Below are 57671 nucleotides of genomic sequence, written 5' to 3' on the forward strand. Positions count from 1 at the left end.
GGCGTTGCAAGGGCAGATGGCGTACTGGCAAGGGCAACTTGAAGGGGCTCGCCATGACTTGCCCTGCGACCGGCCCGAGGGCGAATTGCGCCGCAGCCACGGCGTGCAGGTGCAGACGCGCCTGGACCAGACCCAGACCCGTCGGCTCCTGCAACACGCGCCAGCGGCCTATCGCACCCAGGTCAACGACTTGCTGCTGACGGCACTGGCCCGGGTCATCGGCCGGTGGACCGGGGACGCCTCGACGTTGATCCAGTTGGAGGGCCATGGCCGCGAAGCCCTGTTCGATGACATCGACCTGAGCCGTAGCGTCGGCTGGTTCACCAGTCTGTTCCCGGTGCGGTTGACGCCCGCCGCCGAGCCTGGGGATTCGATCAAGGCCATCAAGGAGCAGTTGCGGGCGATACCCGACAAAGGCCTCGGGTTCGGCGTGTTGCGCTACCTCGGCGATGAGCCGACGCGGCGCTCCCTCGCGGAGCTGCCCGCGCCACGGATCACCTTCAACTACCTGGGACAGTTCGACAGCGGCTTTGCCGATGACGTTGACGGCCTGTTCGTTCCGGCCAGCGAATCGGCGGGCGCGGCGCAAAGCCCCCTGGCGCCGCTGGACAACTGGTTGACCCTCAATGGCATCGTCTATGGGGGGGAGTTGAGTGTCGACTGGACGTTCAGCGCGCAGATGTTCGACGAGTCGACGATCCAGGCGCTGGCCACGGAATACGGTGAAGCGTTGCAGGCCTTGATCGAGCATTGCTGCCAGGCGCAGCACCAGGGCTTCACACCGTCGGACTTCCCCCTGGCCGGGCTGACCCAGGCTCAACTGGACGCCTTGCCGCTGGCGCCGCGACAGGTCGAGGACATCTACCCGTTGTCGCCGATGCAGCAGGGCATGCTGTTCCACACGCTGTATGAGCAGCAGGCCGGCAACTACATCAATCAGTTGCGGGTGGACGTCGAAGGGCTGGACGTCGAGCGCTTCCGCGAGGCTTGGCAAGCAGCCATGGACGCCCATGACGTGTTGCGCAGCAGTTTCGTCTGGGAGGGTGACTTCAAGCGCGCCTTGCAAGTGGTGCACAAGCATTTGGACGTTGTGTTTGTATCCCATGACTGGCGCGCCAGGCCGCAGATGAACGAAGACCTCGAAGCCCTTGCCTTGGCGCAGCGGCAACAGGGTTTTGCACTGGATGCTGCGCCGCTGCTGCGACTGGTGGTGGTGCGCGTGGCAGCGGACCGTTATCACTTGATCTACACCAGCCATCACATCCTGATGGATGGCTGGAGCAACTCTCAATTGCTCGGCGAAGTGCTGCAACGCTACAGCGGCCAGACCCTGGCACGCCGCTGCGGGCGCTATCGGGACTACATCGACTGGCTGTCGCGCCAGGCACCCGGGGCCAGCGAGCCATTCTGGACGGCGCAACTGGCCGAACTGGACGAGCCGACGCTGCTGGCAGGTGCGTTTTCCCGGGGAAACCGCACCGATGCCAGCCATGGCCACGGCGAACACGAGCAACTGCTCGATGCCCAAGCCACGGCGCGGCTGCAGCGCTTTGCCCGTGAGCAGAAAGTCACGATCAACACGCTGGTGCAAGCGGCCTGGCAATTGTTGCTGCAACGCTGCACCGGGCAATCCACCGTTGCCTTCGGCGCCACGGTGGCCGGACGCCCTGCGCACATCGCGGGCGTGGAGCAGCAGATCGGCCTGTTCATCAATACCTTGCCGGTCATCGGCCGCCCACAGGCAGAGCAGCCCGTCGGCCAGTGGCTGCAAGAGGTGCAGGGCCGCAACCTGAGCCTGCGCGAACACGAGCACACGCCGCTGTTCGATATTCAGCGCTGGGCCGGGCAGGGCGGAGCGGCGCTGTTCGACACGCTGCTTGTGTTCGAGAACTACCCGGTTTCACAGGCATTGCAACAAGGTGCGCCAGCCACGTTGCGCTTCGGCGAGGTGGTCAATCACGAGCAAACCAATTATCCGCTGACCTTGGCGGTGAACCTGGGGGAAACCCTGTCGCTGCTCTTGAGTTACAGCCATGACAGCTTCACCTCGGCCGATGTGATCCGTATCGGCGGGCACCTGCGTCATCTGCTGGAGCAACTGACCCTGGGGGGCGAGCGCTTGGTCGGGCAATTGTCACTGCTCGATGCTGAGCAGCAGCAGGTCCAGCAGGGTTGGAACGCCACGACAATCGACTACCCGCTCGATTGCGCTGTGCATCGACTGATTGAAGCCCAGGTGGGTAAAACCCCTGAGGCCTGTGCGCTGGTTTTTGGGAGCCAACGGTTGAGCTACGCCGACCTCAATGCCGAGGCCAACCGGCTCGCCGACGTGCTGATCGAACACGGCGTCGGGCCCGATGTGCTGGTGGGCATCGCCGTGGAGCGCTCGGTGGAAATGGTCGTCGGCCTGTTGGCAATTCTCAAGGCCGGTGGCGCCTACGTGCCGCTGGACCCGGACTATCCACAGGATCGCCTGGCCTACATGTTCGACGACAGCGGCATCGCCTTGCTGCTGACCCAGCGTCATTTGCTGGAGCAATTGCCGGTGCCGACGGGCGTGCGCAGCCTGGTATTGGATCAGCCAGGCGACTGGCTGGCCGGGCGCCGCGATGCCAATCCGGTGGTTGCAGTCGATGGCGAGAACCTCGCCTACGTGATTTACACCTCGGGCTCTACCGGCAAACCCAAAGGCGCGGGCAACCGCCATTCGGCGCTGGTCAATCGGCTGTCCTGGATGCAGGACGCCTATGGGTTGGAGGCGAGCGACAGGGTGTTGCAAAAGACGCCGTTCAGTTTCGACGTGTCGGTCTGGGAGTTCTTCTGGCCATTGCTGACCGGTTCGACCCTGGTCATGGCGCCGCCCGGTGCCCACCGCGACCCAACGCAGTTGATCGAGCTGATTACCGCGCAACAGATCAGCACCTTGCACTTCGTCCCCTCGATGCTGCAGGTATTCATGCAGGAGCCTACGGTCGGTCGTTGCCAGGGCCTGAAGCGGATCATCTGCAGTGGCGAAGCCCTGCCGGTGGATGCCCAGTTGCAGGTGTTCGCCAAACTGCCCGCCGCCGGCTTGTATAACTTGTACGGCCCCACCGAAGCGGCCATCGACGTGACACATTGGACCTGTGTCGACGAAGGCCGGGACGCGGTGCCGATTGGCCAGCCGATTGCCAACCTGAGCACGTTTATCCTCGACCAGAATCTGTCGCCGCTGCCGGTGGGAGTGACTGGCGAGCTGTACCTGGGCGGTGAAGGCTTGGCGCGGGGTTATCACCGTCGTCCAGCGTTGACCGCTGAGCGCTTCGTCACCAGCCCGTTCGGTGATGGCGCGCGCCTGTACCGCACCGGCGACCTGGCGCGCTACCGGGCCGATGGCGTGATCGAGTACGCCGGGCGCATGGACCATCAGGTGAAAATCCGCGGCCTGCGCATCGAGCTGGGCGAGATCGAAGCGCGCCTGGCCGAACATGCCGAGGTCCGCGAAGCCGTTGTGATCGCCCAGGACGGTAGCGTGCTGGTGGGGTATGTGGTGCCGGAATCCGCGGCGCTGTTGAACGCCGGTGCCAGCGTCGGTCATGCCTTCGAGCAGACGTTGAAGAGCCACGTGAGCCAGCATCTGCCGGACTACATGGTGCCGCAGCACTGGGTGCTGCTCGAGCGCATGCCGGTGAGCCCGAACGGCAAGCTCGAACGCAAGGCGCTGCCGCGTTTCGACGCGGACCAGTCCCACGGTTTCGTGATGCCCGAGGGCGAGCTGGAACAGCAGATCGCGTCCATCTGGCAGGAAGTACTGGAGCTCGAAAAGGTCGGTCGCAACGATCATTTCTTCGAGCGCGGCGGTCATTCATTGCTGGCGACCCAAGCCGTTTCGCGCTTGCGCGGGCTGACGAGTTATCCCCTGAGCCTGCGGGATCTGTTCAATCATCCACAGCTCAAGGCGCTGGCCAACCTGATGGGCGGGACCGCGGATGGGCCGGTGCGGGCGAGCGATTCCCGCAGGGTCCGGCTCAAGGCCCATGAGCCACAGCGCTCGGCACCGTTGTCGTTGGTGCAGCGGCGCTTGTGGATTGCCGAACAGTTGTCAGGTGGCACGTCGGCCTATGGCATGCCCCTGGCGCTGCGCTTGTCTGGCGCGTTGTCGGTGGAGCATCTGCTGAGCAGTTTCGCCGACGTGGTGCGCCGCCATGACGTGCTACGCACCGCGTATGTCCAGGATGACGAAGGCGATCCGGTGGCGCTGATTGCCGATGAGATCGAACAGGATTTCCCGCTGATCGATTTGTCGGGCCTCTCGCCCAGTGCCCAGCAGGAGGCGGTGGCCCGGGCGACGCTGGAAAACGCGCGCACGCCGATTGACCTGCAACAGGCTCCGCTGTGGCGCGGGCGAATTCTGCACCTGGGGCCGACCGAACATGTGTTGCTGTACGCGATGCACCACATCATCTCCGATGGCTGGTCGATGGGGTTGTTGATCAACGAACTGGTGCAGGTCTATGAAGCGTCCCTCGCGGGCAAGCCGATGCCGCTGCCACCGCTCCAGGTTCAGTACCAGGACTTCGCCTGGTGGCAACAGGCGCTGGAGGACCAGGGGGTGCTGGCGCGTCAGGCCGACTATTGGAAGCACCGGCTCGACGGGTACGACGGCCGCCTGAACCTGCCGCTGACCAGCCCTCGCGGGCAGACGGTGTCCTATGACGGTGATGCGCTGCGATTCCAGCTGTCCAGCGGGCTGACCGAGGCGTTGCGCCGCTTATCCAGCGAGGCCGGTGTCACGCTGTACAGCACGTTGCTGGCGTCCTTCCAGGTGCTGTTGCATCGAGTCTGCAACGCGGCGGACCTGGTCATTGGCGCCGACGTGGCCGGACGTGAACAGGCTGAACTCGAACGCCTGATCGGCTTCTTCGTCAACGTGCTGCCATTGCGTTCGCGCTTTGATGCCGACGCTGCGTTCTCGGATTTCCTGGCGCAAACCCAGGACAACCTGCTTGGCGCGCTGGAGCACCAGGACCTGCCGTTCGACCAGATTGTCGAGGTGTCGGGCGTGCCGCGGCACAAGGGCATGAACCCGTTGCTCCAAGTGTTGTTCGTGATGAACAACGTGCCGGTGCGCACCCGATCCATGGCGGGCTTGAGCGTGGAATCGCTACCGGCCCTGGAGACCCATTCTAAATTCGACATGGCACTGTTCGTTGACGAAGAAGAAGGGCAATTGCGCGGTAACTGGCAATTCGCCTCGACCTTGTTCGGACACGAGCGCATCCAGCAGCTGATCCAGGCCTGGACAGCCCTGTTGGAACAGATCGTCGTTGATCAGGACATTCAATTAGGAGCTATCTGCATGCCAGTCGAAAACCGGGCGGCAGCCGTCACGCCTGCCACCGTCCCCGGGCCCAAGGCCGACAAACTGGGCAAGTTCCTCAAGCGCGCCGCGACACCGGCCGCCGGGCCTCGTCCAGCGCGGGTGCGCGAATCGCTGGTGGCCGCGCCGCAACGCTTTCCGTTGATGCTGGAACCGGGCGAGCCGCACCTGGACGTCATCGAGTGGATCCAGCAGAACCGTGGGTTCATTGAGCAAAAGCTCGCCGAACACGCGGGCATCCTGTTTCGCGGTTTCGAGCTGGACGGTATCCAGGGTTTTGAAGCCTTCGCCGAAGCGATACAGCCCGGGCTTTATGGTCAGTACGGCGACCTGCCGAAGAAGGAAGGGGGCAAGAATACCTACCGCTCCACGCCGTACCCGGAGCGCAAGATGATCCTGTTCCACAACGAGAGCTCCCACCAGGACCGTTGGCCGCGCAAGCAGATGTTCTATTGCGAGCAAGCCGCGCCCGTGGGCGGCGCGACTCCGGTGGTGGATTGCCGCTTGATGTACGAGAAACTGCCGGCGGACCTTCGCGAGAAGTTCGAGGACAAAGGCCTGCTCTACGTGCGCACCTTCACCGCCAAGCTCGACGTGTCGTGGCAGCACTTCTTCAAGACTGAAGATCGCCGCGAAGTGGAGGCGCGTTGCCGGGCGGGTGGCATCCAGTGGCGTTGGCTCGATAACGACGAGCTGCAAACCCGTACGCCGGGGCCCGCGATCATCACGCACCCGATCACTGGCGAAAAATCATTCTTCAACCAGGTGCAACTGCACCACATCCATTGGCTGGAGCCGGATGTGCGCGAGGACCTGTTGTCGATGTTCGGCCTGGAGCGGATGCCCCGCCATGTCTATTACGGCGACGGTACCCCGATTGAAGACGAGGTCATGGAGCGCATCGGCCAGTTGTACGAAGCCTGCGCGGTGCGTTTCGACTGGCACAAGGGCGACGTGATCCTGCTGGACAACATGCTGGTGGCCCACGCCCGTGACCCGTTCGAGGGGCCCCGCAAGATCGTGGTCGCCATGGGCGATATGTACGACCACAGCAGCCTTGAACGCGTGCCTGCCGCCCGGCACACCGCCCAAGATGCACCCACTACCGAGGAAGCCGGAGCATGAACGAGGTCACCATGGACGCGAACGATCCGGGCTTCGCCCTGACACCCGAGCAACAAACAGCGCTTGAGCAACTGTCGAACACGGCGACGTGTGGCGAGGCATTGCGCTGGTTGCATGTGGTCATCGACGGCGACCTCGACCCGCAGCGTTTGCAGGTGGCGTTCGATACGCTACTGGCGCAGCAGCCGATGCTGCTGGCGCGGTTGGGCAAGGTTGCCGGTTTCCACGGGTTGCGCCAGGCCGCCGCCGGCTTCGGGCACTTTCCGCTGACGGTCCAGGCGCAGGCGCAACGGGCCGAGGAAATCCAGGCGCAGGTCGAGGAACTGACGGACCGCGCTTTTGTGCTCGGCGAATCGGCAAGCGTCCAGGCCGTGCTTTATCGACTGGGGCCAAGGCAATGGCAGTTGGTGCTGGGCATCGCCCGCTTCAGCGTCGATGGGCAATCGCTGAATGTATTGCTCGAACAGCTCCAGCAAGCCTATGCCGGGGCACAGGCGTCGGAGGACGAAGTGCCAGGGGAGTTTGCCCAGTACCTGGAATGGCGCAGTGAAGTGGTGCTGGATGAAGACGCCGGCACCGCGCAGACCTATTGGCGGGAGCACTTGCAGAATGTGCAGGCGGACATCGCCACGCCGTGGTTGGCCGCGCGCAGTGCTGGCCATGAGGCAACGGTCGCCGACTCGTGCGTATCGCTGGCGCTGGAACCGGCGCAGCGCGACGCGTTGCAACGCCTGGCCGAGCAGCTCGGCCAGCCCCTTGCCACGTTGCTGCAAGGCGCCTGGTGGGTGTTGCTGGGACGCTTGAGCGGGGGTGAACAGGCGCTGGTCGGCGTGCGCCATGACAGTCGCGGCGACTACGACTATTTCGCCAATGCCGTGGGGGTGTTCGAAAAAAACCTGCCGCTGTGCGTTGCCTTGCCCGCCGTTGCATCCTTCAGCGAATGGCTGGGCACCCTGGCGGCTCGCCTCGATGATCACCGCACCTGGCAGGAATACTGGACGCCGGAATTGAGCCCTGACGCGGCGCGTCCGGCCTATGGCTTTACGATGGCCGAGGCGAGCCATACCCAGGCCAGTGGCGGTCTGAACTGGGCCGCGTCGGCGCCTGTTCAGGTCGATGGGTTCGAGTGCTTGTTGCAGGTCCAATTGGACGGTGTCCAGCAGCCTGCTGCGTTCAATGTGCATTACGCCAGTTCGCGTTATTCGCGAGCGTCCATCAACGCCGTGCTGGAGCAATACGGCGTGCTGTTGGCGTCGATCCTTGCGGCACCGCATGCTCAACTGGCACAGCTCAACCTGCTGGGCAGCGCCGAGAAACAGCGCTCGCTGGCGATCAACCCGCCGGTGCAGGCGCTGGCGGACAGTCGTTATTTGCCGCAACGCATCGCCGACTGGGCGATCCATACGCCGGACGCCATTGCCCTGACTGACGCCGACCAGCAGTTGAGCTATGGCCAGTTGCAAGCGCGGGTCGACAGCGTGGCCCAGGGCCTCCAGGACCAAGGGCTGGGCGCCGGGTCGATTGTCGCGCTGGCGTTGCCGCGTTCGGCGGAACTGGTGATTGCCATGTTGGCGAGCTGGCGCATCGGGGCGGCGTATCTGCCCCTCGATGTGCAGTGGCCCCAGGCGCGTCAGGCGTTGATGCTGGAGCAGGCCGGCGCCGCTGTGTTGCTGACTGATGCGGCGCAGCTGCCGGCCTGGCACGATCAGCCATACAAGGTATTGACTGTTGCAGGGCTCAGTCAGTCGGCTGCGTCGTTGCCGCCTCTTGTCACTCAGGGCAACGACATTGCCTATGTGTTGTTTACCTCCGGCTCCACCGGTGTGCCCAAGGGCGTGGTGATCGAGCATCGGCAGTTGCTCAACTACACCGCCCAGGTCAGCCAGGCGCTGGGGCTTGAGTGGTGCAAACACGTCGGTTTTACCTCTACCGTGGCGGCGGACTTGGGCAACACCACCTTGTTTGGCGGGTTGTTCAATGGCGTGACCTTGCACGTGGCCAGCGATGAACAGATGCAGGACGGCGCGTTGTTTGCCGACTACCTGCACCAGCACCAGATCGACTGCCTGAAGATCGTGCCGTCGCACCTCGCGGCGCTGCTGGACAGTGAGCGGGCGACCCTGCCGCGTACGCTGGTGCTGGGTGGCGAGCCAATCGCCGGGCCGTTGATCGAACGCATCGCCCGGCTGCGCAGCGATTGCCAGGTGTTCAACCACTACGGGCCGACCGAAGCCACGGTCGGGGTGATGATCCATCCCTTGGCACTGGACGGTACTGCCGACGATTGTTCGGCGCTGACCCAGGTGCTGGGCAACAACCAGGTCTACGTGCTTGACGCCGATCTGCGTTTGGCACCGGTGGGCATGCTGGGTGAGGTGTACCTGGGCGGTGCCCAGGTATGCCGGGGCTATGTGAATGTCGACACCGAGGGGCAAGCGTTCATCCGGAGTCCGTTTGATCCGGCCCAACGTCTCTATCGCAGCGGCGACCTGGCGCGCTATCGCCCGGACGGAGCGATCCAGCTGCACGGCCGGCGCGATCAGCAGGTGAAGGTGCGCGGGTTCCGGATCGAATTGGCGGAGATCGAGGCCGAGCTCCTGCGCGTGCCACAGGTTGCCGAAGCGCTGGTGCTGCCGGCTGCGGCGGCCGAGCAGGGGTTGTTGGCGTTTATCGTGGCGCAGCAAGGCACGTCGGCGGGCTTGCTTGACGCCGCGCGAGCCGAGCTGAGCGCCCGCTTGCCCAGTGTGATGCTGCCGCAGCACCTGCAACTTATCGAACAGTTCCCGCGGCTGGCCAACGGCAAGATCGATCGCAAGGCGCTGCAGCTGTTGGCGAGTGCGACGGCAGACGATGAAGACACCGCACCGCGCGATGCGCTGGAACAATTGCTCGCCGCGCGCATGGCACAGTTGCTGGGGCAAGACCGACTGGGCATTGACCGCGACTTCTTCGCCGCCGGTGGGCATTCGTTGTTGGTGATCAAGTTGGTGGCCGGTATTCGCAAGTTGTTGCAGTGCGACATTCATCCGGGACTGGTTTTTGATCATCCGACCGTGGCCTCGCTGGCCCAGGCCTTGCGAGCGGTGGAGAGCAGCCCGGGGCAACTGGAAAAAATCGCCCAGGTGCGCTTGCGCATGGAAGCGATGAGCCCAGAGGAAAAAGCCCTGCTGGCCGAACAGGCTCGGCAGTTGCAAGCCGCCAGGGCGGCGCCGCTGGGCTGATTCAGAGGCGGGTCAAATCTTAAAAACCAAGCAGAACCCTGTGGCGAGGGAGCTTGCTCCCGCTGGGCTGCGCAGCAGTCCTGAAACCGGCTGCCGCTATTTGTCTGGCTCACCGCGTGAGGGCTTTTGGGGCTGCTGCGCAGCCCAGCGGGAGCAAGCTCCCTCGCCACACGAGTGTTCACAGCTTTGGTATTGGCGGTGTTCATTAAAAAAGCCGGCGCCCATCAGCGCCGGCCTTTTTTAACTTTTTACGCGAATGATAAATAAACTCATTCCGGTTTCATACCGGTGCTGCGTCTTACAAAGGTATGTGGGCAAATCGGGTCGGGCAGGGCTGCCCAGGCGCCGGATGCGTCCAGCAAAAACTTTGTCGTCGTCCAGCCGGATGACCGTGCCCGGGGAGGGGCCGGTCGGCCATGCACTGGCGCATTGCCGTGAGGCAATCGACAGCGCGGGTTCACTTGTGCGGGCGAGCGGCGGGCCATTTGGCCCCATGGACTTTCACTTCTACCAATAATAGAGAGCACGATGTCGGCAATTCATGAGTTGAAACCGCTGTTCAAGGCACTCGTCATGTCCCGCGGCCTGCGTTCGCGTCGGGTGTTGACCGGTTTGGGGTTGGTCTGCGTAATGCCACTCAGCGCCCAGGTGATGGCTGAAGATGTCAGCATCGACATTCCTGCGCAATCGCTACCGCAGGCATTGCAAGCGTTCGGCCAGCAGACCAACCAGCAAGTGATCTACAACGCCGCCGATATGGCCGGACTGAAAAGCACCCGCGTCAGCGGCAAGATGAGCCCGCAGGCGGCCATCGCCGAATTGCTCAAGGGCACCGGCGTGCGCTACAGCCTCGAAGGCAGCACTATCATGCTGGTGCGGGGCTCCGCCACCACCGGCATGGAGTTGGGCGCGACCACCATCAACGCACAGCAATTGGACGCGACGACCGAAGGCAGCCACTCATACACCAGTAACGCCGTGACCATCGGCAAGGGCACCCACACCCTCAAGGAAATTCCCCAGTCGATCACCGTGATGACGCGCAAGCAGATGGACGATCAGAACCTGGTCAGCCTCAAGGACGCGGTCAACCAGACCACCGGCATCGTCGGCCTGCAGGGCGTCGGCCAGGGCATGATCCTGTCTTCCCGCGGTTTCCAGATCGATGACTGGCAATACGACGGTGTGCCGATCCCGCGCAATACCTATTCGCTGGGCAACTGGGCGACCCAGGACCTGATTTTCTTCGACCGCCTGGAAGTCATGCGCGGCGCCTCCGGCCTGCTGCAAGGCACGGGCAGCCCTGGTGGCGCCGTCAACCTGGTGCGCAAGCGTGGCCAGAGCGCACCGACCGTGACCCTGACCGGCAAGGCTGGCTCGTGGGATCACTACGGCCTGCAATTGGACGCTGGCGGCCCGCTGAACGACGCCGGCAACATTCGCGGTCGTGTCGTCCTCGACGAAGACCAGAGCAATTCCTTCGTTGACCATACGTGGAACAAAACCCACTCGATGTACGGCGCGCTGGACGTCGACCTGAGCGAAGACACCACTCTGGGCTTCGCCGTCAGCCAGTCCAACGGCGAGTCGCGCGGCAACATCCGCGGCCTGCCACGCTACGCCGACGGCTCGATGCCGGACGTGTCGCGTTCGACCTACACCGGCGCGCGCTGGAACCGTTCCGATATCGACGTCACCACCCTTTATGCCGATCTGGAGCATCGCTTCAACGAGGATTGGGCCTTCAAGGTTGGCGCTGTGCATATGTCCGAAGACAACCAGGCGAAAAACCAGCGAACGCAAAATGGCAGCGTGGGCCTCAACCCGAATGGCACGGGTGTGCAATACGCCGACTTCGTGACCGATTTCCAATCCACCAAGGTTGGCCTGGACATGAACCTGTCCGGCAAATTCGAAGCCTTGTCGATGCAACAGGAAGTCATGCTGGGCAGCAACTTCTCCCAACTGGAGACGGACGATAAATATGCCCGCACGTTCAACAACAGCAGCGACTCGATCTTCGACCTGAATAATAATCGGCCGGAGGTCAGCTACGACAGCTTGGTCAACGCCTCGAACGGGCGGGGCACCCTCAGTAAATACGACATTCGCCAGAAAGGCGTGTACGGCACCTGGCGCGTCAAACCGGTCGACGACCTGACGCTGGTGCTGGGTTCGCGCGTCAGCTGGTACGACTTCAGCTACAAATCGAAAACCCAGACGGCGAGCGGTATCACCGGCAATGCACCGAGCACCGCCACCGAGACCGGCGTGGTTACGCCCTACGGCGGTATCATTTATGACCTGAGCCGTGAATGGGCGGTGTATGCCAGCTACACCGACGTATTCCAGCCGCAAACCAACCTCGATACCAGCGGTTCGGTGCTCAAGCCAATCGTCGGCACCAACTACGAAGTCGGCCTCAAGGGCGAGCTGATGGACGGTCGGGTCAATACCTCCATGGCTGTCTTCCGTTACGACCAGGAGAACCGTGCCATCCCCGTCGCCAGCTGCACGGGCGTGAACTGCTCCGCTGCTTCGGGCAAAGTGCGTAGTCAGGGGATCGAGGCCGAAATCAGTGGTGAAGTGATAGATAACCTGCAGCTGTTCGCGGGCTATACCTACAACACCACCAAGTACCTGAAAGATCCGAGCAATGAAGGCAGTGTCTTCAGCACCTGGACGCCGAAACACATGCTGCGGGTGTGGGGCAACTACCAGTTCACCGGCGACTGGAACCGTGTCAGCACCGGCCTGGGCTTCACCACCCAAAGCCACACGATGGTCTACGACTATGATCGCGAGGTTCCGGGTTACACCGTTTGGAACGCTCGTGTCGGCTATCGGATGACGTCGGAGATCGATCTGGCGGTCAACCTGAATAACCTGTTCGATAAGACCTACATTGCCCCGGGTTACAACCAGCTCAATGGCAACAACAACTTTGGTGATCCGCGTAATGTGATGTTCAGCGTGAAGTACACCCCGCAGTTCTGATTCACGTACGCACAAAAAAACCGACCCGCCTTGTGCGGGTCGGTTTTTTTATGGGATTTGCCAGGCCTTCCAGCCAGCTCCTGAGGAAACGCGAAACCTGTGGCGAGGGAGCTTGCTCCCGCTTGAGTGCGAAGCGCTCACAAAAAAGGGCTGCTGCGCAGCCCAGCGGGAGCAAGCTCCCTCGCCACAATGACCGTGCCTGACGCTACTTACAGCCCAGAAAGACCTCGACCAGCGAATCAAGCAATCCATCGTCGAAGATCATGCTGCGATGACGCAACGGCGAATACACCGAGCATTGCAGCTCCCCCGTCAAACTGTGTTCTTTAATCAACCCTTCGCAAAAAGCCAACTCCTCCGGGGTCTTTTCCGCCTGTGTCCACCAGCAGCTCGGACGTACCCGTACCGGCTTGAAAGTGAACCCATCGAAGGCCTCCAACAACCGGTCATGCACCGAAAACGCCTGGGCATTCATGACCTCATCCTTGACGCTCTGCACGATCGACAGCAAGTCGCCTCGCCCCGGCTCGATCTGGCTGGCGGCCCATTCATGGAATGCCTGGACCGTGCTGTCGGGGTGCTGTTGCCGGTAAGCCGCCGTGCGCTCGGTGAGGGTAGGAAACAGCAGGTCGAAGTATTCGATGGCTTCGATCAGGTCCTGGGACGCCGGGTCGGCTGTTTCCAGGCTTGGCAAATGCCGATGGCGCGGCAAGGTCGCCGGGTAAAGGTGTTCCGGAATCGTGCTGTCCACCAGACCGAGGAAGCTCACGGTGTGGCCCTGGCTTTCCAGCGTGGTGGCGATATCCATGGCAATGGCGCCGCCCAAGGACCAACCCATCAGGCAATACGGGCCTTGGGGCTGGGCCTTGACGATTTCCTGGCTGTAATCGGCGATCATCTCGCCCCAGGCTTCGGGCCCTGCATGGGGTTCGCTGAAGCCGCGATGCATGACGCCAAACGTGCGCGCACGGTGTTGGAGTTTGCGTGCCAGTGGCTGGTAGCAGAACACGATGCCCCCGCTGGGGTGCAGGCAAAATAGCTGCGGTGCGGTGGCGGGGGCGTTGTTCAATTCGACCAGGCATTGAGTCTGCTCCCGGTGCTTGTGCGAAATGAACAGCGCCAGTTCGGCGATGCTCGGGTTGGCCAGCAGTTCTTGCAGCCGCACGGTGATATTCAGGCGCGCCTTGAGGTTGGCAATCAGCTCGATGGCGAGGATCGAATGGCCGCCCAATTCAAAGAAGCTGTCATCGATGCTCACGCGCTCAACCCTGAGCGAATGCTGCCAGAGCTGCGCCAGGGCTTCTTCCAACGGGGTGCGCGGCGCGACGTATTGGCCATGCCAAAGGCCGGCATCAGGTTCTGGCAAGGCCTTGCGGTCGAGCTTGCCATTGGTATTGAGCGGGAAGCGATCGATGAACAGCAGGTGACTGGGCACCATATAGTCCGGCAACTGGGCTTTGAGGGCGTTCAACACGCTTTCGCGTAACTCGGCCGTGGACGGTTGCGTCGCGATCACATAGGCGATCAGTTGCAGGCCGCCCGAGCCTTCATGGGTCAGTACCGCGCAATCCTGGACTGCCGGCAGCGTTTGCAGACGTGCCTGGATTTCCCCCAGTTCAATGCGGAAACCACGGATCTTGACCTGATGATCCAGGCGCCCGACGTATTCGATGCTGCCGTCGCTGCGGTAGCGGGCAAGGTCGCCGGTGCGATACAGGCGTCCACCCGGCAGCGGGTCGAACGGATCGGGGATGAAGCGGCTGGCGGTCAAGTCGGCGCGCTGGTGATAGCCGCGCGCCAGGCCGGCTCGACCGACATACAGCTCACCGATGCAACCCTTGGGCACCGGGTTCAGATGAGCGTCGAGCAAGTACCAGGACAGGTCGACGATAGGCTCGCCGATAGGGCTCGCCGCCTCGCGGTGCAGGTCGTTCATCGACAGCGGCCGCCAAGTGACATGCACGGTGGTTTCGGTGATGCCATACATGTTGATCAACCGTGGCGTCTGGTCCCCGAAACGTTCAAACCAGGGACGCAGGCTTTGCACGTCAATCGCCTCGCCGCCAAAAATCACCTGGCGCAGTCGGTGGACAAGCGGCTGCCCAGGCTCGCACGCGACTTGCAACAACGACTTGAAGGCCGAGGGCGTCTGGTTGAGCACCGTGACGTTTTCCTGGCAAAGCAGGGCATAAAAATCCTGCGGCGAACGGCTCACGGCGTAGGGCACGATGACCAGTCGACCGCCATGCAGCAGGGCGCCGAAAATCTCCCACACGGAAAAGTCGAAGGCATAGGAATGGAACAGGCACCACACATCCCGCTGGTTGAAACTGAACCAGTGCTTCGTGGCCTGGAACAAACGGTTGACGTTGTGGTGCGCGAGCAATGTGCCCTTGGGCTTGCCGGTCGAGCCTGAGGTATAGATCACGTACGCCAGGTTATCAGTGTCCATCGGCACATCCGGATTGTGCTCGGGACAGGTGCCATCGGCATCGACCGAATCCAGCAACAGACAATCCATGCCGGCGGGCAGCGCAAGCGACTCAAGCAGATGCGCCTGGGTCAGGACCTGCGTGACGCCACTGTCCTCAATCATGTATGCCAGGCGATCGGCCGGGTAGGCCGGGTCCAGCGGCACGTAGGCGCCGCCGGCCTTGAGAATGGCCAGCAGGCCGATGATCATCTGGGGCGTGCGCTCCACCGCGATGCCGACCAACACGTCGGGCCCAACGCCTCGCTCGATCAGCCGATGGGCCAATCGGTTGGCCTGTCGGTTGAGTTCGCCGTAGCTCAGGTGCTGCCCTTCAAACGTCAGGGCAATCGCGTCGCCCGAGGCAGCGGCATGGCTTTCGATCAAGTGGTGCAGGCAGCGCTCACGGGGCAGTTGGGTCGGCTGGCGGTTCCAGTCGCTGAGGGTTTGCTGACGCTCGGTGGCACCCAGCAATGGCAGTTCACCGAGTGCGCGCTCGGGCGTCTCGATCAGGCCTCGCAGCAGGTTTTGCCAATGCTCGGCCATGCGCTCGATGGTCGTTGCCTGGTAAAGATCGCGGCTGTACTCGAACGTTGCCACGATCTGTTGCTGTGAGTAGTCGACGTCCAGCGACAGGTCGAACTTGGCTTGGCTGTCTCCGGTATCGAGAAACTCCAGCACCCGTTGGCCTTGGGTCGGTGCTGGCGGTTTGGGCGAGCAGGTGCGCCAGTTGAACAAGACCTGGAACAGCGGATTGGAACCCTGGGCGCCAGGACGTTGCAGTTGATCGAGGATCAGCTCCAGCGGGTAGTCGGCATGTTCCAGCGCGGCGAGGGACTGCGCGCGCAAATCCCGAAGAAAATCCAGCCCGCTGCGGGTCGAGTCGATTCGCGCGCGATACACCTGACTGCTGACAAAAAAACCCACCAGGTCCTGGCTTTCAGGGCTGTTGCGGTTGGCGTTGGGGACGCCGACGGTGAAATCGCTCTGGTTGCTGTACCGGCCCAGCAACAATTGCCAGGCACCCAGCGCCACCACGAAAGGCGTCAACCCCTGGCGTTGGCAGAACGCGTCCAAGGCCTGGGACACTGCGGGGGCAAGCGACAGATGCACGCGGCCGGCCATAGGTTGATGACTCGCGGCTCGGGGAAAATCTTGTGGAAGCTCCAGCGCAGGCAGGTCATGTCCCAGGTAGCGACGCCAGTATTCGCCACTGCGCTGGCAGGCCGTGCTTTGCAAATACGCGCCGCGCTGGTGGGCCGCGTAGTCGGCGTATTGCATGGACAACGGCGGCAGCGCTGACGGATCGCCACACAAGGCCTGCCCATAGGCCTGGGTCATGTCCTGCATGAGGATCGTGTTGGACCAGGCATCGGAGACGATGTGGTGCATGTTGAGCAACAGCACATGTTCGTCATCGCCCAGCCCGAGCAGCGTTGCGCGCATCAGCGGCGCCTGGGTGAGATCGAAGGGTTGCCGGGCATGGCGCTCGATGCGCGCTGACAGCGCCACGGCCCGAGCCTGCGGATCGAGTGCACCGAGGTCCTCGCGGTGCAGAATGAGCTGGGCATTGCGCTCGACCACCTGGCTCGCGGCGCCGTCGATTTCAACGAACGCAGTGCGCAGGATGTCGTGGCGGTCGATGACGCGATTCAGTGCCTGCTCCAGAGCATCGGCATCGAGCGCGCCGGTCAGGCGCAGGGCCCGGGGCAAGTTGTAGGCCGAGCGGCTCGGATCTCTCTGTTGCTCCAGCCACAAGCGTTGCTGGGCGAAGGACAAGGGGGCGCGGTCGAGCCGGCTACGGTGGGTGCTGGCGTGCAAGTCGCCAGCAACCTCATCGAGCAGCAGCGTCAGCAGATCATCATCTAGCAATTCGTTCATGGTGTTCTCGCGGTAAACAGCATTGCATCGGGCAGGTTCAGGCAAAGGCTGCCGGGGCCTTTTCACTGACGACCCGACCTGCCTGCATCCGGACCAATTGGTCGGCGATGTCGAAGTAACGGTCGTCGTGGGAAATGACGATGATGGTTTTGCCCAGTGCTTTCAGTTCCGGCAGCAGTTCGGTATAGAAAACGCGGCGAAACACCGGATCCTGATCAGCGGCCCACTCATCGAAGACCAGCACCGGGCGTTCTTCGAGCCAGGCGTTGAGCAGCGCCAGGCGCTTGCGTTGGCCGGTGGACAGATCGGTGGTGCTGAACGCGCCGTCCCGAACGCTGACCTTATGGGCGATTTCCAAACGCTCCAGGTAGCGGTTGGCATCTGCCGGCACCTGTTGATTGCCCTGGACCAGCTCATCGAACAGGTAGTAGTCGGCAAAAATCGTGGTGAACAACTGGCGGTAATCGTCCCGTCGGGCGACCGATACCGGCTCGCCATCCAGCAGGATTTCGCCGCCCTGGGGCGCATAGAGACCCAACAGCAATTTGATCAACGTGGTCTTGCCGCCGCCGTTCTCGCCGACGATGAAGACGATGTCGCCTTGGGTGATGGACAGGTTGACCGGCCCAAGGGCGAAGGGTTGGCTGCCATCGACTGCCGGGAAGGCGTAGTGCACGTCCCGCAACTCCAACTGCTGGAGCGTCGGCTTGGCCGCACGCGTGTCGTTGAGCAGCAGGTGCGGCTCCGGTGAGGAAAACTGCTCGGCCAGCTCGGCAATGCGCTTGAAGGCGATGTTGGCCCGGCTGATCACCGGCAGGGTCATCACCAGGTATTCCAGCGGGCCCTTCACGTACAGCAGCACCAGCACGAAGCCGCTGAGCACCGCTTTATCCGTGCCCAGCCACAGCGATTGCAGGGCCAGGACCAGGCCGATGACCACGAAAAACAGCATCGAACCGAAGGTCTTGGCCACCACGAACGTATTGACCGAGCGGATATTGGTGGCGCAGATGTGGTCGGCGGTGGCTTCGATGCGCTGGCTGAACATGCGTTGGCGGCGCGGACGATGAATGCGCAGCTCCTTGGCGCCGGCGGCAATCGCGCTGTAGTGCTTTTGCAGCGCGTCCTCGGCCTCGCGAGCCGCTTCGAACCCCCGGATGCCACGGGCTCGTGCGACGTATTGCACGACGGTGCCGATGACCAGCGCCACCAGCAGCAGCAAGAACATCGGCAGGGACAGGTAGGCCAGGTATCCCAGGCAACCGAGGGTCACGGTGAAGGCGATGGCCAGCGGTGCGAAAGAAAACGCAAAGTTGCTGACGGTGTTGACGTCGTGGGTCAACACCGGGATGAGCCGATGGCTGCGATAGCGTTCGATCTGCTCGATGGGTGCCAGCAAGACTTTCTGGCCCAGGGATTTGCGCAACCCGGCAATGATGTTCTGGCCGACATGGTTGGTGCCGATGTCCGAGAGAATCGAGGTCAACAGCGCCACCGCACAGAGCCCGGCGAACGTCGCCAGCATCCGGGGCGTGGGCGTGGTGGCGGCGTTCAGGGCGTCGTTGATGGTTGCCAGCAGGGCGGTGATGCTCAGGCCGCCCAGCATGCCCAGGACGATGGAGCCCAGGACAATCAGCCGGAAGGGTTTGAGCAGGCTGAACAGTTCATTCATCGCCCCGCGTGTTGGTTGGCTCATGGAGGTTTCCCTGCTTGATGAAAAGGGCGAAGCCCCTGGCGGGTGTTCACCTGAAGGCTTGGAAGGCGCGGGCATGCCGGTTGGATCGTGCCCGTTTGTAAAACGATTGTCGGCGCAGGCGATTTAACGATTGATAGCCAGAGAAACACGTCGTGGCGAGGGAGCTTGCTCCCGCTGGGCTGCGCAGCGGCCCCAAGATTTTGCGGTCGCTGCGCAACCGAGCGGGAGCAAGCTCCCTCGCCACGGAGGCCTGTCTCAGCGGCATCAGCGGGGTCACATGTCCCGCGCCACCCGCAACCCCAGCCAATCGCCCCTGGCATCGGGGTACACCGCGTTGCGGTTGCCCGAACGGGAGAACACCGGTGCTTCGCCCCAGTCGTTGCCACGGATACGCCGCGCCTTGCAGTCGCCGCTGAGCCAGGCGCTGCCGTCGCTCGGAGCGTCGACGTAGTTTTCGTTGTAGCAATCGGCCGTCCACTCGTAGACGTTGCCATGCATGTCGTAGACGCCGAAGTCATTGGCCGCGAAGCTGCCGGCCGGTGCGGTGAAGTTGTAGCCGTCGGCCGCGCCGTAGGTGTTGGCGTGTTGGGCGATGCTGTACGGCTTGCCTTCATCGAACGGGAAGGGGAACGGGCCGGTGCTGCCGCCACGTGCTGCGTATTCGCGCAGGGATTCGCTGACCAGCCGGTACTGTTTGCCGGTTTTTTTCGACAGCCACGCGACGTAGGCGTTGGCCTCGGCGAAATCCATGCACACCGCCGGGTGTCGGTCGGTGTATTGCTTGTGTGGGTCGCTGCCCTGGTAGTCGGGGACGCCGGCCTTGCACGCGCGACCGGGGCGCTTGTCGCCGTCGGGCATCGAGTAGCCGCTGTCGCGCAGATAGGCGAACCACTCGCCTTTCAACACCTGGAAACGACTGATCGCCAGCGGCTTGGCGAAGGTCACCGGGTGCATCGGGCCTTCGTCCGGCTCGCGGCCGACCTCATCGTCGGGGGTGCCCATCTGGAACGTGCCGGTGGGCAGCACGACCATTTCCGGGCAGTCCTTGCAGTCGCGGAACACCTGGCCCGGTTGCGAGGCCTGGGCGCCTGAGGGCAGCAGGGCGGCGAGAACCAGTGCTGGAAATAGCTTCAACGAAGAACTGTTCATCCGTCTCTCTCGATAAAGGTCAGAGTGTTTTGCTTAGCAAGCCCATGAAACGGTCGATCTCGGCTTCGTTGTTGAGCAACCCCGGTGCGGTGCGGATCACCGGCCCTGCGTCGCGGTGCACAGCGTCGGCAATCACTCGGTTCTTCATCAGGTAGCCGGCGATTTCATCGCTCTCGCGACCCTTGATCCGGAAGAAGGTGAAACCGGCCGACAGCTCCGGGCTCAGGGGTGTGACCAGCTCGATTGGCGGCTTCGCCAGCAGATGTTTTTTCAGGTAAGTGTTGAGGGCATGGATGCGCGCTTGCACGTCGGCCTTGCCCAGTTGCAGGTGCAGCTTGAACGCCTCGTCCGCGGCCCAGCGATGCTCGAAGGCGTGGTAGCCGCCCGGTGTCATGGTGGTGGAAAACGCCGTGGCTTCGGAAAAGGTCGGGATGATCGGCGTGACGTACTTGACCTCTTCGCTGCGGCTACACACCAGGCCGGTGCCCCGTGGGCCGAACATCCATTTGTGGGTGCCGGCGATGAAGAAATCGCAATTCATGGCGGGGAAACCGAGGTCCTCGACGCCGAAACCGTGCACACCATCGACCACGTAAATGATGCGCTGCTCGTCGCTGCGGCCCTGGTTGTGCTTGTCCACCAGCGCGCCGATCTTGCCGATGGGCAACTTCACGCCGCTGCCCGAATGCACCCAGGTCATGCCCAATACCCGGGTTTCGGGGCGGATATTGCGGTCGATGCCCGAGAGGATTTCTTCCTCGCTGGCGTCATGGGCCTTCTCGAACAGTTTGATTTTGCGCACCCGGGTGCCGTCGCGCTGGGTGCGCAGGCTGAGAATGGTGTGGGTGGCGTAGTGTTCGTGGGCCGTGGTGAGGATTTCCTGGTCGGCGCCGACATGGACCCCGCCGTAGATCATGGCCAGGCCCTCGGTGGTGCTGCCGGTGAGGGCGATCTGTTTCGGGTTCGCTTGCAGGTAACGGCCAGCCCAGGCCCGCACGTTTTCTTCACGCTCCTCGGTGACGCCCAAGTCCCAGTCCATCAACAGCCCGGGGTTTTTATCCAGGGCGGCGCGGTGTTTTTCGATGGCCTCGCGTACCGGGCGCGGGTGGGTGGTGACCAGGAAGTTGGAGAAGTGCAGGTAGTCCGGGTCCTGGTCGAACAGCGTGCGCAATTGCGCCCATTTGTTGCGTGGCAATGGCGGCAGCGAATCGGCGACGGCTGTGGTTGGCAGGCTGGCGGCCAGCGGCAAACCGGCGGCGAGGATCCCGGCTTGCTTCAAGAACGTCCGGCGTTCATTCATGGCTGGACGGCCTTCTGGGTCGAGGCGACGGCGGGCCGGGCGGCTTTCTGGACCCGATCCCAGACCCGCAGGAAATTGGCGCCCCACAGTTTGGCGATGTCGGCTTCCGAGTAGCCACGGGTCAGCAGTTCGGCGGTGACGTTGCGGATGTCGCCGACGTTCTCCCAGCCTTTCACGCCACCGCCTTCATTGAAGTCCGAACTGATGCCGACGTGGTCGATGCCGATCTTGCGCACCGTGTAGTCGATGGCGTCCCCCAAGTCCTTGAGGCTGGCCTTGGGTTCCTCTTCGAGAATGCCGTAGAGCTGGCCAGCGTATTCGCCGAATTTCTGCTCAGGCCACGCGGCAATGATCGGGTCGCCGGGCATCAGCGCCATGGCGAGGTTGGGCAATGGCGGCAAGTCGAAGCGTTCGCGCAGGGCGTTGAGCTTGTCCTGGGTTTTTTGCGTCAGCGGGCGCAGGTACTGCGAGAAACCGACGATCTGCACCACGCCGCCACTGGCCTTGATCAACTGCATTTCCTTGTCGCTGAGGTTGCGCGGGATGTCCACCATTGCCCGTGGCGCCGAATGCGAGGCCACCAGTGGCGTGCGGCTCAGGTGTGCGACTTGCTCCAGGGCCAGGGTCGACATTTGCGACACGTCGATGATCACGCCGAGGTCGTTCAGGCGTGTGACCGCTTGCTTGCCGATATCCGACAGGCCGCCGAGGGCGTCCGGCGAGTCGTTGAAAAACGGCAGTGGGCGAGACGAATCGGCCCAATCGTTGTTGCCGATGTAGCTGAAACCGAACATGCGCATGCCCCGCGCCGTCCACAGGTCGAGCAGGTTCAGGTCGTGGCCGAGGGGGTAGGCGTTGAGCATGCTGATGAAAATCGCAAACTTGCCTTCGCCATGCAGGCGGCGAAAATCATCCGGGGTGTAGGCGATGGCGACCTGGTTGGGGAAGTCGCGGACCATGCCGCTGATGATCTTGTAGCGCACCTCCTGCTGGTTGCGCGCCTCTTCGACGAAACCGGCGGTGGGCTTGTGCGGCGCGTTGGGGCCGTTCCACAGCTCGGGCCAGCCGAAGATCGTCAGCGCGGCGCCGGACAGGTGACCGCGATTGGCTTTCACCAGGTCGAACTGGCCTTTGCCATCCTTGTCGGCCTCATTGCCGGCGGTGCCGAAATCCAGCGGCACGGTGATGTGGCTGTCGAAGGAGAGCAGGCGCTCATGCAGCTCCCGGGCTTGCTTCATCACCTTGACCGCGTAGCCGGGGTTATCCCGCCACCAGTGATCCCAAGCTGCCAGGCCGCCACCCACCACCAGCGCCAGGGCCAGGGGCACGCCAGTGAAAAGAGCCTTTTTCGAACGTGGTGTTGTCATTGCCGATCTCAGTCAGGTTCGCCGCGGGGGCCTTTGCTATCTGGGGAGAACGAGTGATCGGCGGGGAAATTTAGGTGGCTTAAAGGGCCGCTTCGCGAGCAGGCTCGCTCACACAGTGGGAATGCGGTCACCTGTGGGAGCGGGCTTGCTCGCGAAAACGGTGGGTCAGTTTGCATCGATGTTGGATGTGCCGACGCCTTCGCGAGCAAGCCCGCTCCCACACTCGCTCTGTGATGTTCATAAATTCGGTGCCCAACACAAAACCTGTGGGAGCGAGCCTGCTCGCGATGAGGCCGTCACGAACACCCTTAAATTTGTTGCTTCAGCCATCGTCCTAGCTTGGATAAAGCCCGCTCCAGGGCTGGAAACAGGTAAGGCAATGACGATTTCTCGACGATGGTTCATGGCAGGCCTGGCGCTGACCGGTGCCGCCGTGCCTGCGGTGTATTACGGGCATCGCGAACTGACCCGGCCGGACCCGACCATCACCCCCGGCGAAGCCTCGTTCGATGTGGCGGACGTCGCGGGCCAGCGCCTGGCCAATACGCTGCGGGGGATCTGGACAATCCGTTTCACCGGCCGCGACGCCGGCCTCGACGGCTTGCCCCGGGACGAACTCCAAGTGTTTCTCGACATTGGCCACAAGGGCCGTGGCCTGGTGGGATGCCTCGACACCGCCGAACGGCTGCGCGCTGGTGAAGAGCCGCGCTATCGGGTGCTCGGCGATCTGGCCGGCACCGACCCCAAGCAACTGAGTTGGCGACTGATCCGGACCGAGGCCTCGGATGGCGCGCCGGACTACGAATTCACCATGACCCTCGACGAGGTCTGGGCCGGCTTCGGCAATGCCGGCCCCGCGACCCTCAGCGGTAAGGTGTTGCGGCTGGATCGCCCGTTGGCCCTGCCTGAGCTCGACAACCAGTTCGTCGCCCGCAAACAACCGTTCCCCGAGGCCCGCGAACGTACGCCGCTGAGCCCAGCATTGCTGGCTTGGCTGGTCTCGCCCGAGCATCGGTTGTTTCACCAGCTCTGGCATGCTTCGCGGGACAAGTGGCACAGCCTGGACGAAGACAAGCGCAACGCCTTGCGCGGCATCGGCTGGCAGCCCGGGCCCAGGGATCAAGAGCGCGATGCCCGTGGGCCGCGCAAAGACCGCAATGGCTCGGGCATCGATTTCTTTTTCATGCACCGGCGCATGCTTGGCACGGCGCGTTCCTTTCAGCCGCTGCCGTCATGGTCGAGTTTCCCGTTGCCGCAACCGGAACTGGAACGCGATCGCCTTGGCTTCGCCCGCTATTTCGATAACCACGACGGCACGGCGCTGCCGCCGACCTGGCTGGCCAGGGGTGACGAGCAGTACGCGCAATGGGTGAGTGATATCAAGACCGCCGAGACCTATCACAGCAATTTCCAGGTATGGGAATCGCGCTACCGCGACCCGCGCTATCTGTCGAAACTCTCCTTGGGCCAGTTTGGCTCGGAAGTGGAACTGGGCCTGCACGATTGGTTGCACATGCGCTGGGCCTCGGTGCCGCGTGACCCGTCCAACGGCCACCCAGTGCCGTTCGCCCGCGACCCGGCGGACTTCGCCCAGCGTTGGTACGCGCCGGAAAACGACTTCCTGGGCGATCCCTTCTCGTCCCACGTCAACCCAGTGTTCTGGGCCTTCCACGGCTGGATCGACGACCGCCTGGAAGACTGGTTCCGTGCCCATGAACGTTTTCATCCAGGCGAAGTGAGCCGCTTGCAAGTCAACGGCGTGCCCTGGTTCGCCCCGGGCCGCTGGGTGGAAATCGGCGACCCCTGGCTGGGGCCGGACACCCACGGCTGCAGCACCACGCCAGGCCTGCAAGTCGGACGCTCGGTGGAGATGGACCCGGAAACCATGAAACTGGCGCTGCGCATCACCTTTGGCAGCGACGACGACAAGCTCTCGAAACTGTTCCGTCGCGTGCCGCAACGGCCGTGGTATGCGCGCAACCTCAAGAGCAAACCGGTGTAAAACCCCGCCTGACCCAAAAACTAAAGCGAACGCAGTTGTGGCGAGGGAGCTTGCTCCCGCTGGGCTGCGAAGCGGCCCCCAAACCAGCCCCCTCAAAAACATCTGACCCACCGAGGTGCCGGCCATTGGGGCTGCTGCGCAGCCCAGCGGGAGCAAGCTCCCTCGCCACGGGTGTCACTTGACTTGAGTGCGTTTAGCGCGGCGCGGCGATGTCCAATGCGCGGTTCGCCAACAGTTCACTCAGTTCGACCATCTGCTGGATCCCCAAGGCAAAATGCCGCCGCGAGCCGTCCAGTTCGAATGCCAGCTCGCTGGCCATGACATTGACCGAGGCGAGGGTTTCGCTGAGGTTGGCCAGCAGGCATTCCATGTCCGCGCCTTCTGCAACGGTGAACAACTGGCCCGGTGGCGGATTGGGTTTTTCAGGTTTGGGGTCGAGGTAAAAGGCGAGGGCGCGGTCGGCGGCTTCGTTGAGTTTTTTCGAATCGTCTTCGGGGGGATTGGGCGTGATCTTGAACATGGTGTAGCTCCTAGTATTGGTTTCAGGAGCCGACACTATCGCTACCAAACGATGGGGTGGCGGCCGTACGCGGGTTGGTAGACCGGAGCACTAGGAACCCGGCGCGCCCGAAGACGCCCTGCGCACGGCCACCATGAAACAGACACCGAGAAAGCATCTGTAGGAGGTGGCGCTTGCGCCTAGTTGACTCGCGGGCTACCAAACCCGATCGCTGACATCAGCGACCCGGAAACAATAAAAGCCGCGAGCCAGGCGCACAAGCCGGCGGATTCTGGCGCAGTTGTAGGTAACGGCGCAAGGTGATGTAGCCTGGCTCGGGAGTCCTACATGGCCGGATAAACAGAACCAAAGCCGGACAACATTTATGTGGAGAAGAATTATCCGTGGCGAGGGCGCCAGCTCGCTCCACAGGTTGCTGTGCCTGGCGCCTGTTCACGCAAGATGGCAGCGTCCTGCGCCATTGCCCACAGCTACGCCAGAATCCTCCGTCTTGTGCGTCTTGGGCTTCATCGGTAGGTTGAGTTTCGTCGCTGCGGTTCTCTGAGTTGGCCTGTATCCCCTCGGCTGATCTATACTGAGCAGGTATGAGCACGGTTTGTATTAAAAATCTATATAAAACAGTATGTTGTGTGTTGTTTGGACATAGGTGCTGTCTGAGGTGAGAAATGATTATCGAAGAGCGTGTCAGGAGATCAATCGCCTTGCGAAAGGACGACGTGTTTCTGCGCTCTGAATTTTCCAAATTCGGCAGCCCCGCACAGGTATCCCGAGCATTGCGTCATCTGGTGGCTAGCGGTGTATTGGTCAGACTTGGCGTTGGCGTCTTCGCAAAGGCTAAAACCAGTGTGCTCACCGGTAAGCCAATCCCGATACGTCCACTTGAAGTTCTGGCGCCTCTGGCTTTGCAAAAGCTTGGCGTGAAGATCACGGCGGGGCGCGCGTTGCGTGAATATAATGCCAGCGATAGTTTACAACTACCCGCCGGCGTTGTTTTTGATACAGGGTCACGCCGTATTAACCGGAAGCTCGGCTTTGGTGGGCGCTACGTAGTTTATGAAAACCATCACGCCTGATCAGGTTGAGTTAATTGATGCGGTACTGGCTGAAGTTGACGTCGGTTTTCTGACCGCTAGCATCCTGGAAAAAGACATCCATGTAACCGATGCCTTGCAGCAACTGATGGGAATACAATTCCCGGGCATTCGATTAGTGTTTTGCGGTGGGACGAGCTTGTCAAAGGCCTATCGATTGATCGAGCGTATGTCAGAAGACGTTGACTTGAAGATCGTATGGGATGAGTCGAGCATGTTCAGCGCTTCGGCTCAAAAGCGACACCTCAGCCAGTTGAAGGCTGAGGTGTCCCAAGCGCTCGCTAGGCTTGGCTTCGAAGAAACCGTGGACGCGCGTATTGCCCGGAATGAAAACCGATATTTCTCCAGTCGTTGGCAATATGCACCCCAATACCCGCACGACGTGAGTTTGCGTCCTTATCTGAGCCTCGAACTGACCGCACGAACTCCCGAGTTCGAAATGACCCTGCGACCGCTGGAACACCTGGTCGATAGACTTGCCGCAAAGCCTGGGTACATGGGAAGTATTCTTTGTGTAGCGGTTGAAGAAACGCTTTCGGAAAAAGTAATTTCATTTCTTCGGCGTTATGCCCAACACCAGGCCGGGGCTATGCTTCAGCCGTGGGACGATACGTTGGTGCGTCATATCTACGATATTTATTGCATCAGTGTTGACGATCCTGCAGTCAGCGAACGAGCCGCCAGCGGTTTCAAAAAGCTGGTTGAATTCGATGCCGCTGAGTTTGGTCGACAGTTTCCTCCGTTCGCTGCCAATCCAGGAAAGGTCATGCAGGGGGCTTTGGATCAAACAAGCTCGGACGCGGCGATTCGTGGCCAATATGACGCGAGGCTGATGCCGCTGATTTTTGGATCCGTCCGCCCAAGCTTCGATGAGGCTTTTGCTGTGTTTCGTGAGCATGCCGAGGCGTTAATTCGGACTCTTTGAATTATTGGTCAGATTAGTTGGCCCCCGCTGCGCTTGATGTCATTTGGCTTTAGCCTTACATCCCCCGCCAACCCCCACCCAACGCCTTGTACAACGCCACACCCGCCTGCACCCGCGCCAGCTTTAGTTGCACGTTCATATCCTGGGCTGCGTAAAGGGTGCGTTGGGTTTCCAGCACGGTGAGCAAATCCTCGGCGCCGGCCTGGTAGCGGCGCTGGGCGATGTCGAAGGCGGTCTGGGCCTGGTGCAGTTCTTCGGTTTGCCACTGCCGTTGCTGGTCGAGGCCGTTGATGCTGTTGAGGGCTTTTTCGACGTCGGCGAAGCCGTTGATGATGGCGGCTCGATAGAGCTCCAGCAGTTCTTCCTGGCGTGCGGTGGCTTTGTCCCGTTCGGCCCTCAAGCGGCCGTTGTTGAAGATTGGCGTGGCGAGGCCGGCGCTGAGGTTGTAGACGTTGTTGCGCAGCAACTGGTCGGCGATGTCGCCGCCGGTGGCCAGGCTCAGGCCCAGGGTCACGGACGGCAGCATGGCAGCGCGAGCTACGCTGATATCCGCCCGGGCGGCGCTGAGCCGTGCTTCGGCGGCGGCGATGTCGGGGCGTCGGCGCATCAGTTCGCTGGGTACTCCGGCGTCGATGGAAGGCCAACGCAGGCGGTCAAAAGGTTCGTCGTCGAGCCTGACCGACTGCACCGGTTGCCCCAGCAAAGTCGCCAGGGTAACCAAGGCCTCCCGTGCCTGTTGCTGCACCTGGGGCAACCGGCGTTGCTGCGCCGCCACCAGGCTTTTTTGCTGGGACAGTTCGAGGGCCGTGGCGCTGCCGGCATCGTAGCGGGTTTGCACCAGGTCGAGCACACGCTGGGCGTTGCCCAGGTTTTGCTCGGCGATGCGCTGTTGTTCGCGCAGGGACAACGCCTGGGTGTAGCTGTTGGCGACGCCGCTGAGCAGGGTCAACTCCACGGTCGCCCGGTCGAACTGGCTGGCGGATAAACTGCTCAACGCACTGTCGCGGGCCGCCCGTTTACCGCCCCAGAAATCCAGCTCATAGCTGGCACTGAGGTTGGCGTCGTAGTAGTCGATGGTGCGGTTTTCCCGATCCACGTCCAACTGGCTGTAGCCCTTGCCTCGCAGCAGTTCCTGGCGATTACCGTTGAGCCTGGCCTGGACTTCCGGTAGCAACGGCGCGCCGGCGATCACGGCACTGGCCTGGGCCTGGCGAACCCGGGCCATGGCGGCGGCCAGGTCATGGCTGTCCAGGCGCGCCTGTTCGATCAAGCGGTTCAGCTGCGGACTGCCAAACTGTGTCCACCATTGCGTGTTATCGGCGCGAGTGCTGGGCGCGTCGAGGTTCTGCCAGGCCAATGGCGGTTGGATGCCACTGTCCGGTGCCTGCGAAGGCGTGCCGCAAGCCGCCAGTAACAGGCCGGCGGCCAGGAGGGCCAGGTGCGTTTTCATAGGATGAGGTTCATTCACTGGTGAGGGCCGCGACCGGGTCGAGGCGGGCGGCCTTGCGGGCCGGCATGAAGCCGAAGACGACGCCGGTGACCAGGGCACAGCCGAAGGCGCCGAACACCGCCAGCCATTCGAACGCCACGGCGATCTTGCCCAGCACCAACGCGCCGCCCACCAGCAGGGCCAGGCCGATGCCCGCCAGCCCGCCGACCACCGAGAGCATCACCGCTTCGGTGAGAAACTGGCGCAGGATGTCGCGCTGGCGAGCGCCAGTGGCCATGCGAATGCCGATCTCCCGGGTCCGTTCGCGCACGGTCATGAGCATGATGTTCATCACGCCGATGCCACCCACCAGCAGCGAAATCGCCGCGATGGCTCCTAGCATCAGTGACAGCGTGCCCTGGGTGCGGGCCTCGGCCTGGATCATCGCGGCGTTGTTGGTCAATTCGAAATCCTGCTGGCCGTCATGCAGGCTCAACAGCGTGCGAGAGACGGCTTGCTCGGCCTCCTTGACCTTGCCCGCGTCCCTGGCGGCGATCACCACATACTCGGGGTGACGCGTGCCGAACAGCCGCACACTGGCGGCGGAGTAGGGCACGGCGATGCGGTTGTCGGCGTCGGAATCTCCGGAGCTGGCGCCTTTTTCGGCCAGTACCCCGACGACCTGGAACGGCACGTTTTCGATCAGGATGTAGCGGCCGATGGGGTCGGCGACGTCCTTGAGCAGCTTTTGCCGGACCTTGTGGCCGATCACCGCAATCGCTGCGGCGCTGCGTTCATCGGCGTCGGTAAAATAGCTGCCCTGGGCCACCGGCCAATTGAAGATGATCGGGAAATTCGTGTCGTTGCCGCCCACGTAGCTGGTGTGGTCGAGGTTGCCGAACCTCACATTGGCGTTGGCACCGTTCACCGGCATGATGCGCTGCACCTCGGGCAGGGCGGCGAGGGCGCTCAGGTCATGTTCGCTGATGATGCCCTTGGCGGCGCGCGGATTGGGCGCGCTGCCGTTGAGGTAGATGATGTTCGAGCCGAAGGCGCCCATCTGGGCCATGACCTGGCGCTTGCTGCCTTCGCCCACCGCCAGCATGACCACCACCGAGGCCACGCCGATGACGATGCCGAGCAAGGTCAGGGCGGTGCGGAAGCGGTTGATCCACATGACGCGCCACGCCGCCTGCACCGCGTCGATCAGTTCACCTTTCCAGGCGCCGTTGTGTTCGCTGCCGGCACTCAGGCGCTGGCGCAGATCCACGGCTTGCAATGCCTTGGCGTTGGCCTGCGGTGCGGCGGTGGCGCTGTCGCTGATGATCAATCCGTCGCGGATCTCGATGATGCGCTTGGCCCGGGCCGCCACTTCACGGTCGTGGGTGATCAGGATCACCACGTGGCCCTGGCTGGCCAGTTCATCGAGCAACGCCATGACTTCAATGCCGCTCTGGCTGTCGAGGGCGCCGGTGGGTTCGTCGGCGAGGATGATATGGCCGCCGTTCATCAATGCCCGGGCAATCGATACCCGTTGCTGCTGGCCGCCTGACAACTGGTGCGGACGGTTGCCGGTGCGGCTGGCCAGGCCCAGGCGTTCGAGTAGGGCGCTGGCGCGGGCGTGACGCTCCACGGCGGAGGTGCCGGCATAGATGGCCGGCATCTCGACGTTTTCCTGGGCGGTGCCGGAGGGGATCAGGTGATAGCCCTGGAACACGAACCCGAACGCTTCGCGCCGCAGCCAGGCCAATTCATCGCTATTCAGGTGGGCGACGTCTTCACCGGCAAAACGGTACTCGCCGGTTGTGGGGCGGTCGAGGCAGCCGAGGATGTTCATCAGGGTGGATTTACCGGAGCCGGACGCCCCGACAATCGCCAGGAACTCCCCGGCGTGAATGGACAGGTCGATGCCCCGCAGCACCTCCACCCGAGGGCTGTCGCCGCCACCGTAGGCCTTGCGAATGTCCCGCAATTCGATCAGGGGTGTGTTCATTCAGCCCCCGCTGCCGGTGGCTGGGCCGATCAGCACCTGCTCGCCCTCGCGCAGCCCGTCGAGCACTTGGGTGCGCAAGCGATCACTGACGCCGGTGCGCACGGCACGCGCCTGGACATCGCCATTGTCGGCCAGCACTTGCACCTGGCCAGCGTTGTCCTGCAACGCGGCGGTCGGCACGGTCAGCACGCCTCGCGCCTCGGCGGCGACGAAGAAGACTTGGGCGGTCATGTCGGTCATCAGCGTGCGGTCGGCATTGTCGACATCGAGCAGCACGGTATAGAGCACCACCCGTTCGCTGCCGCTGCGGCCACCGGTGGGGCTGCCGCCCTGGCTGGCCTCCAGCGGGCGCGGCGGCACCGGCAGGATCTGGCGCACAGTGCTGCTCCAGCGCCGGGTGCCGCCTGACAACGTGGTGAAATAAGCGGTCATGCCGGGTTTGACGTGACCGATGTCCGCTTCCGAGACTTCGGCCCATACCGTCATCGGCGTCAGGCGGGCGATGCGCAGGATCAACGGGGTTTGTTGCTGGGCGTTGAGGGTCTGGCCTTCCCGCGCGCCGACAGCGACCACGGTGCCGCTCATGGGCGCGTAGATTCGCGTGTAGCCCAACTCGGCCTCGTCACTGCGCAAACTGGCCTGGGCCTGACGGATCTGGGCCTGGAACATGTCGATGCGCGCCTGGGTCGCCCGCACCTCGGCCTGGGCGGTCTGCACGTCTTCCTCGCGAGTGGCGCCGCCGGCCTTGAGTTGCTGCTGGCGGCGAAATTTCTGCTGCGCCAGGTCGTGCTGGGCTCGTTGTTCCTGGAGTTGAGCCTTGAGGTTTTCAATCGAGAAACGTCCGGCGTCGAGCCGGGCTTTTTGCGTGGAGGGGTCGATTTCGACCAGCAACTGGCCTTCGCGCACTTCGTCGCCGGCTTCTACATGGATCTTCTGGATCTGCCCGGACGCCTGGGCGCCTACGTCCACGTAGCGCCGCGGCTGCAGGGTGCCCAGGGCGGTGACGCTGTTTTCGATATCGCCACGGCTGACGGGCGCGATGGCAAGCGGCGCACGGCTGGGCGCAACCGCTTGCCACGCGGCGAACGCCACGGCCGGAAGCAGGGCGAAGGTTAAAAGCCAGGCGCGTCGGGTAGGGCGGGGACGTTTCATACAGGGTTCCGGCCGGTGGTATCGGGCCCGTCCCAGGAAGGGCAGGGACGGGAGGCTGTTCTGGTAGACGAGCGCTTGGGGCGGGAATTTACTGGTTTGGAGCACTGGGTAGCAGGTTAACAAATCAACTGAAGCGACCCCCGATCCCCGTGGCGAGGGAGCTTGCTCCCGCTGGGGCGCGAAGCGGCCCTGAAGCCTGAGTCCCGGATCCTCCAGGTTCAAGGGGGACGTCTGTTTTGGGCCTGCTGCGCAGTCCAGCGGGAGCAAGCTCCCTCGCCACAAAAGCAATGCCTGACGCCGAATCAGATAAACCAATCAACCCCGATACAAAGCAAAGCTTTAAATCTATATGAGAATTACTATAAATTACGTCATTGAATCTGCCACCATCGTGCCACTGCCTGTTCCAGGCGTGCCGGGTGGCACAGGGATAGCTGGCGCAGCCCTTGCGCACGGGAGTCATGTTGGAAAACTACTATCGCGAGCTGGTGTGTTTCCTGAACGCCAGGCTAGGCAACCGCCAGGCGGCCGAGGATGTGGTGCATGACGCCTATGTGCGGGTGCTGGAGCGCGCCAGCGATACGCCCATCGAACAACCCCGGGCGTTTCTGTACCGCACGGCATTGAATCTGGTGATCGACGGCCATCGGCGCAATACCCTGCGCCAGGCCGAGTCGTTGGATGTGCTGGACAGCGAAGAACGTTTCTTCACGCCGTCGCCCCATGCCAGCTTCGATCATCGCCAGCGCCTGGACATGCTGCAGCGCGCCCTGGCCGAGCTGCCGCCGCTGTGCCGCGAGAGCTTCCTGTTGCGCAAGCTCGAAGGCTTGTCCCACCCACAAATCGCCGCACGCCTGGGCCTTTCCCGGGCACTGGTGGAAAAACACATCGTCAACGCCATGAAGCACTGCCGCACCCGGATGCGCCAGTGGGACGGTTGCTGACCCATCCCGTGCGCTAAATTTTTTTTCATCGTCCTCGTTCCTACTCAACAGACGACTTGTCGGCTCGCCAAGAACCGGTCCAGTCACACCAGGCTTTTCGCGCCCTGTTGAGGGCTTCTCCAGAGGACACTGGACATGACACAGGCAATTGCATCGCCCATCGTTCACGACTTGATCGGCATCGGCTTCGGCCCCTCGAACCTGGCGCTGGCCATTGCGCTGCAGGAACGGGCCCCGGTCCAGGGCGAACTGGATGTGCTGTTCCTCGACAAGCAGGCCGACTACCGCTGGCACGGCAACACCCTGGTGACCCAAAGCGAGTTGCAGATTTCCTTCCTCAAGGACCTGGTGACCCTGCGCAACCCCACCAGCCCGTATTCGTTCGTCAATTACCTCAAGCACCATGGCCGGCTGGTGGACTTCATCAACCTCGGCACCTTCTACCCGTGCCGCATGGAGTACAACGATTACCTGCGCTGGGTCGCCGCGCAGTTCGCCGAACAGAGCCGCTACGGTGAAGACGTGCTGCGCATCGAACCGCTGCTGCACAACCAGCAGGTGGAAGCCTTGCGGGTGATTTCCCGCAACCAGCAAGGCGAAGAGTTCGTGCGTACCGCCCGTTCGGTGGTGGTCAGTGCTGGCGGTACGCCGCGCATTCCCGAGGCGTTCAAGGCCTTCAAGCAGGATGGCCGGGTGTTCCACCATTCCCAGTACCTGGAGCGCATGGCGACCCAGCCGTGCGTGAGCGGCCAGCCGATGAAGATCGCGATCGTCGGTGGCGGACAGAGCGCGGCGGAAGCCTTCATCGATCTCAACGACAGCTTCCCTTCGGTGCAGGTCGACATGATCCTGCGCGGCTCGGCCCTCAAGCCGGCGGACGACAGCCCGTTCGTCAATGAAGTGTTCTCCCCGGAATTCACCGACCTGGTGTTCCAGCAACCCCACAGCGAGCGCGAGCGGCTGGTCAACGAGTACCACAACACCAATTATTCGGTGGTGGACATCGACCTGATCGAACGCATCTACGGGATTTTCTATCGCCAGAAAGTCTCGGGCGTGGCCCGTCATGCGTTTCTTACCCTGACCACGATCGAGCAAGCCACGGCCACCGATACCGGCATTGAGCTGACGGTGCGCAACAACGCCACCGGCGAGCTGACCGTGCGTTGCTACGATGCCGTGGTGCTGGCCACCGGTTATGAGCGTCAAATGCACCGCACGTTGTTGGAGCCGCTGGCGCAATACCTCGGGGACTTCGAGGTGGACCGCAACTACAAGCTGATCACTGACGAGCGCTGCAAGGCGGCGATCTACATGCAGGGCTTCTGCCAGGCGAGCCATGGCTTGAGTGACACCTTGCTGTCGATCCTGCCGGTGCGTGCCGATGAAATTGCCGGTTCGCTCTATGAGCACGGGAAAAATCGCGGTCAGGCGCGTCCGGTACGCGATCTGTTACTCGCTGCCGTGTAGGCCCTGTGGAGCGAGCCTGCTCGCGAATGCGGTGGGCCAGTCACATTGATACCGACGGTCACACTGCTTTCGCGAGCAGGCTCGCTCCCACAGGTCATAGGCCGGCCTTGGGTCACCCGCAGGCAATTCTTCAGAAACTTCCTACACTCATGTCATGCGTCTATTCGACAGGCGCATCGACGGTTCGCTGTTCCCTCGTATTGGCAGTCTGAACCCCTCAGCCGGTCACCCTGACTGAATATGAAGTCGAGGGCGTTCCGGGCCGACTACGCCAAACGATGCAACCTGATACAAATGATGCTGCTTCTACGCGCAGGCCTGGCGGCGCTGTTGCTGGGCACATTGAGTGTGGCGCCGGGGGTTGGCGCGGCACCCGAGTCGCTGCAGGTGCTCGGGCGATCCGATGTGAGCGACTATTCGGTGTCCCTGGGCGAAGCCGACAGGATCTGGCTCAAACAAAAAGGCCGGTTGTTGCTGGGCGCCTCGGCGCCGGACTACGTGCCCTTCAGCATCACCGGCAATGGCCGCGATTATGAAGGCCTGACCGCCGACTACGCGCAACTGCTGGGGCAGCTCCTTCAGATTACGGTGCAGGTCCAGCGCTATCCATCCCGTGCCGAATCGCTCCAGGCCCTGCGCAGCGGCGAAATCGACCTGCTTGGCACCGCCAACGGCTTTGAAGCCAGCGATCCGGACCTGGCGATGTCCCAAGCTTACGCGGATGACCTGCCGACCCTGGTGGCGCGCATCGACGACAGCCAGGATCTACCCCCGGACCTCGCGGGCAAGCGTGTGGCGATGCTGTATCACTACTTGCCGCCGGACACGGTCGAGGCTTTCTACCCACAGGCGTCTTTGCGGCTGTACCCCTCGACCTTGAGCGCCATCGGCGCCGTGGCGTTCGGTCAGGCCGACGTCTATCTGGGGGATTCGATCAGCGCCAACTACCTGATCAGCAAGAATTACCTGAACAATGTCCAGCTGGCGGACTTCTCGCGCATGGAAGTGCAGCCGTTTGCCTTTGCACTCGCTCGCGACAATGCGCGCTTGTTGCGCATCGTCAACGCGGCGCTGCAAGCCATTCCCGCCAGTGAGCGCATGAGCATCCTGCGCCGTTGGAGCGCCGGCGGCGCGAGCATGCCGGGCCAGCAAGCGTTGCATTTCAGTGTCAACGAGCAACGCTGGCTGGATGCCCATCCGCGAATCAAGGTGGCCATCCACGAAAGTTTCCTGCCGCTGACATTCATCGACGAACAAGGCCATTTACGCGGTATCAGCGCCGATGTGCTGGCGAGGATCAGTTTGCGCACCGGATTGAAATTCGATATCCAGCGCAGTAACTCGGTCCCCGACCTCATCGCGCAGATCAAGAGCGGCAAGGCCGACGTGCTCGCGGCCATCACTACCAGTACCGAGCTTGGGGATGACCAGGCGTTGCGCTTCACCCGGCCGTACCTGACCAACCCCTACGTGCTGGTGACATCGCTCAAGGCCAAGGCCCTGACATTGGACCAGATGGACGGCAAGCGGCTGGCACTGGTGCGGGGCAATGTCTTGCATGAATACCTGCTGGAAGCGTTTCCCCGGGTGAACCTCGTCCCCGCCGAAAACGTGCCGGACGCCATGGCTATGCTCGCCGCGGGCACGGTGGACGGCGCGATCAATTCATTGATCAGCGCCCGCTACATGATCTCCCGCCAATACCGCGACAAGCTGCAGATCACCAGCACCGTCGGTACGTTGCCTGCGCGCATTGCCCTGGCGACCAATCCGGATGCGTTGGAACTGCATTCGATCCTGGACAAGGCATTGCTGAGCATATCTCCCGAGGAAATGGACGAACTGACCAACCGCTGGCGCAGTGAAGTGGTCGTCGATGACAGCTACTGGCTGCGCAACCGCACGACCATTGTCCAAGGTTTCTCCATTGCCGCGCTGTTGTTGCTGGTGACGTTGGGATGGGTCTTTTACCTGCGCCGCCTGCTGGAGCAATTACGCCTGGCCAAGGAGAGCGCCGACGACGCCAATCGGGCCAAGACCACTTTCGTGGCAACCATGAGCCATGAAATCCGCACGCCTATGAACGCGGTAATCGGCATGCTGGAACTGGCCATGAAGAAGGCCGACCAGGGCGTGGTGGACCGCTTTGCCATCGAAGTCGCCTCGGGTGCCGCCCGGGGCATGCTGGACCTGATCGGCGACATCCTGGACATCGCCCGCATCGAGTCAGGCAAGCTGTCGCTGGCGCCGCAGCGGGCCAATCTGTACGAGCTGATCGAGTCGGTGGCGCGAATCTTCGAGGGCCTGGCCCGACAAAAACACCTGCGCCTGCAACGGGACCTGGATCCTGCGATCAACTGTGAGGTGTTGATCGATCCGTTGCGCTTCAAGCAAATCGTGTCGAACCTGCTGAGCAACGCCATCAAGTTCACCGACCAGGGCGCAGTGCGCCTGAGCGTGCGCGGCGAACCGAGCCTTGACGGTGGGCACCTGGGCATTGATGTGCGGGTCGAGGACACCGGCTGCGGTATTTCACCGGAGGACCAGCGGCGCTTGTTCAGCCCCTTTGCCCAAGTCGGCCCTAACCCCCAGTCGGCCCGCAGCGGTTCAGGGTTGGGGTTGGTCATCAGCCGCACCTTGTGCGAAATGATGGGGGGCACCCTGGTCTTGAACAGTGTGCCGGGGCAGGGCACGCAGGTCGAAATCCGCCTCAACCTGCCGCTGCTGGATGCACGGGCGCCCGCGCCTCCCGCGCAAATCGAGGCGCTGCTGCCAGGGCGGGCCCTGAGCATACTGGTGGTCGACGATTACCCGGCCAACCGTTTGTTGTTGTCCCAGCAACTGAGTTACCTGGGCCACCGCGTCCGGGAGGCGGAAAATGGTGTGCAGGGCTTGCACGCCTGGCGCAGCGAACCTTTCGATGTGGTCATCACCGACTGCAACATGCCCTTGATGAGCGGCTATGAGTTGGCCCGCGCCATTCGCGAGGAAGAGAGCGCCAGCAGCTTGCCGCCGGTGGTGATCCTGGGGTTCACGGCCAATGCCCAGCCCGAGGAAAAAGACCGTTGCGCCGAAGCCGGCATGGACGATTGCCTGTTCAAGCCCATCGGCCTGAAGGAACTCAATGAACGCCTGGCTTCGATAAAGCCTGCGTTTATCGACGACATTGATTTGACCAGCCTTGAACAACTGACCGGCGGCGACACGGCCTCTGTCAACCAACTGTTGCAGGCGCTGATCAACAGCAATGCCGACGATGCGGCCCGGCTGCTGCGTTTGTCCGGCCAGCGAGACCTGCTGGGCCTGTCCGACCTGGCGCATCGGATCAAGGGCGGGGCGCGCCTGATCAATGCCCACGCCTTGATTGCCGCATGCGAGGCGCTGGAAAGCGTTTGCCGAGGGGGCGACGGAGCATTGCTCGTCCGGGCTGTAGAGGATCTGCGCCAAGCCATGGATCAACTGGCTGAACGACTGAACACCCACCTGGTGACCGAGCCCGTTCCAGGTCCTACGTCCGGCGACCGGTCGGCATGACCATTTTCTCTTCGATTTTCGGATTAGTCCTACAGCGGCCTTCAAAAGCTTCCTCTAGCCTGACGCCCCTTATCTCCATGAAGCCGGTTCATACCTGGCGCGTTGCTACTGGAATGCCTGCCATGCCGAACAAAGCACTACGTATTCTGATTGCCGACAAGCAACACACTCATCGAATCGTGCTGGAACGCCTCTTCAATCAACAGGGCTATTTTCGGATCGTCCCGGTGAGCGACATGCAAGAGCTGTTGACACTGGTGGGGTACGACGGCGACCCGTTCGACCTGGTGGTCGTCAACGCAGGGCTGGCGAACGGGGTGCTGGATTTGCACGAGTTCATTATCGACAACCCGCAGATTCGTCACGCAATGGTCTACAACGCGCCACAAGTGGGGCGCTCGTCGGTTCCGGTTGCGCGCCGGTCCAGTCTGCATTTGAGCCATGCCCCACTGCCTGACCGCGCGTCGCTGCAGCGCCTGATGGAACGGGTCGACCGCCCGGCCAGCGAGCCCCTGCAATCATGGGATCAAGCCTTGCGCCAGGGCCGTGGCGGCTGACGCGGGCCGCCGGTCCGGACTGTCGGACCTGACAGGTGCCAAGCCCTGGCATGTGTGCAAGAGTCCGGTGCAGCCAAGGCATCGGTGCCGTTTGTTTTGAATGGGGGAACTGCCTTGAAAGACGTATTGATCGTGGATGACCACCCTGTCATACGGGGAGCATTGCGGCTCATTTGCCAGAATGAAGGCTTCACTCAGATCCGGGATGCCAGCGGGGCGGCCGATGCCCGGAGCTTCATCAAGGAAGGCGTGCCAGACCTGGTGATCCTGGACCTGGTGATGAACGGTTTCGATGGCCTGGACCTGCTGGTGTGGATCACGGGCCAGTTTCCCGACTGTGGTGTGCTGGTGTTCACGTCCCAGGATGCGCAGCATTTCTGCAACCGCTGCATCTCGGCCGGGGCCAGGGGGTTCGTCACCAAGAAAAGCGACCTGAAGGAACTGACCAAGGCCATTCATGCGTTGAAGTCCGGCTATGCGTATTTCCCACAAATGTCCGTCAGGCTGGATTTTCAACAGCGCACCGAACAGCAAGCCCTGGAAAGTCTTTCCACCCGCGAACTGTCCATCCTGCGCATGCTGGCCATGGGCATGCGCGGCAAGGACATCGCCGAGAGCCTGTTCCTGAGCCCGAAAACCGTCAGCACCTACAAGACTCGCCTGTTGGAGAAGCTTGGGTTGAAGTCATTGGTGGGCCTGTCAGAGTTCGCCAAGCGCAATCATCTATAAATGTGGGAGCGAGCTTGATCACTGTTCTTCATATAGAACGCTAAAGCCGATTTTTGCAGTCTAGTGCTTCAAAGGTGACGGTTTTATCCTGTCTCATCGAATCGCATCACCTGATTTGGAGACACGGCATGAAGAACATCATCGGCCTCTACACCAGCCCGCAGCCCCATTGGGTCGGCGACGGCTTCCCGGTTCGCACGCTGTTTTCCTACGACAACCTGGGCAAGCACATCAGCCCGTTTTTGCTGCTGGACCACGCGGCCCCCACCGAATTCGCACCCACCACCGAGCGTCGCGGTGTCGGGCAACACCCGCATCGCGGCTTCGAAACCGTGACCATCGTCTATCAGGGCGAACTGGAACACCGTGACTCCACCGGCAGCGGCGGCAAGATCGGGCCCGGCGACGTGCAGTGGATGACCGCCGCTTCCGGCATCATCCATGAAGAATTTCATTCCGAAGCCTTCGCCCGACAGGGCGGGTTCATGGAAATGGTCCAGCTGTGGGTCAACCTGCCAGCCAAGGATAAAATGGCCGCGGCCGGCTACCAGACGCTGCTCAAGGGCGACATTCCAACTATCGCCCTGAAAGACGATGCCGGCAGTCTGCGCCTGATCGCCGGGCACTTCGACGGCCAGCAAGGCCCAGCGAAAACCTTTACTCCCATCGATGTCTGGGACATCCGCTTGAATGCCGGGAAAAACCTCATCCTCGACCTGCATGAAGGCCACAGCACCGCCCTGGTGGTGCTGCGTGGTTCGGTCCTGGCCAACGACCGCGAGCGGGTCGAGGCCGGGCAACTGGCCCTGTTCGACCGGGCCGGTGACCAGTTGAGCCTGCACGCCAACAACGACGCGGTGATGCTGCTGCTCAGTGGCGAGCCCATCGACGAACCCATCGTCGGTCATGGTCCGTTCGTGATGAACAGCGAGCAGGAAATCCACCAGGCCTTCAATGACTTCCATTCCGGGCATTTTGGGCGGATGGAGGCGAAATCACAGCCACACTGAATTTCCTGTGGGAGCGGGCTTGCTCGCGAACGCGCAGTGTCAGTGAAACAAGTGCTTGTTGATACATTGCCTTCGCGAGCAAGCCCGCTCCCACACTTTGGTCGTGGTGAACACAAATCTTGCAACTACCGAAAGTCTCCTGTGTGAGCGAGCTTGCTCGCGAAGGCGGCCTGACAGTCGATGCTTCATTGACTGATACAGCGAAATCGCGAGCAAGCTCGCTCCCACAACTGATTCGTGGGGATCTCTACAGCGTCTGCAATCTGTGCCAATCTTCGCCCCAATGATCTCCCTGGAGCTGTCCCGATGCCGTCGCTGATTTCCGACCACCCGCTGCTCTGTGCCTTGGCGTTGCTTGTGCTCGACTTACTGATGTGGCGGCTGGTCAGCGCAGATCGGATCTATTGGAAAGTGGGCGGGCGATTGGTGATTTTTTCGCTGTTCAGCGTGCTGCTGTTCAACGAAGGGCTCAACCCCATGGAGCCGGCACAATGGGTCGAAGATGTGCCCCGGCACCTGGCGGCCACCGGTTTGCAGATCGCCTGGTGGTTGTTCGCCGCGCGAACCCTGACGGTGATGATTGTCGCGGCGATGATGCAGCGGGTCGGCCATACCGGGCGCTTATTGCAGGATTTGCTGGGCGCGGTGATTTTCCTGATTGCCGTCATCGCGGCGTTGGCGTATGTGCTGGACCTGCCGGTCAAGGGCGTACTGGCCACGTCCGGCGCGATGGCGATCATCGTCGGCCTGGCCTTGCAGAGCACCCTCAGCGATGTGTTTTCCGGGATCGTGCTCAACACCACCAAGCCCTACCAGCTCGACGACTGGATCTCCATCGACGGCACCGAGGGTCGGGTCACCGACATTGATTGGCGGGCCACCCGGTTGCAGACCGCCCAAGGCAGCATGGCAGTCATTCCCAATTCGCTGGCAGCCAAGGCCAAAGTGATCAACTTCAGCCGGCCCAGCGATGTCCACGGCTTATCCATCAGCGTCCAGGTCAGCCCCCACGTGCGTCCACAAACCGTAATCGACGCGTTGGAGCGAGCGATGATCGGCTGCCGTACCTTGCTCGCCAGTCCGGCACCCTGCGTCACGCTCAAAAGTAGCGGCAATGAGGGCGCGGAATACGAGATCAGCGGGTTCGTCGCCTCCCGCGCCCAGAAGCGCGAGGTGCGTAACCAGTTGTTCGACCTGGCGTTCCGGCACTTGCAAGCATCGGGCGTGAGCCTGTTGTCCGGCAGCGAAAGCGCCATGGCCAAGGACGCATCGCGGCCCCGGGCGTTGCTGGAAAGCTCGAATATTTTCTCCACGTTGCGCCAGGACGAGAAAGAGACCTTCAGCCAGAACATGAGCTTGCAGACGTTCCGTGCCGGCGACCTGATTTTGCCGGCCGGGGAAGTCAGCGATCATTTGTTCATCGTCGAGTCCGGCGTGGTCAGTGTGACGCTTGTACGCAACGGCCAGCCTTTCGAGGCCGCGCGCATGGGGCCGGGGGAGGTGATCGGCGAAGCCGGGATCGTGTCCGAGCAGGCTACCCTGGCAAGCTTCTCGGCCAAGACGTTCTGCACCCTCTATCGTATCGAGAACAGCTATCTCAAACCTTGCCTCGACGCCCGTCGCGACATCAACGATGCCATGAAAAACTTGCTGGACGTGCGCATCCACCTCGCCCAGAACCTGACCCGTGACGTGCCCAAGCCAATCGCCAAGAAGCGCTTCCTGCAATGGCTGCGCAGTCGGGCCTGAACGACCCTCGAAAGGTGCATCGTCCCCCCGTGGCGAGGGAGCTTGCTCCCGCTGGGTGGCGCAGCCGCCCCAAAATGGCCCAACACCATTTTCCAGGCAGACCGCATCGGCTGGGTTACGACTGCTTCGCAGCCGAGCGGGAGCAAGCTCCCTCGCCACAATTGCGGTCTTCAATAGCCCCGCGCCCGGCCGCGCTGATTGGCTACCCGAACTTCCCAATAATTGGCTATTTGCCCTGCGCCAGCGCAGGGCTAACGTAGCGCCACACCCAATTGTCCTGGAGTTCGCCATGCAACCGCGTATCGATTTCTACACCGCGTCCCCTGAGGCCCTCAAAGCCATGATCGCCCTGGAAACCGCCGTCTCCAAGCTCGGCCTGGAAAAGCCGCTGCTGGAACTGGTCAAGCTGCGCTCCTCGCAGATCAATGGCTGTGCCTTCTGCATCGACATGCACACCGCCGATGCCCGCAAGGACGGCGAGACCGAACGTCGCCTGTACGCCGTGACCGCCTGGCGCGAAGCACCGTTCTTCACCCCGCGTGAACGCGCCGCACTGGCCTGGACCGAAGCGCTGACCCGCTTGAGCGACACCCATGCGCCGGACGCCGACTTTGAACTGCTCAATCAGCATTTCACCGCCAAGGAAATGGTCGACCTCACCGTGGCGATCAACACCATCAACGGCTGGAACCGCCTGGCGGTGGGTTTTCGTAAGATGCCCGAGGCGTGAGCCGCTGCTCCATTCAATAGACACAACCCTGTGGGAGCGAGCTTGCTCGCGATGGCGTCGGTACCTTCGACATCACCGCAAACTGACACACCGCCTTCGTGAGCAAGCCCGCTGCCACAAAAAATCTTCGTCCACCGATCCGCCCAGGACCGGCTCGCCAGCCAGTCATCCCACGCCGGGAACTTCGCCCGTTTGATTTTCTTCTACCTACAACAGACGGCTCCAGCCGTCTTTTGTCAGAGGAGTCGATCATGCAAGTTCAAGTCAACAGCAACCATATCGAAGGCAGTGCCCGCTTGCAGGAGTGGGTCGGCAGCACGGTGGCGGACGCCCTGCACCGGTTTGAAGATCAACTGGCCCGGGTCGAGATTCATGTCAGTGATGAAAATGCGCAGAAGGGCGGTGCGGCGGACAAGCGTTGCCAGATCGAAGCACGGTTGCAGGGTGTTTCGCCGGTGTCTGTCAGTCACAAGGCTGAAAACCTGGAGCTGGCCGTGGAAGGGGCTGCGGAGAAAATGGTCCACGCGCTCGATCATCAGATCGGCAAGCTCAACCCTGCCGTGGAGTCCATGGGCCGCGTGACCGCTCCCGTGGATGAGGCGCCGCCCGAGGTGGTGGATTCGATGTTGGAGGAAGACTTCCTCGAAAACCAAGAGGCCCGGGGCAAAGAATAAGGAGACGATCATGACCGCTCATCAACCCTTCAGCCGCCAAATGCTGACCGAGCTACTGGCGTTCGACGAACAGCCGAGCCTTTCGTTGTACATGCCCACCCACCGCACGTTCCCGGAGCGCAGCCAGGACCCGATCCGCTACAAGAACCTGGTGCGCGAACTGCAGGCCCAACTGGAACAACAGCATCCGGATCTGGATAACACATCATTGCTCGAACCGTTCCTGGCGCTGGTCGATGACCAGGATTTCTGGAACTCCAATCGGGACGGCATCGCGGTATTCGGCGCACCCGACTATTTCAAGGTCATCGCAGTGAACCAGCGCTTGCCGGAATGCGCCTTCGCCAACAGCCATCCGTATCTCAAGCCATTGCTGCGACTGGCCCAGTCCACCGAGCGCTATCAGGCGCTGTGCCTGACTCGCGATGAAGTCTGGTTGTATGAAGGCAGCTCGCAGCAACTGGAGAAAGTCGAGCTGTCCGAACAAGTGCCGCGCAACCAGGTAGAAGCCCTGGGCGAGGACTTGACCTCTGGCGACCAGCAAGGTTTCCCCAACGGGTTCAGCCGCAGCAGCGAACGCGGCGATCCGATGATGCACGAGTCGGCCGGCGGCGGTAAGCAGGACGAAATCAACCTGGACCGCGAGCGGTTCTTCCGTGCCGTGGACAAAGCCATTCTTGAACACCATTCCCAGCCGTCAGGGTTGCCGATGATTCTGGTGGCGTTGCCGGAGAACCAGGCGGTGTTCCGCGCCGTCAGCCACAACTCGCACCTGCTGGGCCAGGGCATCGATGCCGACCCGTCGCGCATGAGCGTGGAAGAGTTGCGCGTGCATTGCTCGAAGCTGATGAACCACAGCCACTCGGACCGGATCGTCGACAGCCTGAACCGTTATGGCGTTGCGGTGGGGCAGGGACGGGCGCTGGACGGTCTCGCCGCCATTGCAAAGGCTGCTTGGGAAAGCCGCGTGGCGCTGCTGTTGGTGGAGGCGGAGCGCCAAGTGCCAGGCCAGCTCGATCCAGACAAGGGCAAGCTGATTATCGATGAGACCGGCGATGCACAGGCGATCGACGTGCTGGACGAGCTGATCCTGGCGGTCACCCGGCAAGGCGGCGAGGTGGTCGTGGTTCCTCCTGAGCATGTCATGCCCACCGACACGGGCGCGGCGGCCGTGTGCCGGTTCTAAGGAAATCACGCGTTTGAATGCCGAGCCTGGTGGGAGCGAGCTTGCTCGCGACAGTGGTGTGTCAGTTGGCATGCGTAGGGGCAGTCAGTCTGTCATCGCAAGCAAGCTCGCTCCCATAGGCTGGCATTGCAGCTTCGGACGACAGGCACCGTAATAGGTTTGCTTCGTATTAATAGGAAGCATTACTATTCACGCCCCGTTTCCACAGCGCGCCGCGATGACCTCCAAGCTGCCCCGCAGACCTGGCTTCCTAGAGCATTACGAAGAGTTGATCGGCACCTGGACCCGTCGCCTGCGCAATCGCCAGCAGGCCGAGGACTTGGCCCATGACACCTTCGTGCGGGTGCTTGAGTCGAATTCGGCGGAGGTCGAACAACCACGGGCCTATCTGCACCAGACCGCGCGCAACATTGCGGTGGATGGCTATCGGCGCGAAGATCGACGGGGGGCCATGGAGGAGGTGGCGGTTGACCATAGCCAGTCGCTGTCGGGCGACCCGGAGCATTTCATGCACGCGATCCAGTTGGCAGACTCCATCGAACGAGCGCTTGCCGAACTGCCGGCCAACTGCCGTACGGTGTTTGTCTGGCAGAAGATCGAAGGCTTGACCCAGGCCGAGATTGCCGAGCGCCTGGGACTGTCCAAGAACATGGTGGAAAAATATATGATCCGCACCCTGCGGCATCTGCGTGATCGCCTGGACGGGCCTGAGCAATGACCCGTCGCTATTTTCCACCTGAGCCACAGGACCTTCCGATGGACAGCCGTGAATGCCCGTGCGGGCAGGACAGGGTTCGCGACGAGGCGGCGCAGTGGTTCGTGCGCTTGCAAGCGCCGGCCATGGGTGTCGAAGAGCGCCAGCGGTTTGAAGCCTGGCTGGACGAACACGCCAATCACCGCGATGAAATTCAATTGCTCCAGGGGATCTGGAGCGCCACGGACCTGCTGCCCAAGGAACGCCTGCAAGCGTTGTGCGAGCCACCGGCCAAACGTCCTCAGCGCCGGCCATTGTTACGCTACGCGGTCGCCGCCGGGCTGCTGGCGGTGGTGGTCGGGTTGGGGTTGTTCAGCGGCTTGAGTTCCTCCACCGACTACAGCGGCGAATATGCCACCGCCTTCGGCGAGCGCCGGCACATTGCATTGCCGGACGGTTCGGTGATCGACCTCAACAGCCGCAGCCGGGTGCGCGTTCGATTCGCCCACTATCAGCGCCGGGTGGAACTGGCCGAAGGCGAGGCGTTGTTCAACGTCGAGCACGATGCCAGTCGGCCATTCACTGTCGACGCGGGCAACGGCCAGGTGACAGTGACCGGCACGCGCTTCGATGTGCGCCGTGATCCCGACAAGACCCGTATCGCGGTGGCGCAGGGCAGCGTCAAGGTCCAGGGACGCGCCGCGCGCCAGGCTCAATCGGTCAGCCTGACTGCGGGCCTCGGTACCCAGATCGATGCTCAGGGCAAAGTCGCCACACCCTATGCGGTAAACACCGAGGCGCTCACTGCCTGGCGCAACGGCAAGCTGGTGTTCAACGACGCGCCGCTGAAGGACGTGGTTGAAGAAGTTTCCCGTTATCGCGCCCAGCCCTTGCGAGTCGCCAACACGGCGGTGGGCAACTTGCGCCTGACCAGCGTGTTCCGCGCCGACGATCCCGAGGCGCTGCTCAAGGCGCTACCGAACATTTTGCCGGTGGCGGTGCGGTCCCTGGATGACGGCAGCCAGGAAATAATTGCGCGATAGATTCAGGTTTTTTTCGAGTTCTTCGTCTTCTTGTCCAACTGCAACTGGTTTGCATTAACAGACGCGTATTCTTGCGATTCGACAGGACAAGGTTCGACGTGAAAACCTCCGCCAAACACCACTACCGTTCCTCTTCGCGCTGGCTGCCGCTGGCCTTGACCCTGGCCGTCAGCGCCGCGCTGCCCCAGGCATTTGCCGATCAGGCCGCAGCCATTCACATCCAGGCGCAACCGCTGGGCCAGGCCCTGAGCCAACTCGGCCAGCAGACCTCGTTACAGGTGTTCTTCAGCCCTGAGTCGGTGGTCGGCAAGCAAGCCCCGGCGGTGGAGGGCAACCTGTCGCCGGAGGCGGCCTTGCGTCAATTGCTGCAAGGCAGCGGGCTGCGCTACCAGATCGATGAAGGGGCGGTGACGGTGGTGCCGGCGCCGTCGACATCCAGCGCCGGCCCAATGGAACTGGGGGCCACGCAAATCCAAGTGGTCGGCGACTGGCTCGGTGACGCCAACGCCGAAGTGGTGCAGAACCATCCCGGCGCGCGGACGGTGGTGCGCCGCGAGGCGATGGTGGAACAGGGCGCCATGAACGTCGGCGATGTGTTGCGGCGCATACCGGGTGTGCAGGTGCAGGACGCCAATGGCACCGGTGGCAGCGATATTTCCTTGAATGTCGGCGTGCGCGGCCTCACCTCGCGCCTTTCACCGCGCTCCACGGTACTGATTGACGGCGTGCCGGCGGCGTTCGCTCCTTACGGCCAGCCGCAACTGTCCATGGCGCCGATTTCTTCGGGCAACCTGGACAGCATCGACGTGGTGCGCGGTGCCGGCTCGGTGCGCTACGGGCCGCAGAACGTCGGCGGGGTCATCAACTTCGTGACCCGTGCGATTCCGGAAAAAGCCACCGGTGAAATCGGCAGCACGCTGGAAACGTCCCAGCGCGGCGGCTGGAAGCACATCGACACGGCGTTCCTCGGCGGCACCGCCGACAATGGCCTGGGCGTTGCGCTCCTGTATTCGGGCGTCAACGGCAACGGTTATCGTCAGAGCAACAACGGCAACGACATCGACGACGTCATCCTCAAGACCCATTGGGCGCCCACCGAGGTGGATGATTTTTCGCTGAACTTCCATTACTACGACGCCAAGGCCGACATGCCCGGTGGTCTGAACCAGAAGCAGTACGACGCCGACCCGTATCAGTCCGACCGCGACTGGGACAACTTCAGCGGCCGGCGCAAGGATGTGTCGTTCAAGTGGTTGCGACAGATCGACGACCACACCCAGGCCGAAGTGCTGACCTATTACTCCGACAGCTATCGCGGCAGCACCATCGCGTCCCGGGACCAACGCAACCTGGTGTCCTACCCTCGCACCTATTACACCTTCGGCATCGAGCCGCGGGTGTCCCATGTGTTCGACCTGGGGCCCACCACTCAAGAAGCCAGTGTGGGTTATCGCTACCTCAAGGAGGGCATGCACGAAGAGGCCAGCCGCCTGGCATTGCGGGATAACCAACCGGTGGTGCGACCGGGCGCCGACGGTCACGTCTATCAGGACCGTACCGGCGGCACTGAAGCGCACGCGGTCTACATCGATGACAAGGTTGATGTCGGCAAATGGACGATCACCCCAGGCATCCGCTTCGAGCGCATCAGCACCGAGTGGCACGACCGGCCGGTCCTCGACACGGCCGGTAGCCCTGTGCAGGAAAAGCGCCGCAGCATCGACAGCAACGAACCGCTGCCGGCCCTGAGCGTGATGTATCACCTGTCCGATGCCTGGAAGCTGTTCGCCAACTACGAGACCTCGTTCGGCAGCCTGCAGTATTTCCAACTGGGCCAGGGCGGCGACGGCAACAACACGGCCAACGGACTGAGCCCGGAAAAGGCCAAGACCTACGAGATCGGCACGCGCTATAACGATGACGTGTGGGGCGGGGAGGTGACGCTGTTCTATATCGACTTCGATGACGAGCTGCAATACATCAGCAATGACGTCGGCTGGACCAACATGGGCGCGACCAAGCACCAGGGCCTGGAAGCTTCGGTGCATTACGACATGGCCGCGCTGGACCCGCGCCTTGAAGGCCTGACCGCCAACGCCGGCTTCACCTACACCCGGGCGACCTACGAAGGTGAAATCCCGCGCTTCAAGGGCCGTGATTTGCCGTTCTATTCCCGTCAGGTGGCTAACGTGGGCCTGCGCTACGACGTCCACCGCTGGACCTACAACCTCGATGCCTTTGCCCAGTCCAAGCAACGTTCACCGGGCAACAGCGTGAACGCCGATGGCAGCTTCAGCGGCGATTACATCACCGATGGCAGTGCCGATGGACAGTACGGCGACATGCCGGGCTACGTGCTCTGGAACGTGCGCGCCGGCTATGACTTCGGCGCGCAGCTGTCGAACCTGAAAGTCGGCGCCGGGGTGAAGAACCTGTTCGACCACCAGTACTACACCCGCTCCAGCGACAACAATTCGGGTATCTACGTCGGCGCACCGCGTACGTTCTTTGTGCAGGCCAGCGTGGGGTTCTGATCGAGGATCAGGCTAGATCCTGTGGCTTGGAACACAATTTCTCGGGTTGAAAGACAATTCCTGTGGCGAGGGAGCTTGCTCCCGCTCGGCTGCGAAGCAGTCGTAATCCGGCGGATGCGGTGTGCCTGATGCTCCGCGTCCGGCAGGTTTTGGGGCCGCTTCGCGACCCAGCGGGAGCAAGCTCCCTCGCCACAGTGGGGTGAGCAATCAGACCTTCAACACCCTGCCACTGGCCGCCACGGCGACCAGCGAAAGAGCAATCAACCCAAAGGCCAGGCTCAGGCTGCTGCCGTGGGCGACGAACCCGATCAGCGCCGGGCCGGCGAGAATGCCGGCATAACCGATGGTGGTGATGGCCGGAACGGCAATCGCTTCCGGCATCAGGGTCTGTTTGCCGACGGCGGTGTACAACACCGGCACGATGTTCGAACACCCCACGCCGACTAACGCATACCCCAGCAGCGCGGCTTGCCACATCGGTGCGAGGGTCGCCAGCAGGAACCCCGCTGCGGCCACTGCCCCGCCGTAGATGATCACGCGTTTGGCACCCAGGCGATGCACCACCGTGTCGCCGGTCAGCCGGCCGACGGTCATGGTCAGCGCGAACGCCGCATAACCCAGCCCGGCGTAGGCCGTCTGCACGCCGCGCTCGGTGGTCAGGAACACGGCGCTCCAATCCAGCACCGCGCCTTCGGCGAGGAACACGATAAAACACAGGATGCCGATAAACAGCACCACGCCGTGGGGGATGGCAAACGCCGGGCCCGAGCTTTCGCTGCCGTAGGGCAGCAAATGCGGTGCAGCCTTGAACAACGCCACCAGCAGCACGCCATTGACCGCCAGCGTCGCCCCCAATGGCGAAAGCCCCAGGCCAAGCAACGCGCTCACGCCGGCCGCGCCAATGATCCCGCCGAGGCTGAACATGCCGTGGAAGCCGGACATCATGGTCTTGCCACTGGCCCGTTCGACGATCACTGCTTGCAGGTTCACGGTCGAGTCCACGGTGCCGAGCCCGGCGCCGAACAGGAACAACGCCGCCACCAACCAGGGCAAGGACGTCATGGTAGCCAACAGCGGTAACGCCAGGCAGATCAGGACCGTCCCGCCGCTGAGCACCTGACGGCAACCGAATCGCGCGGCGAGCGCGCCGGAAATCGGCATCGCCAGGATCGAACCCACGCCGAGGCACAACAACAGCAACCCGAGGGTGCCTTCATCCAGGTTCGCCCGCACCTTGGCGTAAGGCACCAGCGGCGCCCAGGCGGCGATGCCGATGCCGGCGATGAGGTAGGCAATGCGGGTGGACATCTGCTCCAGGCGTCCGGGCGTAAAGGTGGGCGGGGGCGTAATGGCAGTCATGAAACGTCCTTGGTTTTTCGCGGTGCGGTGAGGCGGGCAGGGGAACTATGCTTGCATATCCACTGACCGCACTGCGACCCCAAGGTGCCGACGCCTTTCAGGAGGCGCGAGCAAGCTTTGCCCAGCAGCTTCTGCCAGCCTAAAGTAGCGGCCCTTGCTGGCAGATTCAGGGTTTGGTCGATGACGCAGTTTTACGACGCACGCGGCAATATCTATGGGGTCGTCTCACCGCAGCAGGCCCGTGCCGATGGGGTGGATCTGCCGCACTCGGCGGCCCTGGCTGCGCAAACGCGTCAATCCTGGGCGACGGCTGCGGTGCATGCCTTCTGTGCCTGGGCACCGGGCGAAGCACCGCCGGGCGCCAAGGCCCATCGCAGTGACGGTCTGTTGATCGGGCCGTTCCAGAACGAGCCACCCTTTGACCTGTTGATCGTCAACACCGACGGCACCCTGGCCGAGCGCAGCGGCAACGGCCTGACGATTTTCTCCCAGGCCCTGCATGAGCAAGGCTTGATGCCGAGTGAGAAGGATTGTGTGCTGCAAGTTCATCACGACAATTCACAAGGTCGCTCACCGCTGCAAACGTCGGTGCGTGCCGCTGGGTTCGAGGGGGTGCAGGGTTTTTGGCTGGACCTGGGGCGACCGTTGTTTGGGGCCCAAGCGGTTGGCGCCCAGGACGTGGAAAGCGTGACCTTCAATCAACGGGACGTCAGTCGCGTGGCTGCGTTGCAAGCATTGAATCCGGCGTGGGAGAACAGCCAGTTCGTGAACATTGGCAATCCACATTGCGTGACGCTGGTGGCGCGTGCCGAGGCGCTGCCGAGTCATCCGCAGATGCTTGCCGCCGCGCTGTCCCAAAGCCTGACGCGCATCGCCTTTGCCGCGCCCGGTGGATCTGGAATTCCGTGCCCGATGGGGGTGAACCTGCAATGGGCCTGGCGCGAAGTCGAAGGGCGAATCGCCGCTCGGGTATTCGAACGGGGCGAAGGTCCCACCGCCTCATCGGGCACCAGCGCCAGCGCCGTGGCCTGCGCTGCATGGCGGGTGGGCTGGGTGAAGGCGGGGCCAGTGAGCGTGGTGATGCCTGGCGGCACCGCGCCGATTCTGCTGGAAGAAGAGGCTGGCGAACTGAGGCGGGTCAGGCTCTTCGGAACAGCGCGAACCGCACCGTAGAAAATCTGCACGTCCAGCGACACGGCCGATGGCCTCATCGCGAGCAAGCTCGCTCCCACAGGTTGGTGGGGGTCAGCCTAGCTGCGGGGCGAATTCCACCACGGGCATCTGTCGCTTCATCAGCACTTCGCCGTTGCGAATCGAGTAGAGCGGCAAGCCCTGGCTGCGGATCACTTCATAGTCGCTGTCGGCCGAGAGGATCAGCAGGTTCGCCGGGCGCCCTGGTTCCAGGCCGTAGCGCTCACCCAGGGCCATGGCCTTGGCGCTGTTGTCAGTAACCAGGTCGAGGGCGCTTTGCAGGTTGCGGTAGCCGAGCATATGGCAGATGTGCAGACCGGCTTCCAGCACCCGCAGGATGTTGCCGTTGCCCAGCGGATACCACGGGTCGACAATGGAATCCTGGCCGAAGCACACGTTCATTCCAGCCTCGAGCAGCTCATTGACCCGAGTGACGCCGCGGCGTTTCGGGAAGTTGTCAAAGCGCCCCTGCAGATGAATGCTTTCGGTCGGGCACGAGACGAAGCTGATGCCCGAGTGTCCGAGCAGGCGGAACAGCTTGGCGCAATAGGCGTTGTCGTAGGATCCCATGGCCGTGGTGTGGCTGGCGGTAACGCGCGAGCCCATGTCTCGGCTGCGGGCCTCTTCGGCAAGGACTTCAAGAAAGCGCGAATGCGGATCGTCGGTTTCGTCGCAGTGCACATCCACCAGGCAGCCGGTGCGTTCGGCCAGGTCCATGAGGAATTTCACTGAACTGACGCCTTGGTCGCGGGTGTATTCGAAGTGCGGGATGCCGCCCACCACGTCAGCGCCCATGCGGATCGCTTCTTCCATCAGCTCGCGGCCATTGCGGTAGGACTCGATGCCCTCCTGAGGGAAGGCGACGATCTGCATGTCGATCAGGTGGCGGCTTTCCTCGCGTACTTGCAGCATCGCCTTGAGGGCCGTGAGCTCGGGATCGGTCACGTCGACGTGGGTGCGTACGTGCTGGATGCCATGGGCGGCGAGGGCCTGGATGGTTTTCCCGGCGCGGGTCCTGGTGTCTTCCTCGGTGATGGTGGCCTTGCGTTCGCCCCAGCACTCGATGCCTTCGAACAGTGTGCCGCTCATGTTCCAGCGCGGCTCGCCGGCGGTGAGGGTCGCGTCCAGGTGGATGTGCGGCTCGACGAAGGGTGGCACCACCAGGTTGCCGCCGGCATCGAGGTCTTCCGGGCCAAGGCTTGGCGCCTCGGTCTGGCGGGCGATGCTGGCGATCAGGCCGTTTTCCAGGTGCAGTTCATGCAAGCCTTCACGGTTGCGCAGGCGGGCGTTGATGATATGCATCAGGTCAATCCTTTATAGGTCTTGTAGGGGCGCGTCAGCGGTGCGAGTACCCATTACGCCGATCAGTAGCACATACGTTAGCGCGCCGGTGGCGATTCCTACCAGTGGCGCGACCCACGGCGAGTTGAACGCGGCGACCGTACCCACCCCATAGGCCAGCAGCCCCGGCCAGTTGAACGCCGGAAGTTGCGCGTCAGCCAGGCGCGGATAGCGACCGCGCCAGCGGAAGAAGAAATCGGCCATGATCACGCCGCCAATCGGCGGGATCACCGTGCCCAACAGAATCAGGTAGGGCACCAGCAAATCGTACATGCCCAGCAAGGCCAGTAGCGTGCCGATCACCGCGCCGCCCAGGGTCACGGTTTTGCGCCGGCGAGTGCGCAGCAGGTTGCAACCGGCCACGGCGAAGTTGTAGATGGTGTTGTCCTGGGTGCTCCAGATATTGAGCAACAGCATCGCCATCGCCGCCATGGCGAAGCCCTGCAAGAGCAGCACTTCGACCACGTCCGGCTGCTGATAGACGATCGCCCCGTAGGCGCCGATCAGCACCATCAAGCCGTTGCCGAGAAAGAAGCCGATCAGGCTCGCCAGGACCGCGACCTTCGCCGAGCGGGAGAAGCGCGTCCAATTGGTCGCCTGGGTCGCGCCGCTGACGAAGGTGCCGAACACCAGTGTGATGGCGGTGGACCAGTCGAGGCTGCCCGTCGGCACCACGGCCAGCAAACCATCGAGCCCACCGACCTTCACCGTCGCCACCCACATCGACAGCATCAGCAGCAACATCATCGCCGGCACAGCGATATACGAAAGGATTTCCAAGCCGCGATAACCCACGTAGGCCGTCGCGCAGAAGCCCAGGCCGAACAGCACCATCAAGCCCAGCACGGTGCCCTGGTCCAGTTCGAAATATTTGCCCAGCACCACCGCGGCGGTCGCGGTGCCCCAGGCGTACCAGCCGATCTGGGTGAAACCCAGGATCAAGTCACTGAGCTTGCTGCCCACCTCGCCGAAACAGAAACGGCCCATCAGCACCGAATTGAGCCCACTCTTGAAGGCGATATAGCCCAAGCCGGCGGCATAGAGGCCCAGCAGCAGATTGCCGACCACGATCACGGTGAGCATCTGGGCAAAACCGAACGCCACCCCGAGCTTGCCTCCGGCAAACATCGTCGCGGTGAAAAAGGTGAAACCCAGCAGCACCATGGCCGTGGAGGCCAGGCCTTTTCGCGCATGCATCGGGACTTCGCTCAAGGGGTAGTCATTGCCCGGATCGTTCTGAGTCATGTGGCGGTCCTTGCGGATGGGAGGGATATCGCAAGCGTGCAGTGGCCGTGCCAAGCGAGTGAACGCGAGGTTATTTATAGACAATCGTTGGATTTTAGTTGGGCGAAGGGGCGAAAACGGTGCGGGCGTGATTCAAGTTGGGACAGCGTTTGCATTGCGCATGGAGGTCCCTTGTGGGAGCGGGCTTGCTCGCGAAAGCGGTGAGTCAGGTAGAAATATGTTGGCTGACACACCCCCTTCGCGAGCAAGCTCGCTCCCACAGAGATACGGTTTCTTCAGGTGCAAGAGTTCAACGGCAGGAACCGCAACAGCGCCGCCACGATCGCCTCCGGCGCGTCTTCCTGAACCAGGTGCCCGGCATTCGGGATCGGCTGGAATAGCGCGCCTGGAATCCGCTTGTGCAAGGCCCGGCCGCGCTCGATGGGGATCCACTGGTCATCCTCGCCCCAGAGTAGCTGGGTCGGGCAGCGTACCTTCGGGTACAGCCCTTCGACCTCGCGGGTATAACACTCGTCCATCTGTGCAATCTGCCGGTAGAGCGCCGCCTGGCCTGTCTCGCCAAGCCATGGCTGCACGTAGGGCGCCAGTTCCGTGTCGGGGATGTCCCGCTTGATCGCGCCGCGGATATAAGTCGGCACGATGGCTCGCTGAATGTAATCGGGCAGGCCGCTGAAGGCCGCTTCATGCTGGCGTACGTGCTGCACAAAAGGTGAACCCCAGGGCGACAGCGCCACCGGGTCGATCAGCGTCAGGCTGCGGTAGTCCTTGCCATTGAGCAGGTGCGTGCGCAGTGCGGTGGCGCCGCCGAAGTCATGGGCCACCACATCGGGGCAGTCCAGGCCCCAGTGTTCCAGCAGTTGCGCGAGCAGCTGGTTTTGCACGCCGAGGGACACGTCGGCATCGGGCTGCGCGGACTGGCCATAACCCAGCAGGTCGAAGTAATGCACCCTGTGGGTGGCGAAGAACAGCGGGGCGATCCGGTGCCACACGTAGGATGAGAAGGGCGTGCCGTGGACGAACACCAGCGGCGGGCCATCGCCGTGGATGGCGTAGCGGATGGGGTGTCCGTTGAAGTCGTATCGCTGATCCAGCGGCCAGTTGGTCATGTTCGACGCTCCACTGAGAAGGGTTCAGAGGACGGAGCATAGGCCAATGCAATGGAGTTGGAAAAACACAATCGTGGCGAGGGGGCTTGCTCCCGCTGGGGCGCGAAGCGGCCCTCAAGCCTGAGATGGCGGTGTGTCGGGTTGAATCGAGCCGCTGCTGTTGGGGCTGCTGCGCAGCCCAGCGGGAGCAAGCTCCCTCGCCACGGGAGCCTACTTGCCGCAAGGACAATGGTTACTCGCCGTGATAGATGCAGCCGCTGGTGCATGTTTCATGGATGCGAATGGCGCTGAGTTCAGGCAGCAACGGCTTCAACTCATTCCAGATCCACTTGGCCAGTACTTCGCTGGTAGGGTTTTCCAGGCCAGGAATGTCGTTGAGGTAGTTGTGGTCCAGGCGCTCGTAGAGCGGCTTGAAGATCGCCTTGATCTCCGAGAAGTCACGAATCCAGCCAGTATGCGGGTCGAGGTCGCCGCTCAAATGGATCGCCACCTTGAAGGAGTGACCGTGCAGGCGGCCACACTTGTGGCCGTCCGGCACGTGGGGCAGGCGATGGGCGGATTCGAAGGTGAATTCTTTGAAAATTTCCACAGGTTCGGGCTCTTTAAGGTAGCGGTCGCGAGGCAGGCGGCGGAGTTTATCAGTTTGAACCCTGCGTTGCGCGACCGTGCTGACTAAAGGGTCAGCAAACGCTCGCCCAGCGCACCGTTGGCCGTCAGTTCGAGGAACTCGTCGCCGAGCCGGCGGCTTTCGTCCATCGCCGTGCGCCAGTATTTGCGGCGGCTTGGGTCATCGCCCATGAAGCGCTTGAAGTCGTTGCGGTCCGGCAGCTTGCCGAAGGGCAGGCGTGCCAGGTATTCACGGGACGGCGCCAGCAACAGCACGTCTTGCAAGCGTTCGGCATCGCCCCGGCGCCATGGCAAACCTTTGTCGAACCAGCCGGGGATGACTCGGTCGGTAAAATGCGGGTATAGCACGATGCCGTCGCCGCTGTAGGGCAGGTCAAGGTGGTAGTCGAGCAAACCGCCGTCGCGGTAGGTGCCGGCACCGGCGCCCGGCAGGTCGCGCACGCCTTCCATCACCATCGGGATCGAGCCCGATGCCAGCAGGGCCTGGCGCAAGTTGCCGGCGTCCAAGGCAACGAAACGGGACGGAAAATCGTTCAACGGATGCAGCGGCGGGGCCAGGCGCGGGTCATGGATGATCAGCCGTTCGAAGTGCCGCGACAGCCGCGCACGGCCCCGCAGGTTGTCGGCGATCACCGAAGACAACCCCAGGCCCAGCCGCCCGCGATGATCGAGGGCCAGCAAACCGTGGCTCTTGACCACCATGATATTGAGCCGGTAATGCGGGTTGGCGAGGATCGAAGTGTCGCGGCCCTCGAGCAAATCATCGAGCATGCGTTGCGAGCTTTGTGTGACCCCGGCCATGGTCACGCCTTTGGCGAAGCTTTGCTCGTTGTATAAAGTGCCCAGGCGGCGGAGGCCTTCGGCGGCATCCGGCAGGCAGGCGCTGGCGAAGCGCCAGGAGCCCACCGAAGCCCCGATCAGCGAGCGCTCCCGGGGCGCGGCGGGCAGCCATTCGCCGAACAGCGCCAAATCCAGGCCTTGGATGCCGAGAGCCTTTGGACCACCGGCGGCACCCGGCAGGATTCCGACGTCGGCGGCGTTCAGGCCGGCTTGGCGAATTCGCGCGAACGCACGGGCCCCGGCCTTGAGGGTGAGGGCGGGAAACTTGATGTGAATGGCGGTCATACCGGTCTCGAATGCATACAAGCGAAAGATTATAGCGACACAAAACCCTGTGGGTGATGTGGGTTCCATGATGGCAATTCAGTTTCAGTTAAGTTGATCCCGATACAGTCCACCGCTGAAGACTATAAAAAGGAGATAACCCATGAACCGCCTGACTGCCTTATTCATCGCGACGCTCATGGTCATCGGTACTGGCGCGGCGCACGCCAGGGACCTCAACGAGGACGAAGCCCGCAAACTGCAAGACGCTGGTACCATCCTGTCCTACGAAAAACTCAACGCCGCGGCCTTGGCCGAGCACCCGGGCGCCACCTTGACCGATACCGAGCTGGACGAAGAATACGGCAAGTACATCTATCAAGTGGACCTGCGCGATACCCAGGGCATCGACTGGGACGTGGAAGTAGACGCCGTCACCGGCAAGGTGCTCAAGAATCATCAGGATACGTAATGAAGCTTAATCGATGCGCCCGTTGCCGCTGGGCGCTGGTGCTGCTGGGATTTTGTTCGCTGGCCCTGGCCCGCGACCTGGATCAGGACGAAGCCCTGCAACTGCGCCAGCAGGGCGTGATCCTGCCGCTGGAGCAGTTGCTGCAGCAGGCGCTGGATCTGCATCCCGGCGCCAAGCTGCTGGAGGCCGAGCTGGAAGAAAAGCACGGTGTCTACATTTATGAGGTCGAACTGCTGGACACCGACGGCGTCGTGCGCGAACTGGACCTGGAGGCCGCGACCGGCCGTTTACTCAAAGATAAGGAAGACTGATGCGCCTGCTTCTGGTGGAAGATCACGTTCCCCTGGCCGACGAACTGATGGCCGGGCTGACACGACAGGGCTACGCCGTCGATTGGCTCGCCGATGGTCGCGACGCGGTGTACCAGGGCAGCAGCGAGCCTTACGACCTGATCATTCTCGATCTCGGCCTGCCGGGTGTGCCGGGGCTTGAGGTGCTGGCCCAATGGCGTGCCGGCGGCCTGGCGACCCCGGTGCTGATTCTCACCGCGCGCGGATCCTGGGCCGAGCGGATCGAGGGTCTCAAGGCCGGTGCCGACGATTACCTGACCAAACCCTTTCACCCCGAGGAGCTGCACTTGCGGGTCCAGGCGTTGTTGCGCCGCTCCCATGGCCAGGTCAACCAACCGACGCTCA

Annotated in this window: 38 protein-coding genes (2 of these 38 cut by a window edge); 23 read left to right on the forward strand and 15 right to left on the reverse strand. The window is 62.5% G+C overall.

The annotated features are described in order from the left end of the window. The 3 genes from PFLQ2_RS19385 to PFLQ2_RS19375 form a co-directional block, all read left to right on the forward strand. Positions 1–6484 carry the 3' end of a non-ribosomal peptide synthase/polyketide synthase gene (locus PFLQ2_RS19385; RefSeq protein ID WP_003179640.1) on the forward strand. The gene continues 7049 nt to the left of window position 1, outside the view, so the window shows 6484 of its 13533 coding nt (coding positions 7050–13533); its start codon lies beyond the left edge, outside the window; it ends in the stop codon at positions 6482–6484. Next, positions 6481–9705, forward strand: coding sequence for a non-ribosomal peptide synthetase (locus PFLQ2_RS19380; protein ID WP_003179641.1), 3225 nt, complete (start codon positions 6481–6483; stop codon positions 9703–9705). The genes PFLQ2_RS19385 and PFLQ2_RS19380 overlap by 4 nt, the downstream gene beginning before the upstream one ends. 528 nt (positions 9706–10233) lie before the next feature. Next, positions 10234–12702 (forward strand): TonB-dependent siderophore receptor, encoded by a 2469-nt coding sequence (locus PFLQ2_RS19375; protein WP_003179642.1) that lies wholly within the window; start codon positions 10234–10236, stop codon positions 12700–12702. A 205-nt stretch (positions 12703–12907) separates the two neighbouring features. Here PFLQ2_RS19375 and PFLQ2_RS19370 read toward each other — a convergent pair whose 3' ends face one another. From PFLQ2_RS19370 to pvdM, 5 genes are all read right to left on the reverse strand, one after another. After that, the gene (locus PFLQ2_RS19370) at positions 12908–17053 is read right to left on the reverse strand and encodes a non-ribosomal peptide synthetase (protein WP_003179646.1); all 4146 of its coding nucleotides are present in this window, start codon (positions 17051–17053) and stop codon (positions 12908–12910) included. 37 nt (positions 17054–17090) lie between these two features. Further along, positions 17091–18749: a cyclic peptide export ABC transporter gene (locus PFLQ2_RS19365; RefSeq protein WP_003179648.1), complete on the reverse strand. Its 1659-nt coding sequence runs from the start codon at positions 18747–18749 to the stop codon at positions 17091–17093. Positions 18750–19022: 273 nt separating this feature from the next. Then, positions 19023–19898, reverse strand: a complete 876-nt coding sequence (locus PFLQ2_RS19360; RefSeq protein ID WP_003179650.1) for a formylglycine-generating enzyme family protein — start codon at positions 19896–19898, stop codon at positions 19023–19025. 19 nt (positions 19899–19917) lie between these two features. After that, positions 19918–21198 (reverse strand): aminotransferase class V-fold PLP-dependent enzyme, encoded by a 1281-nt coding sequence (locus PFLQ2_RS19355; RefSeq protein ID WP_003179653.1) that lies wholly within the window; start codon positions 21196–21198, stop codon positions 19918–19920. Next, the gene (gene pvdM, locus PFLQ2_RS19350; RefSeq protein ID WP_003179655.1) at positions 21195–22565 is read right to left on the reverse strand and encodes a pyoverdine-tailoring dipeptidase-like protein PvdM; all 1371 of its coding nucleotides are present in this window, start codon (positions 22563–22565) and stop codon (positions 21195–21197) included. The genes PFLQ2_RS19355 and pvdM overlap by 4 nt, the downstream gene beginning before the upstream one ends. Before the next feature lie 379 nt (positions 22566–22944). On the opposite strand from pvdM, the gene PFLQ2_RS19345 reads away from it, so the two are divergent. Then, positions 22945–24567 carry a hypothetical protein gene (locus PFLQ2_RS19345; RefSeq protein ID WP_003179657.1) on the forward strand — a complete coding sequence of 541 codons (1623 nt, stop codon included), beginning with the start codon at positions 22945–22947 and terminating at the stop codon, positions 24565–24567. 193 nt (positions 24568–24760) lie between these two features. On the opposite strand, the gene PFLQ2_RS27645 is transcribed toward PFLQ2_RS19345, so the two are convergent. Further along, complete coding sequence (locus tag PFLQ2_RS27645; RefSeq protein ID WP_033045953.1) at positions 24761–25087, reverse strand: DUF6124 family protein; 327 nt, start codon at positions 25085–25087, stop codon at positions 24761–24763. Between the two features lie 665 nt (positions 25088–25752). On the opposite strand from PFLQ2_RS27645, the gene PFLQ2_RS28670 reads away from it, so the two are divergent. Further along, positions 25753–26160 (forward strand): DUF6088 family protein, encoded by a 408-nt coding sequence (locus tag PFLQ2_RS28670; protein WP_083455116.1) that lies wholly within the window; start codon positions 25753–25755, stop codon positions 26158–26160. Continuing rightward, positions 26141–27103 carry a nucleotidyl transferase AbiEii/AbiGii toxin family protein gene (locus PFLQ2_RS19340; protein ID WP_003179659.1) on the forward strand — a complete coding sequence of 321 codons (963 nt, stop codon included), beginning with the start codon at positions 26141–26143 and terminating at the stop codon, positions 27101–27103. The genes PFLQ2_RS28670 and PFLQ2_RS19340 overlap by 20 nt, the downstream gene beginning before the upstream one ends. Positions 27104–27158: 55 nt before the next feature. Here PFLQ2_RS19340 and PFLQ2_RS19335 read toward each other — a convergent pair whose 3' ends face one another. From PFLQ2_RS19335 to PFLQ2_RS19325, 3 genes are read right to left on the reverse strand one after another with little or no spacing between them, the layout of a single operon-like run. After that, the gene (locus PFLQ2_RS19335; RefSeq protein ID WP_003179661.1) at positions 27159–28553 is read right to left on the reverse strand and encodes an efflux transporter outer membrane subunit; all 1395 of its coding nucleotides are present in this window, start codon (positions 28551–28553) and stop codon (positions 27159–27161) included. 10 nt (positions 28554–28563) lie between these two features. Beyond that, complete coding sequence (locus tag PFLQ2_RS19330) at positions 28564–30525, reverse strand: MacB family efflux pump subunit (protein WP_003179664.1); 1962 nt, start codon at positions 30523–30525, stop codon at positions 28564–28566. After that, a complete protein-coding gene (locus PFLQ2_RS19325) occupies positions 30526–31677 on the reverse strand; it encodes an efflux RND transporter periplasmic adaptor subunit (protein WP_003179666.1) in 1152 nt (383 codons plus the stop codon). It lies immediately after the preceding gene. A 461-nt stretch (positions 31678–32138) separates the two neighbouring features. On the opposite strand from PFLQ2_RS19325, the gene PFLQ2_RS19320 reads away from it, so the two are divergent. The 13 genes from PFLQ2_RS19320 (at position 32139) to PFLQ2_RS19260 (ending at position 48531) form a co-directional block, all read left to right on the forward strand. Further along, entirely contained in the window at positions 32139–32621 is a 483-nt protein-coding gene (locus tag PFLQ2_RS19320; RefSeq protein ID WP_003179668.1) for a sigma-70 family RNA polymerase sigma factor, read from the forward strand. 135 nt (positions 32622–32756) lie between these two features. Continuing rightward, positions 32757–34091 (forward strand): lysine N(6)-hydroxylase/L-ornithine N(5)-oxygenase family protein, encoded by a 1335-nt coding sequence (locus PFLQ2_RS19315; RefSeq protein WP_003179670.1) that lies wholly within the window; start codon positions 32757–32759, stop codon positions 34089–34091. A 294-nt stretch (positions 34092–34385) separates the two neighbouring features. Continuing rightward, positions 34386–37625 carry a transporter substrate-binding domain-containing protein gene (locus tag PFLQ2_RS19310; protein ID WP_003179671.1) on the forward strand — a complete coding sequence of 1080 codons (3240 nt, stop codon included), beginning with the start codon at positions 34386–34388 and terminating at the stop codon, positions 37623–37625. A 122-nt stretch (positions 37626–37747) separates the two neighbouring features. After that, positions 37748–38182: a response regulator gene (locus PFLQ2_RS19305; protein ID WP_003179673.1), complete on the forward strand. Its 435-nt coding sequence runs from the start codon at positions 37748–37750 to the stop codon at positions 38180–38182. A gap of 114 nt (positions 38183–38296) precedes the next feature. Further along, the gene (locus PFLQ2_RS19300) at positions 38297–38911 is read left to right on the forward strand and encodes a response regulator transcription factor (protein WP_003179675.1); all 615 of its coding nucleotides are present in this window, start codon (positions 38297–38299) and stop codon (positions 38909–38911) included. 128 nt (positions 38912–39039) lie between these two features. Continuing rightward, the gene (locus tag PFLQ2_RS19295) at positions 39040–39921 is read left to right on the forward strand and encodes a pirin family protein (RefSeq protein WP_003179676.1); all 882 of its coding nucleotides are present in this window, start codon (positions 39040–39042) and stop codon (positions 39919–39921) included. A gap of 306 nt (positions 39922–40227) precedes the next feature. Continuing rightward, positions 40228–41670 (forward strand): mechanosensitive ion channel family protein, encoded by a 1443-nt coding sequence (locus PFLQ2_RS19290; RefSeq protein WP_003179678.1) that lies wholly within the window; start codon positions 40228–40230, stop codon positions 41668–41670. Between the two features lie 289 nt (positions 41671–41959). After that, positions 41960–42400: a carboxymuconolactone decarboxylase family protein gene (locus tag PFLQ2_RS19285; RefSeq protein WP_003179679.1), complete on the forward strand. Its 441-nt coding sequence runs from the start codon at positions 41960–41962 to the stop codon at positions 42398–42400. A 251-nt stretch (positions 42401–42651) separates the two neighbouring features. Then, the gene (locus PFLQ2_RS19280; protein WP_003179682.1) at positions 42652–43074 is read left to right on the forward strand and encodes an HPF/RaiA family ribosome-associated protein; all 423 of its coding nucleotides are present in this window, start codon (positions 42652–42654) and stop codon (positions 43072–43074) included. 10 nt (positions 43075–43084) lie between these two features. Next, positions 43085–44260 (forward strand): hypothetical protein, encoded by a 1176-nt coding sequence (locus PFLQ2_RS19275; protein WP_003179684.1) that lies wholly within the window; start codon positions 43085–43087, stop codon positions 44258–44260. Between the two features lie 217 nt (positions 44261–44477). Continuing rightward, entirely contained in the window at positions 44478–44978 is a 501-nt protein-coding gene (locus PFLQ2_RS19270; RefSeq protein ID WP_003179685.1) for a sigma-70 family RNA polymerase sigma factor, read from the forward strand. Between the two features lie 38 nt (positions 44979–45016). Then, positions 45017–45997 carry a FecR family protein gene (locus PFLQ2_RS19265; RefSeq protein WP_003179687.1) on the forward strand — a complete coding sequence of 327 codons (981 nt, stop codon included), beginning with the start codon at positions 45017–45019 and terminating at the stop codon, positions 45995–45997. 98 nt (positions 45998–46095) lie between these two features. Next, positions 46096–48531 (forward strand): TonB-dependent siderophore receptor, encoded by a 2436-nt coding sequence (locus tag PFLQ2_RS19260; protein WP_003179688.1) that lies wholly within the window; start codon positions 46096–46098, stop codon positions 48529–48531. 207 nt (positions 48532–48738) lie between these two features. Here PFLQ2_RS19260 and PFLQ2_RS19255 read toward each other — a convergent pair whose 3' ends face one another. Further along, on the reverse strand, positions 48739–49890 hold the full coding sequence (locus PFLQ2_RS19255) for an MFS transporter (RefSeq protein WP_003179690.1): 1152 nt from the start codon (positions 49888–49890) through the stop codon (positions 48739–48741). 180 nt (positions 49891–50070) lie between these two features. Between PFLQ2_RS19255 and PFLQ2_RS19250 the strand changes: the two genes are divergently transcribed. Continuing rightward, on the forward strand, positions 50071–51063 hold the full coding sequence (locus PFLQ2_RS19250) for a diaminopimelate epimerase (protein ID WP_003179692.1): 993 nt from the start codon (positions 50071–50073) through the stop codon (positions 51061–51063). Between the two features lie 72 nt (positions 51064–51135). Here PFLQ2_RS19250 and codA read toward each other — a convergent pair whose 3' ends face one another. The 5 genes from codA to PFLQ2_RS19225 all read right to left on the reverse strand — a co-directional run bounded on the left by codA (position 51136) and on the right by PFLQ2_RS19225 (position 56525). Then, a complete protein-coding gene (gene codA / locus PFLQ2_RS19245) occupies positions 51136–52383 on the reverse strand; it encodes a cytosine deaminase (protein ID WP_003179693.1) in 1248 nt (415 codons plus the stop codon). A 12-nt stretch (positions 52384–52395) separates the two neighbouring features. Beyond that, positions 52396–53667: a cytosine permease gene (gene codB / locus PFLQ2_RS19240; RefSeq protein WP_003179694.1), complete on the reverse strand. Its 1272-nt coding sequence runs from the start codon at positions 53665–53667 to the stop codon at positions 52396–52398. Between the two features lie 275 nt (positions 53668–53942). Then, positions 53943–54773, reverse strand: a complete 831-nt coding sequence (locus PFLQ2_RS19235; RefSeq protein ID WP_003179695.1) for an alpha/beta fold hydrolase — start codon at positions 54771–54773, stop codon at positions 53943–53945. A gap of 232 nt (positions 54774–55005) precedes the next feature. Further along, positions 55006–55362 carry a 6-carboxytetrahydropterin synthase QueD gene (gene queD, locus PFLQ2_RS19230; RefSeq protein ID WP_003179697.1) on the reverse strand — a complete coding sequence of 119 codons (357 nt, stop codon included), beginning with the start codon at positions 55360–55362 and terminating at the stop codon, positions 55006–55008. Positions 55363–55445: 83 nt separating this feature from the next. Further along, positions 55446–56525 carry a patatin-like phospholipase family protein gene (locus PFLQ2_RS19225; RefSeq protein ID WP_003179698.1) on the reverse strand — a complete coding sequence of 360 codons (1080 nt, stop codon included), beginning with the start codon at positions 56523–56525 and terminating at the stop codon, positions 55446–55448. A 142-nt stretch (positions 56526–56667) separates the two neighbouring features. Between PFLQ2_RS19225 and PFLQ2_RS19220 the strand changes: the two genes are divergently transcribed. The 3 genes in view from PFLQ2_RS19220 to PFLQ2_RS19210 are tightly spaced (each overlapping or abutting the next) and all read left to right on the forward strand, a layout consistent with a single transcriptional unit that may run on beyond the window. Further along, positions 56668–56976 (forward strand): PepSY domain-containing protein, encoded by a 309-nt coding sequence (locus tag PFLQ2_RS19220; protein WP_003179700.1) that lies wholly within the window; start codon positions 56668–56670, stop codon positions 56974–56976. After that, positions 56976–57287: a PepSY domain-containing protein gene (locus PFLQ2_RS19215; protein ID WP_003179702.1), complete on the forward strand. Its 312-nt coding sequence runs from the start codon at positions 56976–56978 to the stop codon at positions 57285–57287. The genes PFLQ2_RS19220 and PFLQ2_RS19215 overlap by 1 nt, the downstream gene beginning before the upstream one ends. Beyond that, positions 57287–57671, forward strand: the 5' portion of a protein-coding gene (locus PFLQ2_RS19210; RefSeq protein ID WP_003179704.1) for a response regulator transcription factor. The gene runs 284 nt beyond the window's last position; only the first 385 of its 669 coding nucleotides appear in the window; its start codon is at positions 57287–57289; its stop codon lies beyond the right edge, outside the window. The genes PFLQ2_RS19215 and PFLQ2_RS19210 overlap by 1 nt, the downstream gene beginning before the upstream one ends.

Origin of the sequence: Pseudomonas fluorescens Q2-87, from assembly GCF_000281895.1 — a bacterium.
GTDB classification, from domain to species: Bacteria; Pseudomonadota; Gammaproteobacteria; order Pseudomonadales; family Pseudomonadaceae; genus Aquipseudomonas; species Aquipseudomonas fluorescens_S.

Coding starts and splice junctions, on each gene's coding strand:
- codA (WP_003179693.1), bottom strand. CDS start 52,383: ATGCATATCATCAACGCCCGCCTGCGCAACCGTGAAGGCTTGCATGAA.
- PFLQ2_RS19365 (WP_003179648.1), bottom strand. CDS start 18,749: ATGAGCCAACCAACACGCGGGGCGATGAATGAACTGTTCAGCCTGCTC.
- PFLQ2_RS19310 (WP_003179671.1), top strand. CDS start 34,386: ATGATGCTGCTTCTACGCGCAGGCCTGGCGGCGCTGTTGCTGGGCACA.
- PFLQ2_RS19380 (WP_003179641.1), top strand. CDS start 6,481: ATGAACGAGGTCACCATGGACGCGAACGATCCGGGCTTCGCCCTGACA.
- PFLQ2_RS19255 (WP_003179690.1), bottom strand. CDS start 49,890: ATGACTGCCATTACGCCCCCGCCCACCTTTACGCCCGGACGCCTGGAG.
- PFLQ2_RS19305 (WP_003179673.1), top strand. CDS start 37,748: ATGCCGAACAAAGCACTACGTATTCTGATTGCCGACAAGCAACACACT.
- PFLQ2_RS19355 (WP_003179653.1), bottom strand. CDS start 21,198: ATGAATGAACGCCGGACGTTCTTGAAGCAAGCCGGGATCCTCGCCGCC.
- PFLQ2_RS19330 (WP_003179664.1), bottom strand. CDS start 30,525: ATGAACACACCCCTGATCGAATTGCGGGACATTCGCAAGGCCTACGGT.
- PFLQ2_RS28670 (WP_083455116.1), top strand. CDS start 25,753: ATGATTATCGAAGAGCGTGTCAGGAGATCAATCGCCTTGCGAAAGGAC.
- PFLQ2_RS19225 (WP_003179698.1), bottom strand. CDS start 56,525: ATGACCGCCATTCACATCAAGTTTCCCGCCCTCACCCTCAAGGCCGGG.
- PFLQ2_RS19360 (WP_003179650.1), bottom strand. CDS start 19,898: ATGAACAGTTCTTCGTTGAAGCTATTTCCAGCACTGGTTCTCGCCGCC.
- PFLQ2_RS19215 (WP_003179702.1), top strand. CDS start 56,976: ATGAAGCTTAATCGATGCGCCCGTTGCCGCTGGGCGCTGGTGCTGCTG.
- PFLQ2_RS19325 (WP_003179666.1), bottom strand. CDS start 31,677: ATGAAACGTCCCCGCCCTACCCGACGCGCCTGGCTTTTAACCTTCGCC.
- PFLQ2_RS19275 (WP_003179684.1), top strand. CDS start 43,085: ATGACCGCTCATCAACCCTTCAGCCGCCAAATGCTGACCGAGCTACTG.
- PFLQ2_RS27645 (WP_033045953.1), bottom strand. CDS start 25,087: ATGTTCAAGATCACGCCCAATCCCCCCGAAGACGATTCGAAAAAACTC.
- PFLQ2_RS19285 (WP_003179679.1), top strand. CDS start 41,960: ATGCAACCGCGTATCGATTTCTACACCGCGTCCCCTGAGGCCCTCAAA.
- PFLQ2_RS19280 (WP_003179682.1), top strand. CDS start 42,652: ATGCAAGTTCAAGTCAACAGCAACCATATCGAAGGCAGTGCCCGCTTG.
- PFLQ2_RS19235 (WP_003179695.1), bottom strand. CDS start 54,773: ATGACCAACTGGCCGCTGGATCAGCGATACGACTTCAACGGACACCCC.
- PFLQ2_RS19290 (WP_003179678.1), top strand. CDS start 40,228: ATGCCGTCGCTGATTTCCGACCACCCGCTGCTCTGTGCCTTGGCGTTG.
- PFLQ2_RS19270 (WP_003179685.1), top strand. CDS start 44,478: ATGACCTCCAAGCTGCCCCGCAGACCTGGCTTCCTAGAGCATTACGAA.
- PFLQ2_RS19320 (WP_003179668.1), top strand. CDS start 32,139: ATGTTGGAAAACTACTATCGCGAGCTGGTGTGTTTCCTGAACGCCAGG.
- PFLQ2_RS19340 (WP_003179659.1), top strand. CDS start 26,141: ATGAAAACCATCACGCCTGATCAGGTTGAGTTAATTGATGCGGTACTG.
- PFLQ2_RS19295 (WP_003179676.1), top strand. CDS start 39,040: ATGAAGAACATCATCGGCCTCTACACCAGCCCGCAGCCCCATTGGGTC.
- PFLQ2_RS19315 (WP_003179670.1), top strand. CDS start 32,757: ATGACACAGGCAATTGCATCGCCCATCGTTCACGACTTGATCGGCATC.
- PFLQ2_RS19265 (WP_003179687.1), top strand. CDS start 45,017: ATGGACAGCCGTGAATGCCCGTGCGGGCAGGACAGGGTTCGCGACGAG.
- PFLQ2_RS19345 (WP_003179657.1), top strand. CDS start 22,945: ATGACGATTTCTCGACGATGGTTCATGGCAGGCCTGGCGCTGACCGGT.
- pvdM (WP_003179655.1), bottom strand. CDS start 22,565: ATGACAACACCACGTTCGAAAAAGGCTCTTTTCACTGGCGTGCCCCTG.
- PFLQ2_RS19220 (WP_003179700.1), top strand. CDS start 56,668: ATGAACCGCCTGACTGCCTTATTCATCGCGACGCTCATGGTCATCGGT.
- PFLQ2_RS19335 (WP_003179661.1), bottom strand. CDS start 28,553: ATGAAAACGCACCTGGCCCTCCTGGCCGCCGGCCTGTTACTGGCGGCT.
- PFLQ2_RS19250 (WP_003179692.1), top strand. CDS start 50,071: ATGACGCAGTTTTACGACGCACGCGGCAATATCTATGGGGTCGTCTCA.
- PFLQ2_RS19375 (WP_003179642.1), top strand. CDS start 10,234: ATGTCGGCAATTCATGAGTTGAAACCGCTGTTCAAGGCACTCGTCATG.
- codB (WP_003179694.1), bottom strand. CDS start 53,667: ATGACTCAGAACGATCCGGGCAATGACTACCCCTTGAGCGAAGTCCCG.
- PFLQ2_RS19370 (WP_003179646.1), bottom strand. CDS start 17,053: ATGAACGAATTGCTAGATGATGATCTGCTGACGCTGCTGCTCGATGAG.